This is a genomic window from Massilia sp. (genome assembly GCF_031995545.1).
Lineage (GTDB): Bacteria > Pseudomonadota > Gammaproteobacteria > Burkholderiales > Burkholderiaceae_D > Telluria.
This window is the reverse complement of sequence record NZ_DAMAGA010000027.1, coordinates 1-56,714: the sequence shown is the minus strand read 5'-3', so window position 1 is coordinate 56,714 and position 56,714 is coordinate 1. Positions and strand designations below refer to the sequence as shown.

Genomic DNA, 56,714 nt, shown 5'->3' with positions numbered 1-56,714 from the left:
CAGCAGCGGGTGCGGCTGGGCGCCCAGGTCGCGGCGCACGACAGTCGCGCCCGGATTGGCGGCGCTCAGCTTGGCCACGATCTGGTTGGTGACGCGGGTCGATTCCGATGCGTCGCCGCGCACGCTGGTGGTGATCTGCAGGATGTTCATGGTGTGGTCCCTTCATTGGTCAGTAAAGTGTCGATGGAGGAACTTTAGCAATTCCAAAAACAATCCGGAAGCCAGTAGAATGGATAACATTATTCTGCTGGTGGAACAATCATGGATGTGGAACCGAATGACCTGCTGCTGTTCGCCCGTATCGTCGAGGCGGGCAGCTTCAGCCGCGCCGCCGAGCGCGTGCAGCTGCCCAAGTCGACCGTCTCGCGCCGCCTGGCGCTGCTCGAAACCACGCTCGGCGAGCGCCTGCTGCAGCGGACCACGCGCAAGCTGGTGGTGACCGAGTTCGGCGCCAGCCTGTACGAGCACGCGCGGCGCCTGGCCGACGAAGTCGACGCCGCCGGCGCGCTGGCCCAGCACCGCCAGGGCACGCCCAGCGGCAAGCTGCGCATCTCGGCGCCGGGCGACTTCGCCAACAACCTCAACGAGGTCATCGCGCGCTTCCTGGCGCGCTATCCGCAGGTGACGCTGGAACTGGACCTGTCGCCGCGCCGGGTCGACCTGGTGGCCGAGAACTTCGACATCGCGATCCGCATGGGCGACCTGCCGGACGACGCTACCCTGAGCGCGCGTCCGATCACGCTCGAGCAGCCGGGCTTGTACGCGGCGCCGGGCTACCTGGCGCTGCACGGCATTCCCGAGCATCCGGACGACCTGGCGGCGCACGATTTGCTGTGCATCCTGAGCCGCAGCGGCGGCGCGGTGCCGTGGGTGCTATCGCGCGGCAAGGTGCGCTGGGAGCGCGCGCTGGCGGCGCGGCTGACGGCGAATTCGCCCGACCTGCTGGCGCGCATCGCCGCGCGCGGCGCCGGGATCGCGCTCAGCTCGTCGCTGTTCGCGCAGTCCTATATGCAGACCGGGGAACTGGTACGGGTGCTGCCGGAATGGGAGATGCCGAGCGCGAACGGCTGGGCGGTGTTCCCGAGCCGCAAACTGATGCCGGCCAAGACCCGGGTGTTTCTGGACATGATGCAGCAGGCCTGCCATGAACAGGGGCACGGACCGGCGCCGGCGCCGGCCGCCGCCGTCACTGCGGCTCAGTTGCCTTAGGCAGCCGGGCGGTTGCCCATCACTTCGCCCAGGCGCACGCCGCGCTCGGGTGCCCACGCATCGTTGAAGCCGATCGCGCCGCGCTTGAACAGCATCACCACGGTGGAGCCGAGCAGGAAGCGGCCCATCTCTTCGCCTTTTTTCAAGGTGACCTGGCCCGGTTCGTAATTCCACTCGCAGATGCGCGGCATGCGCGGCGGATTGACCACGCCGTGCCAGACGGTTGCCATGCTGCCGACGATGGTCGCGCCGACCAGCGTCATCACGAACGGTCCGAACTCGTCGTTCTCGAACACGCACACCACGCGCTCGTTGCGCGCGAACAGGCCCGGCACGCCGCGCGCCGTGGTCGGGTTGACCGAGAACAGCTTGCCCGGCACATAGATCATGCGCGTCAGGCGGCCATCGCACGGCATGTGGATGCGGTGGTAGTCCTTGGGGCTCAGGTACAGGTTGGCGAAGTGGCCATGCTGGAAGTGCGCCGCCAGGGTCTGGTCGCCGCCGACCAGTTCGGCCGTGGTGAACTTGTGGCCCTTGGCCTGGAAAATCTGGTGGTCGTCGATGTCGCCGAACTGGCTGATCGCGCCGTCCACCGGACACACGTAGTCGGCCTGCGCCAGCGGACGTGCGCCGTCGCGCAGCTCACGGGTGAAGAACTCGTTGAAGCTGGCATAGCTGGCGATGTCCGGATTGGCCGCCTCGTCCATGTTGACGCCGTACTTGCCCACGAACCAGCGGATCAGGCTGGTGGTCATGGCGCCGCCCTTGGCGCCCGCGACGCGGCCGGCGAAGTTGGTCATCGCCTGCTTCGGCATCACATATTGGGGCAGGACTTTTATGCGGGACACGGTCGATCGCCTTTCATGGAAAAGTGCGCATTATACTGGGTGGTCGAGCTGGAATGCTTGTTGGAAAGATCATTTCCTCGACGGCTTCCGGCCGAGTGTACCGCAGCTGCTGCCAGCGTGGCGGACGGCCCGTGCGCAGCGCGGCTCGCTTACGCCAGCCGCATCGCCACTGCGCCGAGCGCGATGATTCCTGCGCCCGCCACGCGTGCGCGGGTCATGCGTTCGCGCAGCAGCAGCGCCGCGATGGCGGTGGCGAACACGATCGAGGTTTCGCGCAGCGCCGCCACCACCGCCACCGGCGCCTGCGTCATGGCCCACAGGGCGATGCCGTAGGAACTGGTGGTGGCGACGCCGCCCAGCAGCACCAGGCCCGGTTTGCGCAGCACGAAGGCCGGCAGGCGTCCTTCGGTGCGGCGCCAGGAGACGGCAATCGCGCCCAGCGCGCCGAAGATCAGGATCCAGGCGGTGTAGGCGGCCGGCGAACCGGAACGGCGTACGCCGAGGCCGTCGACCAGCGTATAGCCGGCGATCAGCACCGCCGCCATCAGCGCCAGCACGGTGGGAGAAGGGCCGACCGGCTTGTCCGCCGTCTTGGCGCGCGCGCCGATGGTCAGCACCACACCGCCCGCGCAGATCAGGCCGATCGCCGCCCATTGCGCCGCCTGCAGCCGCTCACCTGCCAGCGTCGACGCCGCCAGCGCGACCAGCACCGGCGCGCCGCCGCGCATCAGCGGATAGGCGTGGCTGATGTCGGCGTGGCGGTAGGCCCAGGCCAGCAGCAGGTAGTAGACGACGTGGATCGCGCCCGAGGCGGCGATGAACGGCCAGCTGGCGGCAGCGGGTGCCGGCAGGGAGGGCAGCAGGGCGGCGCCGACCAGGCCGGCGCCGCCGCTGACGGCCAGCGCGGCCAGGAAGGTATCCGGCTGCGACTTGAGCGCCGCGTTCCAGGCGGCGTGCATCAGCGCCGCCAGCAGCACGGCAAGCAGGACCAGCGGCGGCATGGCGGTGCTCATGCGGCTTTGCCGTGGTTGCGGAAGTAGCGCCGCGCCACCACCAGCGCCGCTATTTGCATCACCGCGCACAGGAAGAAGGTGCTGCCGATGCGCCAGTCGCTCGGTGGCAGGTGGCTGACGGTGCTGAGGATGCCGGTGCCGATCATCGGCGTGACCACGATGCCCAGGCTGCCGATCGATTGCAGCGAGCCCATCAGCTCGCCCTGTTCGGCGGACGGCGAGGACTTGGAGACGATCCCCTGCAGCGCCGGGCCGGCGGCGAAGGCCAGGATGTTACACAGGATGAAGACGTACATCATCCAGCCCTGCGTGGCCAGACCGTAGGCGGCGAAGGTGAGGGCGCCGGAACCGAGACCCAGCAGCGACAGGCGCACCTCGCCGAAGCGCCGGATCAGCATTCCCAGCAGCCCGGCCTGCACCACCACCGAGGCCAGACCGACGCAGAACATGGCGATGCCGTTGTCGCGCGGGGTCCAGCCGAAGCGGAAGGTGGTGTATAGCACCCAGGTCGAATTGAGCATCATCTGGGCGAAGGTGGTGAGCACGATGGTCACCACCAGGCCGCGGATGTCGCGCCGGCGCACCAGCCGCAGCAGAGCCGAGAACGGATTCAGGCGTCCAAGGTGCAGCGGTTCGCGTGCGCCGGGCGCGAGCGACTCGGGCACCAGGAAGTAGCCGTAGACCAGATTGGCCGCCGACAGCGCCGCGGCGACATAGAACGGCAGGCGCACATCGCCTTCGCCCAGCAGGCCGCCCAGCATCGGGCCGCAGATGAAACCCAGACCGAAGGCGGCGCCGATCTTGCCGAAACTTTTAGCGCGGTCTTCGTGGGTCGAGATGTCGGAGGCGTAAGCCGCAGCGACCGACATGCTGGCCGACGACATTCCTCCGATCACGCGCCCGACGAAGATCCAGGCCAGGCTCGGCGCCCATGCGGTGACCAGGAAGTTCAGGCACATGCCGCCCATCGAATACAGCAGCACCGGCCGCCGGCCGACGCGGTCGCTGAGTGCACCCAGCGCCGGCATGCACAAGAATTGCAGCAGGCCGAACACGGTGGCCATCACGCCGTACCACAGGGCCTGCTCGTCGGGCGCGGCCACGTATTGGCCGACCAGCAGCGGCATCACCGGGATCAACAGGCCGATGCCGAGCATGTCGATGAAGACGCAGACCAGGACGAAATTGAGCTTGCCGGTGGCGGATGGCGAAAGCGTACTCGGACTGGTCATGGACTTCTCGGAGGGTGGCGGTCTTGCATAGTAGCATTGCAATCGGGACGGGAACGCATCGCCCTGGCGGCTTATTCGCGCTGCATGACCGGGGCGGTGCTAGGCCGCGCCGCTCCACTCGCGCGCGAAGTCTTCGCGAAAAGCCAGCAGCTGGTCCAGTCGTTGGCGGCCCAGTGCGCGCGCGGCCTCTAACTGCATCATGTCCGGCAGTTTTGCCAGCTTGACCATGATGTGGTCGAGCGCGTAGCGGCGGTCGTCGAAGTCGCGCGACTGGCCGAGCGGATCGTCGGGATGCGCCAGGCTGCTGTCCATCTTGCCGGCGATGTAGAACAGGCGCGCCAGGCCGACCAGGCCCAGGCCGTCGAGGCGGTCGGCATCCTGCACGATTTTGGCTTCGACCGTTTCGGCGGCTATCGCGGCCGAGAAGCTGTGCGCTTCGATCGCATGCGCTACCGCGTCCAGTTTTTCGGGTGGGAAGCCGAGATAAGACAGCTGGTGCCGTGCCAGCTGCGCCGAGCGGCGCGACGCCCGGCTGCGTTCGGGGTCGTTCTTCGGCAGGTTGACCAGGTCGTGCAGGTAGCTGGCCGCCAGCACCACCAGGCGGTCGGCTTCCGGGTGATGTTCGAGCAGGGCCTGGGCGTTGCGCCAGACGCGGTCGAGGTGGGCGCCGTCGTGCGCGCCATCATGCATGTTGTCGATACTGGCGCCGTTCGCAGCCATGGCGACCAGCTTGGTGCGCCAGCCGGCGAGATCGGTTGTGGGTGAATCGTTCATTCTGTCGGTTCTGTGATGGATTGCGGCACGGCGCGCTGCGACAGCGCGTCCGCTTCCAGGTTTTTGTGGCGTGGGATCCAGCGCAGCGTGGACTGCGGCAATTGCGCCAGCAGGACGCGCGCCCGGGTGCGATAGCTGCTCAGCGCAGGCGCGCCGGCGCAGTCGGGGCCATTGACATCGTCAATCACCACCTGGCTGTCGCCGGCTACGATCAGCGCCTCGGCGCCGTGCTCGACGGCCGCCTGCAGCACGGCGATCAGGGCGCGGTATTCGGCTTCGCTGCTGTTGCCGTAGCCGCCGTCGAGCGAAAGTTCGATGCGCAGTCCGGCGGGGCCCAGCAGCAGGGCGCCGAGGCCGCAGCGCCCGGGGTTGGGGCGGGCCGAGCCGTCGAACCAGGCGCGCCAGGCGCTATTGGCGGCCGCCGCGCCGCGCAGGCGCGATGCCGCCGCGTCGGCCCGGCGCCGTGCGGCCTGCAGCTCGGCATGTCGCAGGCGTGCCGCACGTTCTGCCAATAAATGGTCCAGCCCGGCGACGCCGGCGCTCAGGGTCAGCGTCCGGCGCAGTGCTTCGGCCTCGTCGATGCCGGCCCGCTCCATCAGACGCCGGCTGGCGGCGAGTTCGGTCTTGAAGGCAGCGGCTTGCAGTGTGGCGAGGTCGGTCATGGCGTGAGCATAACCGATTCCAGATTGTTGACAGAAGTTAAGACTTTTGAAACACTCGGTCAGTCGTGTCACCGTCGTGTCAACTTCCAGGAGAATCCATGCGTTCGTCTCGTCACGCTGTACGTCTGACCCTGTTCGCCGCGCTCGCCGGCGCCGTCCTCGCCCCCGGTATCGCCTCCGCGCAAAGCCCAACCAAGCAGCAGAAGGCGGCCCCGCCCAAGGCGCAAGCCAAGGCGGTCAAGCGTTATACCATCGAACAGTTCATGGCCACGACCTCGGTCACCGGCGCCTCGTTCAGCAAGGACGAAAAACAGATCCTGTTCACCAGCAACCAGTCCGGCATCTTCAATGCCTACACGATGCCGGTCGGCGGCGGCACGCCGCGCGCACTCACCACATCCACGACCGACACCACGTACGCGGTCGACTATTTCTATAACGACGACCGCATCCTGTTCACGCGCGACAAGGGCGGCAACGAACAGAATCACCTGTACGTGCGCGAACTCGACGGCACGGAACGCGACCTGACGCCGGGCGACAAACTGAAGGCCTCGTTCGCCGGCTGGAAGCCGGACGGCAGCGGCTTCTATGTCGTCACCAACGAGCGCGATCCGAAATTCTTCGACCTGTACCTGTACGACGCCGCCAGCTACAGGCGCACGATGGTGTACCAGAACGACAGCGGCATGAACCCGGGCGCCATCAGCCGCGACGGCAACTGGCTGGCCTTCGGCAAACCGAACACCACGTCGGACAGCGACATCCATCTGTACAACGTGCAGACGCGCCAGATGAAGCACATCACGCCGCACAAGGAACCGGCCAGCCACAGCGCGTCCGACTTCGATCCGGACTCGAAGCGCCTGCTGTACACCACCAATGCCGAAGGCGAATTCACCCGCATCATGGCCTACGATCTGGCCACCGGCGCCACCACGGAAGTGGAGAAGGCCGACTGGGATCTGCTCGGCACCGGCTACTCGCGCAACGGCCGCCACCGCGTCAGCCTGGTCAACCGCGACGGCACCATCGACGTGCGCGTGCATGACGACAGCGGCAAGCCGGTGGCGCTGCCCGAGCTGCCGGGCGGCGAGATGCGCCAGGTGACTTTTTCAAGCAGCGGGCACCTGATGGCTTTCTACCTGAACGGCGACCGCTCGCCCAACAACCTGTACGTGCATGACTTCAAGAGCGGCAAGACGGCCCAGCTCACACGCAGCCTGAGTCCCGAGATCGACCCGAACGACCTGGTCGAGGCCGAGGTGGTGCGCTTCCGTTCGTTCGACGGCACCGTGATCCCGTCGATCTACTACAAGCCCAGGAACGCGGCGCCGAACGCCAAAGTGCCGGCCGTGGTGTACGTGCACGGCGGTCCGGGCGGGCAGACCATGCGCGGCTACAGCGCCCAGATCCAGTACCTGGTCAACCACGGCTACGCGGTCCTCGGCATCAACAACCGCGGCAGCTCAGGCTACGGCAAGACGTTCTTTCGCGCCGACGACCGCAAGCACGGCCAGGAGCCGCTGTGGGATTGCGTCGAAGCCAAGACCTGGCTCGCCAGCCAGGGCTACATCGATCCGGAGCGGATCGGCATCATGGGCGGCAGCTACGGCGGCTACATGACGCTGGCGGCGCTGGCGTTCCGGCCCGAGGCGTTCAAGGTCGGCATCGACATCTTCGGCGTCAGCAACTGGGTGCGCACGCTGGAAAGCATTCCGCCGTACTGGGAAGCGCAGCGCAAGGCGCTGTACGACGAGATCGGCGATCCGGTCAAGGACAAGGCGTTCCTGATCGCGACTTCGCCGCTGTTCCACGCCGATAAGATCCGCAAGCCGCTGATGGTGATCCAGGGCGCGAACGACCCGCGCGTGATCAAGCCCGAGAGCGACGAGATCGTCGAGGCGGTGCGCAAGAACGGGGTCGAGGTGGAGTACGTGGTGTTCGGCGACGAGGGGCACGGGTTCTCGAAGAAGAAGAACCAGGCCGAGGCGAGTGCCAAGATCCTGGCGTTCCTGGACAAGCACCTGAAGCGCTGATCGGTTCAGGCTTCGACAACGCACAACGCTGCCCTCGGGGCGGCGTTGTCGTCATGCATGCGCAGTATCAGCGGCGATATGGATTGTCCGGCCGGTGATCGCGGCGGTTCGGCACCCCGTCGCCATCGCGGTCCCGGTCGCGCCGGTTGCTGATGCCGTCGTTGTCGCGGTCGCGGTCACGATAATTCGGGATGCCATCGCGGTCGGTATCGCGCCAGCGTCCATCGCGTCCATGGTGGCGCGGGCCGCGGTCGTAGCCGTGACCGTAGGCATGACCGCGCGGGCCGTGGTCGCGGTAGGCATACACCGGCGCCGGACCATGCCGGTTCCAGCGCGACGGTTCCATGTACCAGCGCCCACCGCGATGGTGCCAGCTCGGCGGCGCATACACGTAGCCCGGCCGCGCGGCGATGTAGTGCCCTGGGATCCAGGCGTGGCGGTGGCCGCGCCACTCCCAGTAGCCCGGCGCCCACACATAGCCGTGGCGCGGGCCGGGAATGCGTTCGTAGATCGGCGCCGGCGGTGCGCTGCTGATCACGACCGATACGTGCGGCTGCGCCATCGAGGGCAGCGGCGCGTAGGCAGCGGCGCCGATGACGGCCAGGGCTGCGAAGGTGAGGGCGGTTTTCATGTTTGTCTCCAGGTCCGAAAAGCGGATGTCGCCAATATAGCAATCCGCTTTTCCGGAGACAGGGTTTGAAGCATGTTCTTACATTTGATACATGGATCAGCGCGCCGCCAGCAGGATGTCGCGTTTCTCGCCGACGTCCAGGCGCCTGGCGCTGACCACCACCACCGCCGCCTTGCCCTCGGTGGCAACCGCCGCGGCATAGGCCTCGGCGTTGCTGCCCGCGGTATGGACGCGCGCCCGGGCGTCGGGAATCCCTCCGGCGAGGTAGCTGGCCGGCACCGCCACCAGGGCGGCGGCGATGAAAGCGGCTTCCATGTGCTTGAGGATGTTCATGATGTTCTCCTGCAGGTGGGTGGTCGATGTGGTCACTGTATTCCCGGCGCCCCGCCGTCTCCAGCGGTGTGCGACGGGCGGCGGAAAATGCGGCATGGCCTGCGCAAAAGCGCGCACGAAGGCGTGTTCCGGACCGGTGACCGGGACCGCTTTTTCCTGCTCCCCCCGCTAGCCCTGCGCGAAGGGCGCACGGGCGCCCGCCGACTCCTCTAACCCGGACCAGTACATGCCAGGCACGTTCACCACCCTGTTCGATTTCCTGGTCGCCAGCCAGACGGCGCGGCGGCGCGCGCGCAACCTGCGCGCCGGCAGCCGCGGCGCGTCCGGCATCCGCGCGCACGCCGTCGGGCGGCCGTCGCTGTCCTGGCTTGCGAACGGCTGGGCATGGGGCGCGCTGCTGCTGGCGGCGGGCGGCGCGGTGGTGCTGGCGCTGCATGCGCGCGCACTGCCGGCGGGCGAAGATGGCTTGCCCGGCACGGCGGCCCTGGCCACGCTGCAGCCGCTGGCGCCCGGCCTGCGCTTCGTGGTGCCGCGCGAGGCGGGTGTATCGCTGACCCAGGAAGCCGGCGTCGCGCTGGTGGTTGCCGGCGGCATGACGGCCGGGTCTCCGGTGCGGGTCGACCTGTGCACCCAGACGCTGGACCCGGCGCACCCGGTACTGCTGCCGCTGCGGATCGGCTATCCCTTCGATGACGCGGCCGCGATCGCACGCACCCGCACCGCACCGCCGCGCGCGGTGCTGCTGGCGCGGCCCGGTTCCGACATGCCGCGCATGCAGGTCAGCGGCAATGCGGGCCCTGGCCAGGGGCTGAAACTGAACTGGGACGCCGGCGCCGGCACTGCCGGCTTCGTCGGCGACGCCACGAACGGACGCGTCACCCGCGCGCGCCAGGGCGAGGCATTACTGGGCCGTAGCGGCTGGCTGGTATGGAACGGCCAGGCGCTGCGCTTCGCGCGCCAGGCCAGCAGCGCCTGTCCGCAGGCGGGGGAACTGGTGCTGACCCATTACCGCAAGCCGGACCTCGCGACGACCGCCGCACCGGCACTGGTGCAGGCTTTCCCCACAGCCGGCGACCCGGTCGCGCTGCGCCTTGCGCCGGGCAGCTACCAGGTGCCGCTTCTGCCTACTGCCGGCATGGAAGACCAGGCCCTGTTCGACGCGCTGCGCGCACGCGGACTGCTGCGCCTGGGGTCCGACGGCCTGATCGAACTTGCGCCGCGCGACCTGCTGGCCTGGCACGCGGCGGCGCCCGAATCCCGTGTGCCGCTGCCCGGCTGGTCGCAGGTCGCCTTGGACGCCGGCGACCGGCGCCTGCTGGAACGTCTGCACGACCGCGCCGACGGCGCCTTCGTGCGCGAGCAGGTACGCATCTTTAACAGCGAACGGCGCCTGGTGGCCTGGCGTGAGCGTCCCGGCAGCGCGGCCGGCTGGCATGCCAGCGTGGCCGGCGCGCCGGCGCCGCGCGAAAGCGGCCTGCCGCTGGCGGCGATGCGCCTGTTCGCGCGCCTGCCGCAGGGCTGGGAAGCGTGGAACCGGGTCGGCGGCTGGAAGGGTGGACGTGGTGGCGCGCTGGTGACGCTCAGCGCCCCCGTGCTGTCCGGCGCGGCGCCGGTCGAGCTGCTGGTCGCGGGCCGGGTGCGCAGCGCTTCCGGCGCCAGCGCACAGGTGGCCGGCGCCTGCGACGGGCGCGCCTGCCCCGATGGCGCGGCGGCGCGCCGGGTGGTGCTGACGCCGCTGCCGGGCGCCACCAGCATGTCGGTGCAGGTCGAGCCGCTCGACCTGGCCGCGCTGTCGGGCGACGCCGACGCCGCCTACCGCCACCTGCGCCTGGTCGACGGCCGCTTGGCGTGGCAGGCACTGCCTGCAGGTAGCACTCCGTCCCGTCCCGCCGCGGTGCCGGTACGCCTGCTCGACCGCGACGGCCATGCGCTGTGGGCCGACGGCGCGCCAAGCGGCGACGCGGCCGGGGCCGGCCTGGCGCCGCTGCTGGGCGTGCACCGCGCGCAGGACAACGGCGTGGCCGGCATGCTGGCGCGCCTCGGCGGCACCCAACACGACGCGACGCTGAGCCTCGACCTCGGCCTGCAGGCGCGCGCCCAGGCCACACTCGATTGCATCGGCCTGCGCGGCGGCAGCTTCGATGGTCGCAGCTGCCACGGCGGCGCGGCGCCGAGTCCGGAGCGACGCGCCGGCCTGGTGCTGCTCGATGCCGGCAGCGGCGACATCCTGGCAGCGGCCTCGAGCGGTGCCGGCGCGGTCGATCCGGCGCAATGGAGCGAGCTGCGCGACTTCGACCGCGCCGACCCGGCGCGCAGCCCGCTACGCATCGCCGCCTTCCAGCACGACGGCGGCGCGCACCGGGCGCCGGGTTCGACCTTCAAGGTGGTCAGCGCCCTCGGTCTGGAACAGGCCGCGCGCCGCGATGCGAATCTGGACGCGCTGCTGGGCGGGTTGCCCCTGCCTGAGGTGGACCGCATGGCGCGTGACGGCGGCTATGGCTTCCGCACCGACGCATCAAACTATCCGCACGATACCGGGCGCGCCCACATCACCAATTTCCGCGACCAGATCACCGGCGCGCGCGCCGCCGCCGGCCGCCTCGGCGTGGAACAGGCGCTGGCGCACAGCGTGAATACCTGGTTCGCCTGGACCGCGGAGCTGAGCGACCGCACCCTGTTCGGCCAGCCCGACGGCGGCATGCCGGGCGCGCGCGAACTCGAAAGCGGGGCGCTCGACAATGCGCGTCCCGTGGCGGCGATGGCGCGCCGGCTCGGCTTCGGCGCAGCGCAGCGTCTGGACGGCGGCCTGCTGCCGGCGGACTACCGCTGGTCGCAGTGGGATGCGCTGCAGGCCAGCGCCTCCAACCTCGATCCCGTCCACAGCCGCCACGAACTGCGCCAGATGGCGATCGGCCTGCGCATGCAGACCACGCCGCTGCAGATGGCGCTGGTCGCCGCGGCGGTGGGCGAAGGGCAACTGGTGACACCGCGCCTGTTGCTCTCGCTCGACGGGCGCGAATCCAAGGTGCAGCGCGGCGCGGCCCTGGGCGTGCGCCTGGACCGCGTGCGAGCCGGGCTGAAAGGCGTGATCGACGGCGGCACCGCGGCCGGTGCCTTCCGCGACTCCGCCTTCAACGGCCTGCGCCCCGGCCTGTATGGCAAGACCGGCACCGCGCCGGTGGGCGCCGACGGCCTGGCGACGGTCTGGTTCATCGGCTGGCTGGAGCCGGGCAGCCTGCCGGGCCAGACCCGGCGCCTGGCGTTTGCCTCGTTTGTGAGCCACTCGGCGGCGACCGGCGGCGGCCACGCGGCGCCGGTGGTGGCGGCGCTGCTGCGCGGGATGTCGGAACAATCACAGGAAGTGAAGGGTAAATAGGGTTCTTCTGCGCGCCTCAAAACCGTGTTTGTATGGCATCATCTGTTTCAATCCGCCATACAAAACGACACGCGGACTGAAACGAGGGCGAGGAAGGTATGCGTTTGCCGGGAACCCGGTACCAGGAACACGGTTGGGAGCAGGTCCGCAAGCTGCTGGGGCAATGCTCCCTGCAGGCGTTCGGCCGTCTCGATCCGGCCGTGCTGCTGGCGCCGGAGCTCGAGGATTCGCTGGCCGCCTACGTCGACGCGGTAGCGCCGCTGCTGCACGCGGCCGGCGCCCGTTTCAGCGAAGCAGGCAACAGCTACGGCGACACCGTGGCCGAACTGGCCCTGAGCCTGGTCTTTGAATTGCAGGCGCGTCCCGCCGACTGGTCGGCGCTGTGCGCGGCGGTCGCCGGCGAGCACGCGCGCTTTGGTGCGTTCTGGTCGCGTCCCGGCGGCGAAGCCCAGCTGCGCAAGAAATTCAACGACCTGTACGCCGTCCTGCGCGACAAGGTCGACAGCGACAACTACATCGTCGCCTGCGGCCGCGCCTGCAGCCCGAACCGCATGTACGCCTACCGCATGCTCGATACCGCCTACCACGAGCTGGCGCGCCTGTTCGCCGACTGGCACGGACATTTGGAACAGGTAGGCGCAATACTTGGGCGCACGATCGACGCGATGCCGATCGAGGCACGCCGGCTGCGCTCCATCGCCGACTGCCGCCCCGAATGGATCCTGCGCTGGAGCGAAAGCCAGGAGCGCTTCAGCGGCGCACCGGGCCCGCTGCACACGCGCTCCAAGCGCTTCGCCGCGCTGAAGGACAATCCCGACAAGATCGGCGCCATGCTGCGCGAGATCGGCGAATACGAACAGCTGTCGGCCAACGGCGACCGTGACTGGCTGCAGGACCGCGAGGATGCCGGCGCCTGGCTGGACGACTACTGGCGTGTGCTGAACGAGTCCGAGGCGGGCGTCACGCCCGGTCCCGACCAGATTCTCGAAGCGCGCCAGGACGAACTGGCGGCGCCGGATATTGAACTTCCTCCCACAGTGGCCCCGATCGACGACGCCGAGCCGGCACGGCTGGCGATCGTGGCGCAGCAGCTTTCTCTTCCCCCCGACTATCTGTCTGCAGCGGCGGCGGCCGAAGACCGCGCCAGCTGGGCTGCGCGGCGGATGGCGAATCATTCGCTGCCGGTGCGGCTGGCGGTCTACCTCAAGCTGCTCGGACCATTCGACGACAGTTATCCGTCCGAATGGCTGGACCCGGCCAGCGGCGAGCTGCCGACGATGGGGCAGCTCGCCGCGCTGGACGGCGTCTCGTTGCCGACCCTGCGCAAGCGGCGCGACGCCGCGATCGCGCATTTGAACGCGGCGCCCGTCGAGGGCGTGATGGCGGATAAGGAGGAGGAACGACGATGGGCATGACGCAACTGGACCGCAAACTGCAGGCGCAGGCACTGCTGGGCAAGCGCGTGGAAGACGACCGCCTGATGCTGGCCGACGCCGTGCTGCTGGCGGCGCTCGACGGCAGCCGCCCCATGACGGGTGGCGAGCGCGCGGCGTTGCAAGCCTCGCCGTTGACACTGCGCCGTTTCAAGCACCTTGCCGATGCGCGGCGCCAGCCGGCGCAGGCGGTGTGGTCGGGCAGCCACGGCCTGCTGCGCGCGGCCGACAGCGCCGCCGCTTTTACCGCGCTGCAGACCGACGACGGCATGTGGCGCTTGCATGTCGAGGGCAGTGGCGGCAAGCTGGCGGTGATCCTGCAGCTCGATCCGCACGCGGCGGGGGCGGCGCAGGTACTGAGCAAGAAGATGGAAGTGGTGGTGCGCGACGGCGCCGGCGCCATTGTTTTACGCGGCACATTGGATGCCGACGGCGAATGCGAGGGGCCGTGGCCCTTTGCTGCAGCGCCGGCGGCGCATTTTCAGCAGCATGGAGCACGTTTCGACGTCACGCCTGTCGCGTGACGCCGTCGGAAGGATGAAGATGTTTGGTTCGCTGCTCAAGAATTCCCTGCGATTTTCCCTGCACCGCCCGGGGCGGCAACCAGACTTCGACGCCGCCCGCCTGGGCCTGGGCCAGACGGCGCTGGCGCTGCAAGCGCCCCCCGGTAGCGCCGTGCCGCAGGGCTGCGCCGCGGTGCTGGTCGACCGCAATGGCCGTAGCCGGCGCCTTGCCGGCGGCGGCAAGATCGCGGCGCACGAAGGCGAAATCGCCTGGTGCGTGCATCCGGGACCGTACAGCTGCGAGCTGGTGCCTTTCGCCGCCGCGCCCGAGATCGGCCTGCGCGTGAGCATCGCCATCGACGCCAGCGACCCGCGCGCCACCCACCAGCGCTTCGACCTGTTCCTGGCCAGCGAAGGCGGCAACGGCGTCGAGCTGGCGGACTTCACGGCCGCGATGCAAAACGCGCTGCAGCGCGAACTGGCGCAGGGCAACCTGGACCTGCCGCCATGCACCACGCTGGAAGAGTGGAACGCCTTCCGCGCCGGCTTCAATCAGCTGATGTACACCCGCTTCGGCGTGATGGTCGACGACTGCGTGCCGGTCGACCTGGGCGCCGCGCGCGATTACGCGCAGGTGCTGGAGACCCGTCTGGCGCAGCAAAGCCGCGAACAACATGAGGCGTCGAAAGCCGCCCCGGCGCCGGTGCTGGAACAGCAGGCCTTCGTGCCGGCCTGCGAGGATGCGCGCGCGCTGCGCCGCCTGTTCCTCGAGCTGCCTTGCCTGATGTGCGCGATTCGCCTGGCGGCGCTACCTAGTGGTCAGGACCAGTTCCGCCAGCAGCAGGACCTGCTGCGCCGGCTCGACCTGGTCAGCCTGGCGGTGGGCACGATGCCGGCGCTGGAACTGAGCGCGCCGAATCAGCCGCTGGAGCATGGCGAGCAGCTGCGCCGCGCACGCCACAGCCGGCGTGCCGCCGCCGCGCTGGACGAAGCCTGGGCGCTGCTGGCGCGCATCAAGAACGGCGGCGACGTGGCGCTGGCGCCGCTGCTGGACGAAGCCGACCGCATCGTCGCCAACCTGGAATACGAAACCGCGGTGCGGCGCCAGAGCGCCGCCCTCGAGCCTGAAGAGGTGCCCGCGTGAGCGCGCCGCAGGAAGCCATCTGCCGCAGCATCGCCCCCGACGGCGGCCTGCTGACGATCACCGCGACCCGGCGCCCGCGCGCCGGCCGCGCCGACGTCAAGTGCAGTGTGCCGGGGGCGCCGGCGCTGGCCGGGCGCATGCAGCAGGTGGTGCGCCTGGCGCGCCACACCGAGGCGCGCGTCGACAGTCGCGACCAGGTGGTGCTGGGACTGGACCGCGCGCCGCCGGGCGACTGGCGTGATTGGGAACTGGCGGCGGTGCTGGCCGACCGCATGGTGCGCGGCGTGTATGTGCCGCGCGCCGGGGTGACGGCCAACGGCTGGTCCGACGCCTGGCACTTGGGACGGATCGACGGCCGCGCGCTGGCGCATGTCCCGGACGGTGTGCTGGCCGGCGGCGTGAACGGCTTGCCGCACCTGGGCGCGCTGAACGGCCAGCCCGATCCGGCGGCCGGCGTGTCCAGTGCGCGCGCCTGGTTTCCGCTGCACAGTGGCGGTGCGCAGGACAGCCTGGGCTGGGTCGAGGTCAGCGTGCGTCCGCTCGCGGGAGGGCAGGAAGACGATGCGCCGGCCGCGCCCGACCTCGATCCGGTGCGCCAGGCGCAGGTGGGCGCGGTGCTGTCGGCCGCGCGCCATTTCGATGGACGCGGCCAGGGCCAGTGGCGCACCACGGTGCGCTTCGGCGAGCCGCGCTTCCAGGGCGACTCGTACCAGTTCGCGCTGGTGATGGCCGACCGCATCGCGCGCGGCCGCGAATTTCTGGCGCGCGGACGGGTGATCGCCACCGGCTGCTCGAGCGCCTGGCATGCCGGCAAGGTGGAAGCGGTCGATGCGCTGCAGGCCAAGTGCGCGCTGATCGTACGCGAAGCGGCGCCGGGCGACCGCGTGCTGCTGCCGAAGGAATGGGAAGCCGGTCTGCAGGCGGGGCTGATTGCAGGCCTGCGCGAAGACTTGCGCGCGCGCGGCGCCAGCCTGGCGTGCGTCGAGCGGATCGGCATCATCTAGGGTTTGTGCCTGCGCCGGACCCGCGCACGATAGGGGGCCGGCGGGGCGGATACAGGCATGGCCCTGCTAAAATCCACGGGTTGTGCGAATTGGACATTCAGGGTCGTCGCAACGTCGTACCAAGTAAACGGAGTCGGATATGTTGCAGATGTTCGGAGTCAAAGGCGCCAGTTGCCCGCGCTGCGAGCGCAGGAATGGCGTTGAAGCCAGCTACTGCGCCGGCTGCGGCATGATCCTGGGCGCGCCGCGCAACAAGCCGGTGCTGGTCGAGAACCGCTGGGTCGCCGGCGCCGACGAGCTGGGGGTATTCTTCGGTGTGCGCGAGCTGTCCGGCCTGTTCGTCAAGACCCTGCGCGTGCCCGCCACCGCGCGCGGCTTCATCCTGCAGGGCGACAAGGCGACCGAGGTGCCGCAGGGCGAGTACGAGATCGAAGGCTTCTTCACGCGCCTGAACCACCTGCTGCGCGACCAGCACGCCGAAATCCTGATCACCCGCACCGGCGCGCTGCCGGTGCCGTTCGACTACGGCGATATCGCCACCAGCGAGCACCTCGAGATCCAGGTGCGCTTCGCGCTGCAGGTGAAAATCGAAAACGTGCCGGCCTTCGCGCGCCACTTCATGACCGCGCCCGGCACCGTCAGCGTGGGCGAACTGCGCGAGCTGCTGAACCATCCGGTGCGCCAGCTGGTGGCCGAATTCGTCGGCGCCCGCTCGATCCGCGAGATGGCTGGCAACCGCGAGCTGCGCGAACAGATGGACCAGCGCCTGCAGGGCGGCCTGCGCCAGCTGCTGGCCCAGTACGGCCTGGCGGTGACGGCGGTGGAAACGCTCGAACTGCGCCACGACAAGTACGACGCCAACCGCGCGCGCGTGGGTAGCCTGTGGCTGGCCGCCGACGAGCAGCACGTGCAGCTGGCGCACGCGCGCCACCTCGACGAGTTGTACAGCGCCGAGGAATGGCAGCGCATCAAGCGCAGCGAAGAGGAAGCGCGTCTGCGCTACCGGCGCGCCGAGCTGCGCCAGGACGACGCCATCGCGCGCGCCGAACTGTCGCTGCAGGGTGCCGACCGCGCCCACGGCGTGCGTGCGCGCCAGATCGAACTGTACGGCCGCATCGTCGAAGCGCAGTCGCGCAAGCAGGCGCTCGACCAGGGCGCAGCGGAGGTGTTGGCTGAACTCGAACACGACCTGGCCAAGAAGAACGCCGGTCGCGCCGACGAAGCGCTGGAATGGCGCCACCTGCGCGCGCTGGCCCAGCTGCGCATGCGCGCCGAACTGGCGGCGGCGCAGCAGGAAGCCACGCAAGGACGGCAACTGGCGCAGCAGCGCTTCTCGCAGCAACTGCTGCAGCAGCAGATCCGCCACAAGATCGAGAGCGCGCGCCAGATCGAGGATGCGGCGCGCCAGCGCGACGAACTGCAGCGCCTGCGCCAGGGCGAACAGGACGCGGCGCGGCGCCTGCGCGACATCGACGAAGCCGAACACGTGGCGCGCTACCAGGCGCTGCGCATCGCCAACGAGGCGCACCTGCGCGAAGCCGAGCGCTGGCAGGAGTGGGAAGAGGAACAGGCGCGCCAGCGCATCGGCGACGTGCGGCGCGAAGCCGGCGTGCGCGATGCCCAGGCCCAGCACGACAAGCTGCAGCGCACCATCGAACTCGACGCCGAGCACGCCCGCCGCATGCACGAAGCGGCGCAGGTGCCGCTGGCCGCCGAGCGTGCTCACGAGCTGGCGCGCGCCGAGATGATGGGCATGCTGGACGATACCGCCAAGCTGGCGATCGCCGGCGAAGCGAACGCCGCGATCCTGGCCGACTTCATGAAGACGCGGGTACACGCGACGATGGATGCGGGCCAGCTGGCGTCGCTCGCCGGCGTGGTCGGCGCCGGCAAGCTGACTGCGGCGGAAGCGGCGGAACTGGTGCGCGCCGAGCAGGCGCGCCGCGAACAGGAAGTCGACAAGGACCGCCGTCACCAGATCGAGCTGCTGGAGCGCCAGAACGACGTCAACAAGGCGGCGCTGGTGTCGCAGGCGCAGGCGGTCAGTGGCGTCGTTGCCAACTCGGCGCGCCAGTGCGCCAACGGCCACCCGGCGGCGCCGGAAGACCGCTTCTGCGCCGCCTGCGGCTCGCCGCTGCAGCATTGACCGATCGATGCAGACTGCCATCGACAAGATCCGCGAGCTGCGCGCGCTGCACGAAGACGGGCTGCTGAGCCGTCAGGAATTCGACCTGCGCAAGAACGCGATCCTCGATGCCGCCTATACGCCGGGCCAGCCGGGCCAGCCGCGCCCGGCCACCGACACCGGCGAAGAAGTCCCCGCCGCAGTCGTCCGCCCCGGCACCGAGATCGGGCTGATGACGGGCCAGGAAGTCGGCCCGCAAAACCGCCGCTACCGGCTCGAACGCCTGATCGCGCACGGCGGCATGGGCCAGGTGTGGCAGGCCACCGACCTGGCCACCCACGCGGAACTGGGCCACAGCGCCCAGGTGGCACTGAAGATCCTGCCGCCGCAGCTGACCCAGGCCGCCAGCCACGCCAAGCTGCTGATCCAGGAAGCCACGCGCGCGCGCCGCCTGGCGCACGAGCACATCGTGCGCGTCTACGAATGGGCGCAGGACCCGGCCACCGCCAGCTTCTTCCTGATCATGGAATACCTCGAGGGCGAAGACCTGGACGCGGTGCTGGCACGTGAAAAGCGGCTGCCGCTCGACCGCGTGCTGGCGCTGCTCGACCCGGTGGCCGAGGCGCTCGACTACGCGTGGGAGCGGCACCGCCTGGTCCACCGCGACATCAAGCCGGGCAATGTGTTCGTCACGAAGAAGGGCGAGGTCAAGCTGCTCGACTTCGGCATCGCGGCGCGTGCCCGCGCCGGCGGCGGCAACCACGCGGCGCCGCTGGAAGCGCCGGCCACCTCGGGTACTGCCGGCTACCGCGCGCCGGAAGCCTCGACCGAAGGCAATGTGCCGGAACCGCGCCTCGACGTATATGCGGTGTCGGTGATGATCCATCAGCTCTTGACCGGCGTGTTGCCCGGTGGCGTCGGCGGCCAGGTGCCGGAAACGCTCGGCGCGCGCCAGTGGGAAGTGCTGCGCACTGGCTTCGCGTCCGACCCGGCGCAGCGTCCGGCCACGGTGCACGCGCTGCTGGACGCGATCCGCGCCGCCGCCGGCCCGGCGCCGGAAGTGCTGGCTGCTCAGGAAGCCGCGCAGCGCGCCGAGCAGCAACGCATCGAGCGCGAGTTGGCCGCCAAGCGCCAGCGCGAGGCCGAAGCGGCAGCGGCGGTGCAGGCGCGCCTGGACGAGCAGCGCCGCGTGCAGCTGCGCGAACAGCAGCGGCGCGAACGCGCCGCCGCCGAGGAAGCGCGCCAGCTGCGCAAGGAAGCGCTGCGCCAGCAGCTGCTGGCCAAGCGCGACGAAGAGGTGGCCAAGGTGCGCGCGGCCAAGGAAGAAGCCGAACGCAAGGCGCTGCAGGCGAAAGCGGCGGCGGCTTACCTGGCGCAGCAGAAGCGCGCACGCGAGGAAGAGGCGGCACGGGCCGCGCAGTCCGCGCCGGCGCAGGCTGCCGGGCAAGCGACGGCAGCGGCAACGGTGTTCGAGACGCCGCCCGACGCGTCCGCGCCCGCGCCGGTGGGCGATCCGGCGCCGCCGCCGGTCCCGATCGGCAGCCTGCTGCGCGACCCCTTCCTCGACGGCAGCGGCAACGGCCCGGTGATGGCGCCGATCCCGGCCGGACGCTTCCAGATGGGTTCCCCCGACCAGGAGCGCCGCATCGCGATGGCGGCCGGCGCCCAGAAGAACTGGCTGGCGCGCGAGACGCCGCAGCACTGGGTCGGCATCGAGCGCGCGTTCGCGCTGGGCCGCTATCCGGTCACGGTCGGCGAGTGGCGCGTGTTCGTGCTGGCCACCGGCTGGCAGCCGCAGGGCGAGGTCGACTGGGCCGCGCCCGGCTTCCCGCAGAGCGACGAGCATCCGGTGGTGGGCGTGACCTGGTTCGACGCCCAGAAGTACGTGGCCTGGCTCAGTGAAGTCACGGGCAAGCGCTATCGGCTGCCGAGCGAAGCCGAGTGGGAATACGCCTGCCGCGCCGGTACCAAAACCACCTTCAACGTCGGCGACACCATCAGCACTACCCAGGCCAACTTCGACGGCACGTTCACGTACAACGGTGGCCCGCGCGGCGAATTCCGGCGCGGCACCACGCCGGCCGGCAGCTTCGCGCCCAACGCCTGGGGCCTGCACGACATGCACGGCAATGTCTGGGAATGGGTGCAGGACGTGGTGCACGACAACTACGAAGGCGCGCCGCTCGATGGCAGCGCCTGGGAAGAGGACGGCGACAACGCGCGCCGCATCCTGCGCGGCGGCTCCTGGCTGTACAACCCGCGCTACCTGCGCTCGGCGCTGCGCAACGGGTTCTCGGCGGTGCTATCGAACGATATCGTGGGTTTTCGCGTCGCGCGCGAGCTGGGGTAGCGCAGCGATCGGCCGCGCGCGTGACGTTTCCGCGCGGCTAACGGGCGCGCCTTAGACGGGGACAGGCGTATGGTGTCTTTACCGCGCTGCTGCCGGAAACGACAACGCGGTGTGTCCATTCAGCTTCGTGAAAGGAGGCGCGCCATGAAAGTTCCAGAACATCTGCGGGCACCGGTGATCGTGTTCGCCCTGCAAGCCGCACTGTTGATCGGCTCCTCGCTGGTCTTCCTGGTGCTGCGGCCATAGCGCCGCTCGTTGCGCAGGATCAGGCTTCGAGCAAGGCCGCCGGCACGCCGCTGCGGCGTTCGCCCGACTGGCGCCGGCTGACCCGCGTTTCCGGATAGGCATTCGGCGTGAAACGTGCGCCGGCACCGAAGCCGGTGAATGCCAGGCGCTCCAGGTCAGCGCCCGGCGCCAGCGGCTGTTCCTGTCCGCCGGCGCGGTCGAGTTGCCAGAAGCCGCCGTCGCGGTGGAACAATACCGGCAGGCCGGCGGCGCGCGGCATCACGTTCGCGCGTGCGATGTCACGTGTGTGCGGCGCGCATTCCGGCGCCATCAGATAGAAACATTCGGCGCGCGCGCCGGCATCCAGCCGGTGCAGCACGACCGCGTGCGGCAGCAGGGCGGTCACTTCCAGTGTGACGATGCCCTTGATGCTGGCCGTGAATTCGATGCGCATCCCGGGGCGCAGCAGGGTCGGCAGGTGCTTGCCCGGCCACACGCCGTCGAGCAGCAGGCCGTAGCGCGACACGTCTTCGATCTCGAAACCGGAGCGTCCGCACCGGATGATCGCGTGGCGGCCCGACAGGCGGCGCGTCAGCCCGCCGCGCTCTTCGCCGGCCTCGCCGTGGTGCGCCAGGAGCAGGTCGGCTTCCGGTTCGATCGCCTCGAAGCGGCCCAAAACACACTCGTCGAGCGCGAACAGGCGCACATGGCGCTGGGTGCTGGAGTCGGCTTCGGCATGCACCAGGCAGGCGCTGCTGGCGGGACAAGGATGTTCGCCGGCCGCGTGCGGCAGGTCGATTTCGATCAGGTCTTCGTCCCAGGCGATGGTCGAGATGCCGAGGTCGATCTTGCCGCCGTCGCCTTCCAGGTTCAGGTGTGCGATCGAGGCGTTGCGCGCGGTGACGTCGATGTCGATGCGCCCGCCGCCCGGCGCGTTGACGCGCGCGATGCCGGCGTCGTCGGCCGTGACGCGCACGTTCTTGTGGGTGGCGAGGAAGGTCTGGTGGATCTCGGCCAGGCCGGCATCGTGGCGCGGCACCAGGATCACCGGAGAACAAACCCAGGTGCGGCTGGCGCCCGGCGCGTGCGGGTGGCGGCTGTGCAGTTCGATCTCGATGCGGTGCTGGCCGTGTTCGACGCCGCGCGAGGAAAACTCGAGGAACAGCAGGCGCCATTCGCCGCGCGTGGTGCGCTGGAACACGTAGCTGGCGCCGCCCTGCAGCCGCAGCGAGGAGCGCACCAGCATCCGCACTTCGGATGCGCAATCCATCGGCATGCCGCGCAGTTCGAGGCGGATCGCCTGGCGTCCGCCGGCGGCGCGCGGGTCGAAGCCGCTGATGTGCAGTTGCGGGCGCTGCAGGCCGGGCTGGGACGCTGCGGGTATCGGGCCGATCACGGTGTCGCGCCGCGCGCGCACGTTGCTGAGGGCTTCGTAGCCCGTCGGCAGCGCAATGGCCGATGCCGGCGCAACATCCTTGGTCGCCTCGGGCTGCGCATGGCCGTGCTCGCACACGGCGTCGCCGGGCATGACCCAGACGGTGCAGTGCGGATACTCGGGATTGCGGCAGCGATTCATGTCAGGGCGACAAGTAAAAGGAGGTTAAGGGCGACAGCAGAAGCTTAGCCTGTTTTGGGCATCGGTGGCGCACCGACTTCGTTGATTAACAACATTATTTTTCCGAAAGGCATTAATTTTCGGCGTCGACCGGAAGCACGGTTTCATCCAGCGGCTGTGGCAGCGGCCGCAGCACCAGCGCGGTGAGGTTGTCGGGTTGCAGCCCGGCGGGCGGATCGGCATCCAGCGCCGCGAACAGCCGCTCCACCAGCGTGGCCGCGTCTGGAGTGTTGTCCAGCAGCGCCGGCCAGCGTCCGGTGACCCGCTCCGGATCGGCGCACGACCAGAAGCCGTCGGTGGCCAGCAGGTAGGCGGCCCCGGCCTCGACCGGCAGCAGGCGGCGGTCGGGCAGGTGCGCGAGCCAGGCCGGCAGCTTGTCCGGCGTGAGCGCGAACAGCGGATCGGACAGGCGCGCCGGATCGGCGAAGGCGTTGCCGAGGATGAAAGCCTGGGCGATCTGGGGCGCGTGGCGGCCATACACCTGGGCCTGCCAGCCGGCCTGGTCCAGGCGCCCGGCGAGGGCGGCGACGGTGGCCGGCACATGGTCGACGGTCAGGGGCGTGGCGCCGTCGCGTGCCAGCCGGTACAGGCGCGAATCGCCCACGTGGTACAGCAGCGGGGCGCCGTGCGGGCGCAGTTCGAGCAGAGTCAGGGTAGTGCCGGGCCGCGCGGTGCCGGCGGCATCGGCGGCAAGACGCGTTTGCAGGTCGGCGTGCACCGCGTCCAATCGGCCGCTCAGCTCGTCGAGCGAAGCGCAGGGCGGCATCTCGAGCAGCGCCTGCGCCACCGCTTCGGCCGCTTCGCGTCCGTGGCCGTGGCCGCCCATGCCGTCAAGGACTGCCAGCCGGCCGTGTCCCGTGGGCCAATGGGCCAAGGAGTGGTGCTGCGGCTGCCCGTCGCGCAGCAGGCAGGCGCGGCCATCGAAATCGATGACGACGAAATTGTCCTGGTTCTCGGCGCGGGTGGCGACGCCGGGCGCGTCGATGCCGATGCGGCTGGCGACGGCGACGTCGAAACAGGGGGCGAAACGGAAAGCGGTCAGGGCTGGCATTGGCGGCTGGAATGGTGCGTTGGCGCTACTGTACACCGTCCGCCGCGCTAGTCCCTAGATCGGGTGCCTGCTTCTGCCCTTCATCAGCACCAGCGCATTGAGCATCACGCAGGCGCCGGCCGCCGCCAGCGCCGCGCGCACGCCCCAGGCGTCGGCCACGCGGCCCCAGAACACGCTGCCGGCGACATAGCCGCCCGACATCACGAACAAATAGATCGACAGCGTGCGCGCCCGCACCTCGGCCGGGAACGACAGCTGGGCCGCCGCGTTCAGGGTCGAGACGGTGGCCGACCACGCCATGCCGCCGCACACGATCAGCGGCATCAGCAGCGCGAGCGAACGCGTCAGCGGCATGGCCATCAGCATTGCGCCGTACACCAGCAGCGCGCCGGCCAGCACGCCGGTCTTGTCGACCCGCGCGCGCACCTGCGGCAGGAAGAAGGCGGCGATCACGGCGCCGCCGCCCAGGCAGCCCATCAGGGTGCCGTACACGCCGGCGCGCATCTGCAGCACGTCGCGCACGAACACCGGCAGCAGGCTGGCGAAGGCGATGGTGGCGAAGAATACCGAGCACACATTGCGCAGGATGCGGCGGTAGCGCGGGCAGCCGAGCGCGCTCGCCACGCCCAGTCTGAAGCGTTCGCCGAAGGCCGCGCGCGCCACCGGCTGCGGCGTGCCTTCTTGCCACCAGTGCCAGTAGACGAACAGCAGGCCGGCGAACGACAGCGCATTGGCCAGGAACAGCGCGCCCGGCCCGATCCAGCCGAACAGCAGGCCGCCCAGCGCCGGGCCGAGGATCGCCGACAGGTTATACGACAGGTTGTTGAGCGTGGCGGCGGCTTCGACTTCGTCCGGCTCGACCAGGCCCGACATCGCGGCCTGCCACGCCGGCAAGATGAAGGCGGTGCCGATGCCGAGGCAAAAGGTGATCGCCAGCACCGGGCCGCTGGACACCTTGCCGCTCCAGACCAGCAGTGCCATGGTGCCGGCACACAGGGCATTGAACAGGTTGCAGAAGAACAGGAACTTTGGCCGGTGCACCGCGTCGGCCAGTACGCCGGCGAACAGCGCGAACAGGAACACCGGCACGTAGGTCGCGGTCTGTACCAGCGAGGTGATCGAGGCCGAATTCGAGAGCGAGGCCACCAGCCAGGCGGCGGCGAAGGTCTGGGTCCAGGTGCCCAGGTTCGACACCAGGTTGGCCAGCCAGATGCGGCGGTAGCGCGCGTGGCGCAGCGGCTGGGTCAGTGGAATCTTGCGGCGCGCAGAGGTTGGCGCGGGAGCAGTGCCGGCCGCGCCAGCGGTGGCATTCGGGAGTGCGAAGAAGCTGACTTTGGGCATGGTCAGACCATGGTAGGTCGAGGCCGTCATCTTGGTCAAGAAAATTGCCTTGCAGAAAGCATGGCCTGTGGTATGTTTACATCCCCTTCGATCTGCGTCAATACACGTCATGGATATCCGACCGTTGGTCAATGCCGACATTGCGGCCATCGCAGCGCTGTTGCAAACGCTGTCGCGGGAGTTCATCGTGCACGAGTCGTCGCCCGAAGGCGCCTCCACTTTCCTGGCCGAGAACAACGAACTCGGGATCCGCGGCTACGTGGCGCGCGGCCACGCCTATCACGTGGCGATCGTCGACGGCGAGCTGGCCGGATTCGTTGCGGTGCGCGACAACAGCCACCTGTTCCACCTGTTCGTGGCCAAGGAGCGCCAGGGACAGGGCATCGCGCGCCGGCTGTGGGAAGTGGCGCGCGCTGCAGCCGTGGCGCGTGGCGGCGACGGCGCCTTCACCGTCAATTCATCCAACCACGCGGTCAGGGTGTACGAGTCGTTCGGCTTCGTGCGCGTCGGACCGACCCAGTGCGCCAAGGGACTGTACTTCAACCCGATGCGGCTGGCCGCCGACGACCCGGTCTGACGTCGCCGGTTTCCAGGTTTATTCCCGGTTCGAATAAGTCTCATGCCCCGAGGGGCTCTTCTGCCGCAAGAGGATGGCGGATATCGTTGATCCCGTGTCAGCGGCAACCGTGCCCTGGCATCGTCAACATCACCATCTGGGATAAAGCATGACCATCAAAATCTATGGCGACCTCGGTTCGGGCAGCCTTCGCCGCGTCGCGGCGGCGGCCAACATCATGGGCATCGAGATCGAGCGTATCGATGTCGACCTGTTCAAGGGCGAAAGCCATACGCCGCAATTCCTGAAACTCAATCCGCACGGCCTGACGCCGGTCCTGCAAGAGGGCGACACCGTGATCTGGGAAGCGTCCGCGATCAACATCTACCTGGCCGAGAAAGTCGGTTCGCCGCTGCTGGGCCGCAGCGCGAGCGAACGCTATCAGGTGCTGCAATGGATGTTCTGGTCCGGCGAGCAGTGGCGCGTGTTCTCGACGCTGCTGTTCAACGAGCGCGTGGCCGGGCGCGCGCTGGGCAAGGCCGAGGATGCGGCGATCGTCGATCTGCTGCTCGCGAATATCCGCGCGGCGGCGTCGGTGCTCGACGCCCATCTGGCACAGCGCCAGTTCATCGTCGGCGACGCGCTGACGCTGGCCGATATCGATATCGCAGCGCCGTTCTCGCAGGTGCTGCGCACCAAGGCGCCGCTGGCCGAGTTCCCGAACCTGTGGGCCTGGCAGCAGCGCCTGCTGGACACGGTGCCGGCCTGGACCGAGACCAGGCGCGACCTGGATGAGCGGATGGACACCTTCCTGAACGGTATCGGCATCACCTTCTGAGTTCAGGCCACGCACTGGGCGCAACGAACGCGCCTGCAGCGCACCCCGTACCGGGTTGCGGCCAGCTGCTCCTCGACGAAGGCGATGAAGGCACGCGCCTGGGGGCTAGCATGGCGCGCGCCGCCCGGCAGCACCACCCACAGGTCGAGGTCGGGCAAACGCCAGTCGCCCAGCACTTCGACCACCTGTCCGCTGTCGAGCGCATCTTCGAGAATCCATTCGCTGGCAACCGCCAGACCCAGGCCTGCCAGCACCGCGGCGCGCAGTCCTTCCAGTGCGCTGATGCGCAGCCGCGGCTGCAGCACCACCTCGGTCGGGATGCCGTCCCTGGTGAAGGTGACCTGCTCGCCGCCTTCGCCGCGCGCCAGGACGATGGCGGCGTGCCCGGCAAGGTCGCCCGGCTGCACCGGTGTGCCATGGCGCGCCAGGTAGTCCGGGGAGGCGACCACGAGGCGGCGGCATTGGCCGATCTTGCGCGCGGTGAGGCTGGAACTGGCCAGCCTGCCCATACGCAGGGCGACTTCGGCGCCTTCTTCCACCAGGCCGATGTTGCCGTCATCGAGCAGCAGGTCGATGCACAGCTGCGGATGCTGCTCCGTGAACAGCGGCAGCCTGGGGATGATGTGCTGGCGCATGAAGGTGATGGTGCCGCTCACGCGCAGCGTGCCGGTCAGGGGCGCGTTCTCGCCCCTGACCGCCTCGAGCGCCAGGTCGGCTTCGTCGAGCGTGCGCAGGGCGTGTGCATAGAATCTGTGGCCGGCGTCGGTCGGCGCCAGGCCGCGGGTCGAGCGCAGGAACAGTTGCACCCCCAGCTCCTGCTCCAGCTGCGCCACCGCCTTCGAGACCGCGGGCTGGCCCAGATTCAGGTCCTTGGCGGCGGCGCTGAACGAGCGCGCCTCGTAGACGCGCACGAACGAACGCATGCTGCTGATCAGGTCCATCGCGATTCGATTCCGGAATGATGAAAAGAGCCGCGAGCATACGTTGCCGGCCCCCTGAAATCAACCGGCGAACCCATTCGACATCGCACTGTGCGCATGGTCAGCGCGGCTGCCCCTCGTCGGCGCGCCGCAGCCACAGGCTGCTGGCCCAGCCTTCGACCGCTTCGCCGTCGACCGTGCCGCGCACCTGCCACCAGTCGCCGTCGCGGCGCCCGGTGGCGGTGACGCGGCTGCCGGCCGGCACCACCAGCAGCCGTTCGGCATCGATGCCGCCGGCCACGCGCAGGTTGAGGGCGTCGTGGACGCGGTAGCGGGCGCCGGGCACCGGGGCATCGCTTGCCGACGCCAGCACCGGCACCAGCTGGTCGGACGCCATGGTCGCCGCCTGCGGTGGCCCGAACAGCGCCAGCAGCGCCGCGCCGACCGCCAGCGTGCCGCCGGCCAGCAGGCCCGCCGCGCGTGCGTTGGGCCGGCGCCACCAGGAGCGCGGCGTCAGGCGCGCGCAGGCGCACAGCGTCAGCATCAGGCCGGCGCCAAAGGCCGCGACGTGAAGAAGGGACGGCATGCGGTCCTCAGGCGTCGAAGCGCAGCACGTAGTGGCCCGCCACCAGGTGGTGTCCCGGCGGGATCAGATACGGCGCGTCATCGGTGGCGCGCTCGATCTGGGCCACCAGCACCAGCTGCTCGTCCAAATGGTACAAGGCCTGGGTTTCAGACTGGCGCGCCACGCGCAGGCCGTCGGACGTGGCTTCCCAGCTGAAGGCGTTGCGCGACAGGCCGAGGCGGTCGGCGCTGGCGGCGCTGCCGTCGCCCTGGCGCAGGTATGCCGGCGTGTCGAGCACGCGCAGCGCGTTCAGGGCCGGCATGCCGCGTCCGAACACCAGCCGTGTGCCCGGCAGCGCCGCCTCCGACGGGCCTTCCGGCAGCACCAGCAGCGCGCTGTAGCGATCGGCCAGCTGCGCCGGGGCGGCGAGCAGGCGCACGCTGGCGTTCTCGATCGGCGCGAACTGCGACGGCACCGTGATGCGCTGGCGCCCGGCGGGGGTAATTGCGTGCAGTTCGTCGGCTTCGTCGACGGCGAAGCGGATCACGTTGTCCTTGCCCGGTGCGCTCGGCAGCAGCTGGCCGTTCAGGCCCACTTCCAGCGCCTGGGCGCCGGTGTCGCGGTAGCGGCTCAGGCGCGGCAGGGCCAGCGCGGCCAGCGTGATACGGTGGCGGGCGACCGGAGCGAAGGTGGCGTCGGCTTCCGTCGCCGGGATGGTGGCCGGCTGCGGCGCGGCCAGCGGCATCGCGGTCATGTCCGGCGCCGGTGGCGTCACGCTGCGCGCTTTCCACACGGCCGGGCTGCGCTGCGGTGGGGCGCTGCGGGCTGCTGCGGGAGCGGAGGCTGTCGCCACCGGCATGCGCGCGGCGCCGCTGCGCTCGATCTTGAGCAGCAGGCGCTGGGCGCTGGCGCCCTTGCCGCGCAGGACGTAGTAGCCGTTGGCGGCGTCGAAGCGGCATTCGAAGCTGTCCTTCGGGCGCACCTGCAGTTCGAGCGGCGCGTCCGGGCCGTCGTTGACCAGCAGCAGGCCGGCGTCAAGGCCGAATGGCCAGCCGGGGGCACCGAAGGTGGCGCTGGACGCGTCCAGGCCGACCAGGGTCAGGCGCTGGTTGGGATAGATCGCGCACACCGGCTGCCAGATCGCGCTGTCGCGCGAGGCGGTCACCGTGTACTGCACCTGTTCGCCCGGCGCAGGCAGGTACACCGCGTGGCCGAACTTGACCTTGACTTCGCCCGGCTCGATGTCGTCGCTGCCGACCACGTGGTAGCGCACTTCGTCGCCGCCGAGCAGGTCGCCGAAATCCTTCTGGTGCAGCGCCGCCAGCGACTGCGCCAGGTCGCGCACGCGCGCGCCGCGGGTCAGGTGGCGGTCGTCGTCGAGTTCCTCCTGCGGCAGCATCAGGGTGACGTGCGAGAAGCAGCGGGTGGCGGCGCGTCCGCGCTGCTCGCGCGGCGAGCGCTCCAGCAGGTCGCGCAGCAGCGGGCGGCGCGCGAAAAGCGACAGGCCGGGCGCCTGCCACAGCGCGTCGGCATTGAACACGTCCTGGACCTTGCCTAGGACTTCGTGTTGGACATAGACCGGCATGATGGATTCTCCTCGTGGAATTGGGCGCTCGCCATGCCGAACGCTAGCAGGGGGCAGATGAAAAACACCAGGTGCGAGCCGCCCGACGACAGGAAGCTCATCGGCTGGCCCATGATCGGGAACATCGCCAGGTTGGTACCCCAGGACAGCAGCAGGTGGCCGGCGATGAAGGCGGCGCCGCCGACCAGCAGGAAGCACTGAAAGCGGCCCAGCCAGGCGCGCCGGAAGTCGCCGCCGCCGGCCGCCTGGCGCCAGGCGCCGCCCGCGACCCGCAGCAGCGCCACCAGGAACAGCGCCTGCAGCGTCCAGAACGCGAGGCCGCCGGCCAGGCCGTGGCGGTGCAGCAGGAACGAGGGCGCGAAGTCGTCCTGGATCGCGGGAATCGCCAGCGCTTCGCCGGCAGCGCCGCCCAGCGCGGCGATGCCGAACAGGCCGTCGGACCCGGACCAGCCGCCCTGCTTGACAACACGCGCGCCGAGCAGCATCTGCTGGCCGGTGTGCGGGTGCACTTCGGGATCGCTCCAGACCTGGAAGCGTTCCGGATAAAAACCGAGGCTGCCGAGCGCTTCGCCGCCGGTGCGGATCACCGCGCCGCCCGCCACCAGCAGGCACAGCGCAACCGCCAGCGAAGCGAATGCCGCACGCCGTCCGCCGGTGGCGCACCAGGCCAGCGCCATCGCGCCGCTCCATACCAGGAGCAGCACCAGCGGCGAGTAATCGTCGACCCGCACCAGGGCCGCGGCCAGCAGGAACACGAACAGCAGCACCGGCGCCGCCATGCGCAGCCAGAAGCGCCAATTGTTCAGCATGCGCCGTTCGTGGGCGCCGCGGCCGGCCGCCAGCGCCAGGCAATGGGCGGTCAGGGCGGCCAGCGCGAACTTGGCGAATTCGAACGGCTGGATGTCGAACACACCGGTCTCGCCGCCAAAGCACACCTGCAGCAGCAGACCGCACAGGGCAACGCCGGCCAGCATCAGCAGTACGCGCTCGGTGACGGGGCGCGATACGTCGCCGCGTGCCACACAGCCGAGCAGCAGGAGCGCGCCTGGCAGGGCCAGGGCGAGCAGGGCGGCGCTGTTCTGGAAGTGGCGCAGCCAGCCGGTATCAAGCGCGCCCAGGCCCATCTCGAGCTGCACCAGCAGGCCGGCGCCGAGCAGCAGCACGGCGCTCAAGGGCAGCAGCGAAGTACGGCGCGGCCACAGCAGGGCGAGCCAGAGCGCGCCCCAGGCCAGCAGCAGCGAGATGCCGGCACCCGGCGCGCCGGCGCTGCGCTGCGATACCAGGATCAGCATCGCGGCGGCGGCCAGGTGGGCGGCGGCAGCCACCCGCGCCAATTCGGCGCGCGCCACGCCACGGCCGGCGCCGCGTCCGGCGCGGCGGATCAGCGGCAATGCGGCCAGGCCGCCGGCCAGCAGCACCGCCAGCGCGGCGGCCCAGGCGATCGGGGGCGGCGACGGCAGCGTCCACATGGCGCGTTCGCGCCAGACGCGCTGCAGGCCGGCCGGCGCCTGTGCATCGGGAGTAGGGGACAGCGCAACCTGCCCGGAAGGGTGCAGGCGCAGCGTGTCCCCGGTACTGTCGATGGCGAACGCGGTGCGCCCAAACGCGAAGCCGTCGGCGCCGTGCAGCGGCAGGTCGCGCCGCGCTGCATCCTGCCAGCCGGCCTCGCTACCTGCCAGCACCGGCTGGGCGCCGCGCGCGGACAGGGCGATGCGGCCGTCGTCCAGGCGCAGCAGCGACGCGTGGCCAGGTTCGATCGCGGCGGCGGCGATGCGGTTGCCGCACATTAGGTTGCCGCCGATGACGAGCGGACGGGCCAGCGTCAGCGATTGCGGCAGCCAGCGGTTCCAGGCTGCGACCAGGCGCGCCGACAGCAGGGTGTCGGGACAGGCATCCTGCACCTGGCCATCGCGCAGGACGGCGGCGCCGTCGTAGCGCCAGGTGTGCGCGCCGTCGTTCAGCGTGACGTACCCATCGCCCGCGTCGATGACGGTGAGCGCGGCGGCGCCGGCGCGCAAGACCTGGCCGGCGGTGAGTATCAGTTCGCTGCTGCGCAGGCGCGCGTCGCCCTGGCGCAACACCACAGGCTGCGCCGGCTCGCCGTTGCGCAGCAGCCAGGCGCCGTTATGGTCGCGCTGCAGCAGCAGCTGGCGCGGCGCGGCGCGTGGCGCCGACAATTCCTGGCGCCCGAGCACGATCGATTCGCCGGGACGCAGCGTGATGTCGATCCGGGCCGGCAGCCAGGCCTGCGGCGTGCGCAATATGGCGAGTAGCTGCAGCGCGCACAGCAGGGCCAGCAGCGTGGCGGCGAGCAGGGCGCCGGGCGCCAGGCGCTTCATGCCGCACTCCGCATGTTCAGCCAGTGGATGCCGGTGTCGAGCGCACGCGTCGCGTCCTGCAGCAGGCGGCTGATCTCGAGCGCATGCTGCGGACGGTCGGCAGGGCGCTCGGCCAGCAGGCGCCGCAGCAGCGCCAGGCCGGCGCCGCCGGCCGGGCCGAGGCGCTCGGCGAACAGGGCGGCTTCGTCCGCCTGCAGCACGGCGGGACGGGCGCGTCCTTCGGCCAGCAATGCGGCCGGCGCTTCGCGGCCGTGCACCTGCCAGGCCTGGCCACAGGCGGCGCTGTAGCGCAGCAGTTTTGCGCTGACCAGGTAGTAGAACAGGGCGCCGAGCGCGAAATAATCGGTGCGCGCTTCGGTGGCGTAGCCATCGCCATCATCGCCGGGGAAGAACTGTTCCGGCGCCTGCCAGTTGGCGGTGCCGGCGTAGGTGTGGGCGCGCAGGTCGTCCAGGCGCCGGTTGGTGCCGAAGTCGGCCAGCTTGAGGAGGTTGCTGGCGCGGTCGAGCAGCAGGTTGCCGGGTTTCAGGTCGAGGTAGCGCCAGCCGCCGGCATGGACCTTGGCCAGCGCCTGATTGACCTGGCCGGTCCAGTCCAGCGCCTGGCGTGGCGAGACCGCGCGGCCGGCGGCTTGTTCTGCCGCCAGGTGGGCGGCCAGGTCGCCGTCGAGCAGTTCCAATGCCATGGCCGGCATGCCGAGGTGGACGCCGTTGTCGAGCAGGCGCACGATGTGGCGCCCGTCCCACGGCGCCAGCGCGCGCAGGAAGGCGATCTCGTTAGCGGCGCTGGCCAGCCAGCGCTCGCGCAGCGGCTGCGGCGCGCGCGCCATCTGTTCCTGGTTGACCAGTTTGACGGCGACGCTGCCATTCGCCTGCAGCGCGTCGGCGCGCCACACCACGCCATAGGCCGAACCGGCCAGCGCTTCGCGCAAGCGGTACTGGCCGCCGGCCAGCGAAATGACGTCACCTGCCTGATACATGGTGTCCTCCGACGTGGCGCCTGGCGCCGATGCCGGGAACTAGCAGGGGGAGCGAGAAAGCGGACGAAGAAAGTGGACTAAGAAAGCGGACGAAAAAAAGCCGCGCTGGATGCGCGGCTGGCGTTTGGATGGGGAGGGATCAGCGGTGGCCGCGGTCCCAACGGTCGTCGCGGTCCCAGCGTCGGTCGCCGCGGCGGTCGTCACGGTCCCAGTGGCCGTGGCCGCGATCGACGTAGACCGGGCGCGGCTGGACATACACTGGACGCGGCTGCACGTAGACGGGGCGCTGCTCGACATAGACCGGGCGTGGCTGCACATAGACCGGACGCGGTTCCACGTACACCGGACGCGGCTGTACATACACCGGCGCCTGCTGGTAGTAGCCGCCGCCGTGGCCGTAGTAGCGGCGGTCGTGGCGACGGTCGTCGTTGCGGGCGATCGAGTTGCCAATCGCCGCGCCGATCACGCCGCCGGCGACTGCGCCGCCGGTGCCGCCGGCGCTGTGGCCGATGGCCGCGCCGACCACTGCGCCGATCGCCGTGCCTGCACCACGATTATCGGCCATTGCCGCCGGCGAAACGGCGACGGCCGCCAGAAGCACAGCACCAAGGGTTTTCGATTTCAACATGGCTTTTTCCTTTGTCCCCGGCACAGATCGCAGATCAGGATGATGCTGCGACACCGGGCATGTATCAACTATAGGCGTCGGCTTCGCTTATGCCATTCGTTAATACAGTTTTTTACAGTTGCATCGCGGCCTGTAACATTGGGCTGGATCTTTGTAACTGAGTCCCTTGCAGGGTCCGGCATGCGCCCCATCTGGGTTTGGTCATTACTTGTGGATTCCTCGCTCATGCGCGCCAGTCGAAGCTTCATCGTCATCCTGTCCCTGCTGGTCCTGCTGCTGGTGTACATCGGCATGCGGATCCTGCCCGATCTTGCGCTCGGCCTGGGCGGCAACCTGGTGGGTGTGCTCGCGCTGGCGCTGCTGGGCGTGCTGGTGCCGGTCGGGCTGATGTCGGCCTCGCTGCGCCGGCGGCGCCCGTCGCACCTGGTGGCCTGGGGCGGGCTGCTGTCGATGGGCTTTTTCTCTTCGTTGCTAGTGATGACACTGGCGCGCGACCTGGTGCTGCTGGTACTGATGCTGGCCGGTGTCCTGAGCCCGTCCATCATCTACGGCAGTGCACTGGCGGTGCCGCTGGTGGCGCTCGGCGTCACCGTGGTCGGGTTCATCAATGCGCGGCGGCTGGCGCGGGTGGTCAAGGTGAATGTGCCGATCCGCAATTTACCGCCGGCGCTGCACGGCTATGCGATCGCGCAGATCTCGGACATCCACGTCGGGCCGACCATCAAGCGGCTGTTCCTGAACGCGATCGTCGAACGCGTCAACAAGCTGGGGGCGGATGCGATCGCCATTACCGGCGACCTTGTCGACGGCAGCGTGCAGCGCCTGAGGGAGCATACCGCGCCACTGGCGCAGCTGCGCGCGAATGATGGCGTGTTTTTTGTCACCGGCAACCATGAATACTATTCGGGCGCCGAGGAGTGGATCGCCGAAGTGCGGCGCCTGGGCGTGACCGTGCTGCTGAACCAGCACGTGCTGCGCCGGCGTGGCGACGCGTCGCTGATGATCGCCGGCGTGGCCGACTTCAGCGCGCACCAGTTCAACCCGACCCACCGCAGCGACCCGCAACGCGCGGCGGCCGGCGCGCCGCAGGACATCGACGTGCGCGTACTGCTGGCGCACCAGCCGCGCAGTGCGCCGCAAGCGGCCGAGGCCGGCTTTGATCTGCAACTGTCGGGCCATACCCACGGCGGCCAGTTCTTCCCGTGGAACCTGTTCGTGCCGCTGCAGCAGCCGTTCGTCGCCGGGCTGAACCGGGTGCGCGACATGTGGGTGTACACCAGTCGCGGTACCGGCTATTGGGGGCCGCCGAAGCGATTCGGGGCGCCGTCCGAGATCACGCTGGTGCGGCTGGTGCCGGCGTGAATGTATGCGATTAGCGCATGTAATGACGCGAGATGCGACGCCAACAAAATAGCAGCCAAAACTTGCCGGATGCGCTATTGTCTGAATTCTTTCCAATCAGCAAAGGATTCTTCGCATGAGCCGCATTCGCCGCCTTCCCGTCCTGACTTCCATCGCCCTTGCTGCCGCTTTGATCGGCAGTTCGGCCCAGGCCGCCAGCCCGGGCAATGACCCGGCGGCGCTGGCGAAGATCCGCGATGCGGCGCTGGTCAGCGACTACGCCTGGCAGCGTACCGAAGACCTGACCGACCTGGTCGGTCCGCGCCTGTCCGGTTCGCCCGGTGCGGCGGCCGCAGTGACGCAGGTGGCGGACGCGATGCGCAAACTGGGCGCCAAGGTCACGCTGCAACCGGTCAAGGTGCCGCACTGGGTGCGCGGGCTGGAAACGGGCGAACTGGTCGAGTACACCGGGCGTCCACAGGGCGTGACCCAGCGCGTGGTGCTGACCGCACTCGGCGGTTCGGGCGCGACCCCGGAGCAGGGCCTGGTGGCACCGGTGCTGGTCCTGAGCAGCCTGGATGAACTGAAGGCCCGCGCGGCGGAAGTCAAAGGCAAGATCGTGCTGTTCGACGTCGGCTTCGACCAGCACATGGCCGACCGTGGCCTGGCCGGTCACGCCTACGGACAAGGCTCGGCCTACCGCCGCAACGGCCCGCGCATGGCGGCTGAGCTGGGCGCGGTGGCGGCGCTGGTGCGTTCGGTCGGTGGCGCCGCCTACCGCCTGCCGCACACCGGCTCGTCGGGCGTGGACGAGCGCACCCGCATCCCGGCCGCCGCGGTGACGGCAGAGGATTCGATGCTGATGGCGCGCCTGGCCAAGCGCGGCCCGCTGAGCATGAAACTGGTGCTGACCCCGAAAAACCTGCCCGACGCCGACAGCTTCAACGTGATCGCCGACCTGCCCGGCACCGAGAAACCCGACGAGATCGTGATCGTGTCGGGCCACCTCGACTCCTGGGACCTGTCGCCGGGCGCGCACGACGATGCAGCCGCGGTCGCCAGCGCAATGGCCGTGTTCGAGACCCTGAAGAAGCTCGACTACCGTCCGCGCCGCACTATCCGCTTCATCGCCTGGATGAACGAAGAGAACGGCCAGCGCGGCGCAGCCGCCTACCTGGCAGCCGAGCAGGCCAACGCCGCCAAGCACTTCGGCGCGATCGAGAGCGACAACGGCGTCGGCCGTCCGTTCGGCCTGCGCGCCAGCGTGGTGCCGCAGTCGGTCAAGCTGTTCGCGCCATTGCAGGCGGCGATGCAGCCGATCGGCGCCAACGTGTTCCAGCGCCAGGACGTGCTGGCCACCGGTGACCTGGCCGGACTGGAGCGTGCAGGCGTGCCGAGCTTCGCGCCGATCGTCGATACGTCGCGCTATTTCGACATTCACCACACCCCGGCCGATACGCTGGACAAGGTCGATCCGGAAATCCTGCGCCGCAACGTGGCGCTGATGAGCGCTACTGCCTGGTTCCTGGCGAACATGGAGCAGCCGATCGGACGTTCGAGCGTGCCGCAGCCGTAAGCCTTCGTACAGGCCGCCCGCGCCGCTTCAGACGCTGTTAATGCGCCGCACCGCTCGCGCATGGCCGCGGTAGGGGCGGCCATAGATGGTCTGGATGCCGCTGGCAAAGTTCTGTCCCCACACCAGCTGGGCGCGGGTGGCATGCGGCTCGCTCGACCAGTACCAGTTGCGCTCGAAGGCGTCGCGCAGGTTGGCGAACAGCAGCGCCAGTTCGCGCCGCGTCGGCAATGCGCCGTCGTGCCCCGCTGCCCAGTCGGCGGCTGCAGGCCAGCTTACGTCGGCCGCTTCGCCCGGCAACAGCACCAGATGGTAGTCGGGTTCTTCCTTGCCCAGGATGAGGCCGGCATATTCCTCTCCCTCTTTCAGCAGACCCCGGATTTGCATGTACTCGCCCATTGAAATCACCTCGCGTTGATTGGCAGGCGACGCACACGGCTGCCGTCATTGGCGAACCGCGCATGGCGTCGGATATCAGTTGGTTAAGACATCCAGCCTCGGCTTTGGTTTCGCGCGTCATTCGATCCAGATCATGCCCAGGTTTGATTTCGTTCCAGAGGTTTCCTTGCGGATTTATTACTCCAAGAAAAATTTCTTCAGAAAAAGTTGAACTTAGGAAGTTTCTTCCCCTCAAAGAGTTACATTGTTTAATTGAGGTGAGGAATCTTTTGATGACGAAACGCGCAACCTTTGTTTCCCGAGTCCGACTCCATGCAGCACTGTACAGCGCCGCCATTCTCGTCAGCGCCTGTGGCGGCAGCGCCGATACCATGGGTGAGCAACAGATTCTGTCGGCCCAGACCATCGCCAGCCCGGCCAGCGTGACAACGGGCGCCGCGCCTGGCGTGACAGGTATCGCCAGCGCCGCCGACACGGCTCAGACCGAACCGGCCGCCGCCGCAGTCGCGGCACCGGCACCCGAGGCTACTCCCGCCGCGACCTACCCGGCAACAGCAGGCAACAGCACCGAAACATCGCAAGCCAACACGACGGCGCCCGCCGCCAACTTCGAACTAAGCGGCTACCGATCCACCGAGGCCGCGCCTGCTGCCGACGCTGTTCAAGCGCCGCGCTGACAGTCAATCAATCGCGCGTGCCGCAGCATGCGCGTCCCCCCAGGCTTCACAGCCGCAGCAGTAAATAAACCGCAGCACTTTATCGTCGGCGCGCTCCGCGCCGGCTTCCCGGCGCACGGATCAGTGCGCACCTTCGAGCGTTTGTGAGAGAGCTACTTCATTAAAGAATATTTCTTTGTGGATTTAATACTCTCAAGAAAAATTTCCTGAAAAAAGTTGAACTTAGGAAGTTTTCACCGCTCAAAGGGTTACATTGTTTAATTGAGGTAAGGAACCTTCAGATGCAAAATAACGTCACCATCGCTTCGACCCTCCGTGCCAACCTGACCCGTGCCGCCGGCGCCGTCGCCCTGATGACCGCAGCCTTCGCTGCGCATGCCGCAACTCCAGCAACCACCTACAATTATTACGTCGCACCGACCGGCTCCGATACCGCAGCCGGCACCAAGGCAGCACCGTTCAAGACCCTGGCGCGCGCTGCCAAGGCGGCCACCAAGGCCGGCACCACGGTCTGGGTTGCGCCGGGCACTTACGCCGGCGGCATCAAGACTACCGCCAGCGGCACCGCTGCTGCCCGCATCTACTGGGTCTCGACCACCAAGTGGGGCGCCAAGATCGTCCCGCCGTCGAACTCGACCAACAACAGCGCCTGGGACAACCGCGGCAACTACGTCAGCATCATCGGTTTCGATGTCGACGGCAGCAAGATCGGCACTGGCACCAAGTGGGTCCACGGCATCTACACCGGCGGCTCGTACAACGTGATCGACGGCAACCACGTGCACCACATGGCGACCACCATCCCGTGCAACAGCGCAGGCGGCTCGGCCATCGGCGTGGACAGCTACTACAAGGGCGTGAAGGGTGACGTGATCAACAACGTCGTCAACGACATCGGCCCGGCCGGCTGCACCTACGTGCAAGGCATTTATCACAGCACCTCGGGCACCATCAAGAATAACGTGGTCTACCGCGTCGGTTCGGCGGCGATCCACCTGTGGCACGATGCGACCGACGTCCAGATCGTCAACAACACGGTGAGCTCGTCGGTGTTCGGCATCATCGTCGGTGGTGGCGACTTCTACTTCACAAAGGCCGGTGCCAACAATGTCCACGTGCACAACAACATCGTGTACGACAACACCTACGGCATCTCGGAACAGGGCACGACCGGCAAGGGCAACACCTATAAGAACAACCTGGTCACCAAGAACACCAAGTACGCCTTCCAGTTGCGCAATGGCCTGACCCACACCGGCACCATCTCGTCGGAACCGCTGATGACCGGCTACTCGCGCACTGCGGCGCTGCCGAACTTCAAGTTGTCGACCAGCTCGCCGGCGATCGGCCGCGGCATCGCAACCTACGCGCCGACCCTCGACATCGACGGCAAGGCACGTGGCGCGGCGATCGACCTGGGCGCCTATCAACACTAAGCAGCACCAGGCATGAACCGGCGACTTCGGTCGCCGACACGGCTGCGCCCGACGACAGCGCGCAGTGGTACTCACCAAATTCCTTCGGCAAATAGCCGGTGCGTAAGGCACCGGGTTCATTGCGCACGCACCAGTGCGCTACCTTCAGTGGCATTCCCAGCGTTCGATTTCTACGAAGAAATTTCCCTGAGAAATTTATTACTCGCCGAAAAAATTTCCTAAAAACAGTTGAACTTAGGAAGTTTCCGCCACTCAAAGGGTTACATAGTTTAATTAAGGTAAGGACCTTCAGATGCAGAACACCGTCACCATCGCTTCGACTCTCCGCACCAAACTCACCCGCGGCACCGCTGCCGTCATGCTGCTGGCATCCTTCACCGGCGTAGCTGCACAGGCGGCCCAAGTGAGCACTGCAGGGATCGGCGCCAATGCCACCAGTGCCGCCACCGCACAACAGCAGGTACGCCAGCTCTATCTGACGCTGCTGGGACGTGAGCCGGATGCTGCTGGCTTCCAATTCTGGACTCAGGCCGTAGTCAACGGCGTGTCGCTGGCGCACGTTGAAGCGCAGTTCAAAATGAGCGACGAATATCTGCGGCGCCAAGGTACCGCGACCCCAGCCGCCCCCAAAATCCCGGCCACCGCGATCAACTATTATGTCGCCCCGAACGGTTCCGACAGCGCAGCCGGCAGCAAGGCCGCGCCGTTCAAGACCCTGGCCCGCGCTGCGCAGGTCGCCACCAAAGCCGGCACCACAGTCTGGGTTGCACCAGGCACTTACGCCGGCGGCATCAAGACCACTGGCAGCGGCACCGCCGCCGCCCGCATCTACTGGGTCTCGACCACCAAGTGGGGCGCCAAGATCGTCCCGCCGGCGAACTCGACCAACAAGACCGCCTGGGACAACCGTGGCAACTACGTCAGCATCATCGGTTTCGACGTCGACGGCAGCAAGATCGGCAGCGGCACCAAGTGGGTGCTGGGCATCTACACCGGCGGCTCGTACAACGTCATCGACGGCAACCACGTGCACCACATGGCGACCACCATTCCGTGCAACAGCGCAGGCGGCTCGGCCATCGGCGTGGACAGCTACTACAAGGGCGTGAAGGGTGACGTGATCAACAACGTCGTCAACGACATCGGCCCGGCCGGCTGCACCTACGTGCAAGGCATTTATCACAGCACCTCGGGCACCATCAAGAATAACGTGGTCTACCGCGTCGGTTCGGCGGCGATCCACCTGTGGCACGATGCGACCGACGTCCAGATCGTCAACAACACGGTGAGCTCGTCGGTGTTCGGCATCATCGTCGGTGGTGGCGACTTCTACTTCACAAAGGCCGGTGCCAACAATGTCCACGTGCACAACAACATCGTGTACGACAACACCTACGGCATCTCGGAACAGGGCACGACCGGCAAGGGCAACACCTATAAGAACAACCTGGTCACCAAGAACACCAAGTACGCCTTCCAGTTGCGCAATGGCCTGACCCACACCGGCACCATCTCGTCGGAACCGCTGATGACCGGCTACTCGCGCACTGCGGCGCTGCCGAACTTCAAGCTGTCGACCAGCTCGCCGGCGATCGGCCGCGGCATCGCAACCTACGCGCCGGCCTTCGATATCGACGGCAAGGCACGCGGCGCGGCGATCGACCTCGGCGCCTATCAACACTGAGCAGCAACGATAGTGCCGGCCCCGGCGCTATCGAATCAAGGCAAGTAGAGTTTTGATGCCCGTGCGTGTGAGCGTACGGGCATTGTTCATTGCGCTTCGGCGTCGTCTTCGAGCGGCTGTGCGATCTCCGGCCCGCCGCTGCCGGCGCGGTTCACGCGGGTGCTGACCTTGTGCCATTCGAAGGCATCGGCGGGCAGGGCGCTGCGGCGCGCCAGTTCCAGTGCGGCGTCGGGCGTCAGGGAAGGGTCGAGCCACAGTTCGGCATCGCATGCGTCGAGCACCACCGGACGGCGGTCGTGGATGTCGAGCATGCCGCCGGTGGCGTCGTCGGTCACCAGCACGAAGCCGGCTTCGGCGCGGTTCTCGGTGAAGCCGCCGAAGTTGGCCAGCGCCAGCATGTACAGCGGCGCGCGGTCCTTGCGGTGGATGTGCCAGGGCTGCTTGTGTCCTTTTTCGCCGGTCCACTCGTACCAGCCTTCTGCCGGCACGATCGCGCGGCCCGACTTGAGCAGCCCGCGCCAGTAGCGGTTGGCGAGCTTGTCCATCCGGGCATTGATCGTGACCGGCACCTTGTTCTTGGCCCAGCGCGCCTGGTAGCTCCAGTACACATCGTCCACCCGGCGCTCGCCGTCCTGCACGTGCATCACCGGGCGATAGGTTCCTGGCGGCACATTGAAGGCCGGATCGGATTCACTGTCGTATACGGCGTCCGCCCAGCCGAACACGCTGGCGTAGTAACGGGCCGTCTGGCTCTGGTCAAATCGTCCACACATGGTTTGATGGTAGCGCAAGCGTCACAGGGGGAGTGTCCGTTTCGGATTTGAAACAAATTCGTCCAAATGCTTCCCCTGAATCAGTAAAAAAGATACACTTGAGGCTGTTCAAACCCGCAAATCCAATCGCGTTCGCTGCAATGCCGAATGCCGCAATGCCATGACACTAAGTACGTTCCAACTCCGTCATTTCGTGCGCGCCCTGGCGCTGCTGCTGGTGCTGAGCGTCGTTCTGATCCGTCCGGCAGCGGCCGCCTGTACGACCACCGGCGCCTGCCTGTCCGCCGGTCCGCGCCTGCTGAGCGTCGACAGCACCCAGAGCGTGCTGCTCAATTCGCTGCTGGGCGGCCTGCTCGGCACCAGCCTGAACCTGACCGCGGTGGACTGGAACAACCTGGCCCAAGGCAACGTCAACCTGCTGTCCTTCCTGACCCAGCTGCAAGTCCAGACCGGCGTATCGAGTCCGTCACAGGCCTTGAACGCCAACGTCACCCTGGGCCAGGTGGCGGCCGCGCTCGGTGTCCAGGCCCAGGCCCAGGCGAATACCAACCTCAGCGGCGCGCTGAACGCACTCGCCGCGCAATTGAATGGCGCCGGCGCCACCGTGCGTGTGGGCGACCTGGTCAAGGTCAGCGCCGATGCCGGCAACCTGGCCAAGACCACCGTCAATTCGCTCGACATGCTTACCGGCCTGATCCAGCTGTACAACCGCCGCAACGTCATCAGCACGCCGAAGCCGGTCGGCATCTCCGGCGGCCTGCTCGGCGCACTCGGCGTGGTCAACAGCCTGCAGCTGTATGCCCAGGTGATCGAGCCCGCCGTGTATATCTGCGGGCCTGCCGGATCGACCTTCCACAGCGCCGCCATCCGCGTCAAGCTCAAGCTCGACCTGGTGACGCTGGCGCCGGTGACGTCGCTGCTCACTGCGCTGCTGGGCGAAACCTCGATCGCCATCGGCCAGCTCGACGTGTATGCCGAAGTCGCGCGCGGCGAGGGCGTGCTGCAGGCGGTCGATGGGGTGAGCCGCGCCGTCACGCTGCAGGCGCTGCCGGGCGTGGCCGACATCTACTTGGGCAAGATCGACGACAGCGTGTTCTTCAACCGTTCGCGCGCGATCAACCCGGCGAATGACCTCGGCTACGGCAAGATCGGCTCGCTCACGCTGGCTGGGCTGTCGGTGCTCGACATCGAGGTCAAGACCTGGGCCCGCGGCCAGGCGCCGTTCGCCAGCACGGTCTCGATGTCGGGTACCTTTCCTCAAACCCGCACTGTCAGCACCAGCACCGCCTTCGTGACCACGCTGGTGAACGACCTGGTGTCGAACCTGAACCTGCGCATCCCGCTGCTTGACCTCGGGCTGTTGAACGTGGTGACCGACGTCGTGGTGGGCCTGGTCAAGACCATCGTCACCGGCGTGCTGTCGCCGCTGCTGTCGCCGGTCCTGAGCGGCATCGTCGATCCGCTGCTGCAGATGCTGGGCATCGGCCTGGGCCAGGTGGTGGTGACGGTCAACGGCATCTGCGAGACCTGCGACGAGTTCAGCCTCAAGACCGCGGTGGACAAGCTCAATGCGCTGCCGTCGACCGTGCTGACCTATACCATCACCTACGCCAACACCGGCAGCACGACGCTGACCGATTTGAAAATCGTGAACCCGACCCCGGCCTTCACCAGCTTCATAGCAAGCGCCTGCGGCCGGCTGGCGGCGGGCCTGAGCAACTGCGCCGTGAAGCGCAATCCGGAGCCGGGCGCCACTGGCGAGGTCGAATGGACCCTGCTCGGCACCATGCTGCCCGGGGCCACCGGGACGGTGACGATGGACGTGCTGGTCGAATAGCGCCTGCCCGGTTGCGCACGTGCGCCGTTTGGTCATGTTGTCCTGCAATGGTATGCTCCGGGATAACAGAAACGGTTGACGTAAAAACAACCTCACGACAAGGAGCAGGTATGGCAGCAGGCTGGTGGAGTGTATTGAAGACCGTCCCATGGAGCGAGGTGATCCACGCAGCGCCCCAGGTCGCCAGCGGCGCACGCCGCTTGTGGGACACGGTCAACCGCAGGCAGGGCGCGATGGCGGCCGACGACCTGGCGCCCGAAGCCTATGCGCACGAGGAAGACGTGCTCGGCGCGGTGGTAGCGCGCATGGAGCACAACGAAGCGGTGCTGATCGACCTGCACAACCAGATGCGCTCGGCGTCGGAACTGATCGCCAACCTGGCCGACCAGAACGCGCAGCTGATCGCCAAGGTCGATGCCCAGCGCACCAAGATCGTCTGGCTGGGCGCGGCCGCCGGCCTGTCCTCGCTGCTGGCGCTGGTGGCCCTGTTGCTGGTGTCGGTGCGTACCTAGAAAGACCTGAAGCGACTCAATAAGCGACTCAATGAAAGCAGTACTGATTATCGCCACCCTGTTCATCTTCATTTCGATGCTGATGAACGGGGCGCGCCGGCGCGGCAAACTGAACGACCAGGCAAATCGCGCCGTCACCGGCCTGGCCAACTCGATGCGTTATTTCGTCTATGGCCTGCTGGTCTTCGTCGGCATCGTCTGCCTGGCGATGGCCTGGCACATGCTGGGACCGTTCTAGACACTGGCAATTCCCGAGAATTCCGGTATCATCCGAATAGTTTCCATAAATCAATAGTTTGATTCGTCGACTATTCGCCCGTAGTGAACCCAACCATCTCTGAGTCGGACCTGGCTCTGCCGGCCCGCATCCTGAACCTGCTCGATTGCGGCGTGATCGCGCTCGATGCCGAGTCCTGCATCGTCGTCTGGAACGGCTGGCTGGTGCCGCGTTCCGGCCGTGGCGCCGCGCGCGTGCAGGGCCAGCCGCTGCTGGACGTGTTCCCGAATCTGCGCGGCTCGCGGGTCGAGGCCGCCGTGCTGGCGGCGCTGACCGAAGGCACCACCACCAATGTGCCGCCATCCTCGGGGCGCGCGCCGTTTCCGCTGCGCCAGGCCGGCAGCTTCGACGGCGCGCCGATCGAGCAGGCGGTGACGGTGACCCCGTTCCGCGAAGGCGGCGAACCCTACTGCATGATCGAAATCCGCGACATCAGCGGTACTGCCGAACGCGAGCGGCGCCTGCTCGACCACGCCGAATCGCTGCGCGCCCGCTCCTACATCGACGGCCTGACCGGCATCGCCAACCGGCGCCACTTCGACGTCGCCCTCGAGCGCGAACTGCGCCGGGCCCAGCGCGGCGACGGTGCGCTGGCGCTGCTGCTGGTGGACATCGATTCGTTCAAGGCCTACAACGACCACTTCGGCCACCAGCAGGGCGACAGCTGCCTGTCGACGGTGGCGCAGGCGGTCAGCGCCATGCTGCGCCGGCCGGCCGACCTGGCGGCGCGTTATGGCGGCGAGGAATTCGCGGCCATCTTGCCGGACACGACGTTGGAACAGGCGCTGTCGGTGGCCGAGACCATCCGTGCCCACATCGCCGGCCTGAACCTCGAGCAGGCGCCGGCCGCCGTGCACCGCCAGGTGACGCTGAGCATCGGCGTGGCGGCCTACGACCGCACGCGCCTGAACGAGCCGGCGGCCCTGATCGAGGCCGCCGACAAGGCGCTGTACGCGGCGAAGCGCGGCGGACGCGACCGTGTGATGGCGGATGCGGATGCAACAACGCCGGCAGTGCCGGCGTTGTAAGAAACCTTTTGGACGCCGCCGGGAAGGCGGCACCATCGTCCATCACACGGTGAGCGGCAGCTTGTCAAGCAGCTTGTCGAGCGTGACCGGATAGTCGCGCACGCGCACGCCGGTGGCGTTGTAGATCGCGTTCGCGACCGCCGCCGCCACCCCGCACAGGCCCAGCTCGGCGATGCCCTTGGCCTTCATCGGTGACGAATACTCGTCGGCCTCGTCCAGGAAGATCACGTCCTGGTGCGGGATGTCGGCGTGCACCGGCACCTCGTAGGTGGCCAGGTCGTGGTTGGCGAAGAAGCCGCGTTTGGTGTCCACCGCCAGGTGCTCCATCAGCGCGGCGCCGACGCCCATCGTCATCGCCCCGATCACCTGGCTGCGCGCCTGCTTCGGGTTCAGGATGCGGCCGGCCGCGCACACGGCCAGCATGCGCCGCACGCGGGTTTCGCCGGTGATCGGGTCCACCGCTACTTCGACGAAGTGCGCGCCAAAGGTCGACAGCTGGTGCTTCTTTTCCAGGTCGCCGAACTCGATCTTGTCCTCGGCCACCAGCTCGCCGCCGCTCGCAGCCTGCGCCAGCGGCTGCGACTTTCCGCCGGCGCGCACATTGCCGTCGATGAATTCGGCCTCGCGTTCGTTGACGCCCAGCCTGGCGGCGATCTGCTCGCGCAGCTTGACGCAGGCCGCGTACACGCCGGCGGTCGAGCTGTTGGCGCCGAACTGGCCGCCCGAGCCGGCCGAGACCGGGAAGTCGGAGTCGCCCAGTTTCACCTGCACCCGGTCGAGCGGCACGCCCAGCATTTCGGCGGCGGTCTGGGCGATGATGGTGTAGCTGCCGGTGCCGATGTCGGTCATGTCGGTTTCGACCGTGACGGCGCCGTCGCGGCCCAGGCGCACGCGCGCCGCCGAGGGGTTCACCGGGCTGTTGCGGAAGGCGGCGGCCATGCCGTGACCGATCAGCCAGCGGTCTTCGCGCCTCTGGCCCGGCTTCGGATTGCGCTCCTTCCAGCCGAAGCGTTCGGCGCCGGTGCGCAGGCATTCGACGAAGCGGCGCTCGGAAAACTTGCGGATCGGTTTTTCCGGGTCGACCTTGGTGTCGTTCAGGATGCGGAACTGCACCGGGTCGATGCCGAGTTTCTCGGCCATCTCGTCCATCGCAATTTCGAGCGCCATCATGCCCGGCGCTTCGCCCGGCGCGCGCATCGAATTGCCTTCCGGCAGATCGAGCTCGGCCACGCGCGTCGCCGTCATGCGGTGCGCGCCGGCATACAGCAGGCGGGTCTGCTGGGTCGCGACTTCGGGTTTACCTTCCGGCAGGTTGCCGTTCCAGGTCTCATGGCCGATGGCATTGATGCGGCCGTCGCGCCCGGCGCCGATGCGGATGCGCTGGATGGTGGCGGGACGGTGCGTGGTGTTGTTGAACACCTGGTGCCGGTGCAGTGCCACCTTGACCGGACGCTTGGCCGCGCGCGCACCCAGTGCCGCCAGCACGGCGTCGGCGCGCAGGAACAGCTTGCCGCCGAAACCGCCGCCGATGAAGGGCGATACGACGCGTACTTTTTCTTTGGGGATGTCGAGGGTCTTGGCCAGGTCGGTGCGCCACCAGTCGATCATCTGGCTCGAGGTCCAGACCGTGAGCTGGTCGCCTTTCCATTCAGCGGTGGAGGCGTGCGGCTCCATCATCGCGTGCGACTGGTCGGGCGTGGTATAGCTGGCGTCGAGCTTGACCGGCGCCAGTTCGAAGTTGCGCTCGAACTGGCCGACCCGGGTATCCGGCTCGTCGCCCTCGGCGTCCGGTTTCTTGGCCGCGTCCTTGTTGGCGGCCAGGTCGAACTTGCCCTTTTCTTCGGCGTACTCGATCTTGACCAGATAGGAGGCGGCGCGCGCCTGCTCGAAGGTTTCGGCCACCACCAGCGCGACCGCCTGGTGGTAGTGCTCGATCTTCGGTCCGCCGAGCAGGGTGGCGACGTTCTTTTCGCCCTTGCCGAGCTTGCCGGCGCTGTCGGCGGTGACGATCGCCAGCACGCCCGGCGCACGGCGCGCCGCTTCGGCATCGATCCTGACGATGCGGCCCTTCGGGATCGCGGACCCGATCATGTAGCCGTGGGCGGCGTTCGGCACTTCCTTGTGGTGCTCGTAGGCGTAGGTTGCGGTGCCGGTGACTTTCAGCGGACCGTCGATGCGGTCGTAGGGACGGCCCACGTGGCGCTGGCGGTCGATGGGATTGTTGGTTGCGGGTGGAATGAATTTCATGGGATTAGCCTTTCTTCGCGTCGGCCACGTTGGCGTCGGCCATGGCGGCGGCCAGCGTGCGGTGCACCAGCGGCACCTTGAACGCGTTGTCTTCGGTGGTACGGGCACCAAGCATCAAGCGGTCGGCCACGGCCCTGGCGCCTTGCGCCCATTGCTGTTCGGCGGCCTCGACGCGCCACGGTTTGTGGGCGACGCCGCCGATCGCGACCCGGCCGGTACCGTCCGGCAGGATCACGGTGGCGACCGAGACCAGGGCGAACGCGTAGGAGGAGCGGTCGCGGATCTTGCGGTAGGCGTGTACACCGCCGAGCGGCTTGGGCAGCTTCACCGAGACGATCAGTTCGCCCGGCTCGAGACTCGTCTCGATATGCGGTGTATTGCCCGGCAGGCGGTGGAAATCGGCGATCGGGATGGTGCGCATGGTGCCGTTGGAACGGACGGTCTCGACTTCGGCGTCGAGCAGGCGCATCGCGATCGCCATGTCGCTCGGGTGGGTGGCGATGCAGGCCTCGCTGGTGCCGACCACCGCGTGGTGGCGCGTGTAGCCGCCGATCGCCGCGCAGCCGCTGCCCGGTTTGCGTTTGTTGCAGGGCTGGTTGGTGTTGTAGAAATAGGGGCAGCGGGTACGCTGCAGCAGGTTGCCGGCGGTGGTGGCCTTGTTGCGCAGCTGGGTCGAGGCGCCGGCCAGCAGGGCGCGCGACAGCACCGCGTAATCCTTGCGCACGCGCTCGTCGGCGGCCAGGTCGGTGTTGCGCACCAGGGCGCCGACGCGCAGGCCGCCGTCCTGGGTGGGTTCGATCTTGTCGAAGCCGAGGCCGTTGACGTCGATCAGCGCGGCCGGGGTTTCGATTTCCAGCTTCATCAGATCGAGCAGGTTGGTGCCGCCGGCGATGAAGCGTGCGTTCGGGATGCGCGCCGCGGCTGCAGCCGCCTCGGCGGTCGAACTGGCGCGTTGATAGGTGAATGCCTTCATGCCTTGCCTCCGTTCTGCCCGCCGCCGGCGACTTCGGTGATCGCTTCGACGATGTTGGAGTAGGCGCCACATCGACAGATGTTGCCGCTCATGCGCTCGCGGATCTCGTCGATGCTGAGCAGTGGCTTGACGTTCAGGTCGCCAGTGACGTGGCTCGGGATGCCCTGGCGAATCTCGTCGAGCACCGATACGGCCGAACAGATCTGACCCGGGGTACAGTAGCCGCATTGATAGCCGTCGTGTTTCACGAAGGCGGCCTGCATCGGATGCAGCTTGTCCGGCGTGCCGAGTCCTTCGATGGTGGTGACCTGCGCGCCTTCGTGCATCACGGCCAAGGACAGGCAGGAATTGATGCGGCGGCCGTCGACGATCACGGTGCAGGCGCCGCACTGGCCCTGGTCGCAGCCCTTCTTGGAGCCGGTCAGGTGCAGGTGCTCGCGCAGGGCGTCGAGCAGGGTGGTGCGGGTGTCGAGTTCGAGCGTGACCGGTTTGCCGTTGACGGTGAACCTGACGCCGGCGGTGACGGTGCTGGGGTGGGTGTCTTGCGGCGTGGCGTTGGCGCCCGACGGCTGGGCGCCGGCCGGCGGCACTGCCATCGTCGAGGCCGACACGGCGCCGGCGATCAGTAGATTGCGCCGGGTAAGCTTGAGGTCGCTGATCTGTTCCATGGTGCGATTCCTTCTCTTCAATGCGTTGCCCGCGTATGGGTCCGGCGTCGGGATGCTGGCGCCGGGCGTGCGGGAGGGCTTGCTTGGGTGTCAACTTGATTCTAGAGCAGCGTTTGAAGAGGCCGCGTTCGGTTGACACCTGAAGGATTGGAAGCGCTGTGAAGACCTGCTCGGGTTTGCTGGTGCCGTTCAGGCGTTGTAGCCGGCATCGACTGTCAGCACCGAGCCGGTGATGAAGTTGGCGGCCGGGCCGGCGAGGAAGGCGACGGCGACGCCGATATCGGCCGGCTTGCCGTAGTGGCCGAGCGCGGTCAGGGCGCGTTGACTGTCGGACGATGCTCCATCGGCCGGATTCATGTCGGTGTCGATCGGCCCCGGCTGCACCAGGTTGGCGGTGATGCCCTGTGGACCGAGCTCGCGCGCCAGGCCGCGCGTGAAGGCGAGCAGGGCCGACTTGGTCAGCGCGTACACCGTCAGGCCGCTGAACGGCACGCGCTCGGCCATGTTGGAGCCGATGGTGACGATGCGCGCGCCGGCGCCGAAGTGGCGCAGCGCCGCCTGCGAAGCCAGGATGGCGGCGCGCACGTTCACATTCAGCTGGTCGTCGATGTCGGCCAGGGGCATGTCGGCGAAAGCACCGGCGCGGGCGATGCCGGCGTTGTTGACCAGGATGTCGAGGCCGCCGAGGTGGTCGGCCGCCGCATCCACCGAGCGTTTCACGGCGTCGGCGTCGGCGCTGTCGGCCTGGATCGCGACGGCGCGCCGGCCTTTGGCTTCGATCTGCCTGACCAGTTCGGCGGCGCGCTCGTGCGAGCGTTCATAGGTGATTGCCACGTCGGCGCCATGGTCGGCCAGGGTCAGCGCGATGCCGGCGCCGATGCCGCGCGCGGCGCCCGTGACCAGGGCGCGTTTTCCGAGTAATGCAGTCATGTTGCTTCCTTTCGATGGGGTGGATGGTGATGGTCAGCCGACGCGGGCGATCAGCTTGCCGCGGTTGCGGCCGTCGAACAGGCGCAGGAAGGCGTCCGGGATGTTGTCGAAGCCATCGACAAACTCTTCGCTGTATTTGATCTTTCCTGCCGCGACCAGTGGCGCGACTTCGGTGTAGAAGGCAGGGAAGCTGTCGTAGTGGTCGGGCAGGGCGAAGCCGTGGATGCGGATGAAGCGGTACAGAAACAGCTTCAGCAGTTCGGGCAGGCGATTGGGGCCGGTGGCGGCGCCGGGCGAATCGTATTGGGCCATGGTGCCGCAGACCACGATCTGGGCGTGCAGATTGAAGTAGGGCATCAGCGCTTCAAACATATAGCCGCCGACATTGCCGACCTGACCGAGGCGATGGGCATCGGCTCGCCCAGCCTGTACGCCGCGTTCGGGTCAAAGGAAGCGCTGTACGCTGAAGCGCTCGAACACTATCGCAGCAGCAATTCGCATTTGGTCTGGGGCAGCTTCTGCACCGCCACGACGGCGCGCGAGGCGGTCGCTGCACTGCTGATGGATTCGGCGGCGGCGCTGACCGGCAGCGTGGTCGATATTCCGCGCGGTTGCATGCTGACCTTGTCCGCGGTCGGCAGCGAAGGCCATGCCGAACTCGGCGAACTGGTGCGAGTCAGGCGCCATGTCACCTACGAGCGGCTGAAGGCGCGCATCGACCAGGCGGTGACCGAGGGCGAGATCGCCGCCTCTGTGGACGGCGCCGCGCTTGCCCGTTTCATTCAGACCGTGCAGTACGGGATGTCGACGCTGGCGCGCGATGGCGCCGAGCGGGCGGAACTGGAAGCGGTGGCGCAGGTGGCGCTGGCCGGGTGGGACGCGCGGACGTCACCCTGACTCGCGTTCCGGTACGCACTTGCCGGAAGGGCTAGCAGCACTTGCCGCCTTCATTGGCCGTCCCTGCAGGTCGCCGTGCGCGGCCTTCAAGCCTGCAGCACATAATTGCCGGGCGCGGCCGGCGCATTGCCGAGCAGCGGCGGTGGCGCCACTTGCGCACCCGCGTGGCGCACCAGCCAGTCTTCCCAGGCCGGCCACCAGCTGCCTTCCACCTGCGGCACGCGCGCCTGCCAGCTATCCGGATCGACATACGGCGAGTCGTGGCCGTGCACCGCGATCTGGTAGCTGCGCCGCATGCTGCCCGGCGGCGACACCACGCCGGCGTTGTGCCCGCCGTTGGTGAGAATGAAGGTAATCTCGGTATCGGTCAGCGGAATGATCTTGTACACCGAGCGCCACGGCGCCACGTGGTCGGTCAGGGTGCCGACGGCGCACACCGGCACGTCGATATCGCTGAGCGACACCGGGCGCCCGCCGACCAGGTAGCGGGCGCTGGCCAGGCTGTTTCTCAGGAATAGCCGGTGCAGGTATTCGGCGTGCATGCGGTAGGGCATGCGGGTGGCGTCGGCATTCCACGACATCAGGTCGGTTTCCTGGTCGGGCAGGTCGAGCAGGTAATGGCGCAGCCGGCGCGACCACACCAGGTCATTCGAGCGCAACAGCTGGAAGGCGCCCGCCATCTGGCGCGTGTCCAGGTAGCCCTGCTGCCAAATGGCCGCTTCCAGGAAGCTGACCTGGCTGTCGTCGATGAACAGCGACAATTCTCCCGGCTCCGTGAAATCGACCTGGGCCGCCAGCAGCGACATGCTGGCCAGCCGGTGATCGTGGTCGCGCGCCATCGCCGCCGCTGCGATCGCCAGCAGCGTGCCGCCGAGACAGTAGCCGGCCGCATTCACCTGATGCGCTCCGGTCTGCGCCACGATGGCATCGATGGCGGACATGATGCCCAGCTGACGATAGTCGTCCATGGTCAGGTCGCGGTCTTCGGCCTGCGGATTTTTCCACGACACCATGTACACCGTGTGTCCGTGCTCGACCAGGTAGCGCACCAGCGAATTCTGCGGCGACAGGTCGAGGATGTAGTACTTCATGATCCAGGCCGGCACGATCAGCAGCGGCGTCGCATGCACGGTCGGCGTGACCGGGTCGTAGCGCAGCAGCTCGACCAGCCGGTTGGCCATCACCACCTTGCCGGGCGTCACCGCCACTTCGCGTCCGGGACGGTAGCCGACCGGCCGCACCCGGCCCGCCAGCGCATCGTTGGCGTCGCGCAGCGCCCGCATCGAGCCGCGCAGCAGGTTCATGCCGCCGCTGGCCAGGGTTGCCTGCTGTACCACCGGGTTGGTCGACACGAAGTTGGACGGCGCCACGCCGTCGAGCAGCTGGCGCGCCACGAAGGTGACCACGTCGGCATGATGCGGCGCCACGCCGCGCACGGTGGAGGTGGCGCGGTGCCACCATTGCTGGGTCATCAGGAAGCCCTGACTGAGCTGGTGCCAGGGCCAGGCATTCCAGGCCGGATCGCTGAAGCGCTTGTCCTGCGCCAGCGGGCGCACCGGATCGGACGTGTGGTGGGCCGGATCCGTGACGTAGTTCCACCAGCGCTGCCAGCCGAGCATGGCGTCGCTGACCAGTTCCTGCTGCTTGTCGGGCGACAGCATCAGGTGGCTGGCCCAGTCGAACCAGGCCATGCCGAGCGCGGCCGGCGACAGGTGGCCGGTCATGCGTCCCAGCCAGGCCCACAGGATCAGGTCGGTATGATGCTTGCCGCCGGCCACGCGCGCATGGCGGTGGATGCCGCCTTGCCACGCGCTGCCTTCGATCCGGCGGTCGCTGCCGGCCGCATCCGGGCGGGAGTCGGGCGCCATGTCGGTATGCCTGTTCGGTATGCCCCGCGCGCCGGCTCAGTGCGCCAGCAGCAGTGGCGTGGCGCTGGCCGCGAGCAGCGAGCGGGTGACGCCGCCCAGCACGAATTCGCGATAGCGGCTGTGCCCGAACGCGCCGGCCACCAGCAGCCCGGCGCCCCCGCGGCGTGCCACCCCCATCAGCGCGTCGCCGGTTGCGCCGCGCGCGCGTTCGAGCACCACGTCGACCTTCACGCCATGACGTGCGAGGTGCAACGCCATGTCGGCGCCGGGCTCTTCGCCGTGGATGTCGGCCATCGCATCGGGATTGATCAGGGTGAGCTTGACCGCGTCGGCCTGCTGCAGCAGCGGCAGCGCGGCCGAGATGGCGCGGATCGCCTGCATGCTGCCGTCCCAGCCGACCACGACGGTGCCGGGAAAGGCGCGCTCCTGCCAGCCGGGCGGGACCACCAGCACAGGCCGTGCGCCGTGCAAGGCGATGTATTCAGGCAATGCGCGTGCCTGGACCGGTACGCCGGGAACGGCGATCGGTTCCGATTCGCGGCTGACGACCACCAGGTCGGCATAGCGCGATTCGAGCAGCAGGGCGAAGCGCGCGTCGTCCTCGAGCATGCGGGTCTCGAACGAGGCCACCCCACGGCGCTGGACCGCCACCCCGAACTCGTCCAGGCGCGCGCGGACCGCGGCGCGCATGCCGCTGAAGTCGGACTCGGGCATCATCGGCGCGCCCATCGAGCCGATCAGCAAGGAGTAGTCGAACCACGAGATGCCGGTGGCCGCACTGCCGATCAGATGGGCGTCGAACAGATTGGCCAGCAGAGCGCCGGCGCGCACCCGCGCGTCTTGCTCGGGACTGCCGTCCACATGAACCACGATGGTCTTGTACATGCTCGTTCCTTTCGCCAACATGGCGGCGAAGCGTGACGGATGCGCTATGAAAACGACTATGTACTTGGATGCGATGCGGATCGGTTCATTCCCGCATGGGGCCGCTTTTCGTAGTGGGCTTGAGACAGATCAAACCGGAGGCAGGGCCGTGGGACGCCGCAAACAATTTCCGCAAGATATCTGACAGCACAATATGTACGAATTTTCCGACGTGACGACGCGATTGGATTACCCGGGGTTGGCACTTGTGCGCGGGGTCGGAGGCCTCATACTAGAACTGTTACCGGCGATGTGGTCGGTTCTCTTGTGTCTCCATCTCAGCTTGGCTGAGGATTCGGCCGCTGTCTGCCTCGTGCGACAGCGGCATTTTTTTTGCGCGCACGGCGCTGTCATGTTGCCAGGCGCCGGAACGAGAGAACGCTAGCGCGGCAGGTAACGGTAATGCCCGACCATCTTGAAAGCGAACAGCACGTCGTCGATCTGGGTGCCGGCGCCGATATTGTGAATGACTAGCGGTATGCCAGCCGTCGAGCGCTCGTTGGTGACGATGCCGATATGCGGCAGGCGCGGCGGGATTTCCCAGGTCACGATGTCGCCCGGTTTGTAATCCGCAGCAACGTCGCTCAAAGGCAAGGCGGTGCCATGGCGGCGGAAAAACACGTCCAGGTTCGGAACGCGCCGATGGTCGATATTGGTGTCGGTGGATTTCAGACCCCAGCTCTTCGGATACTTCGACCATGCCGCGCGCATGTCGCGGTTGACCAGTTCCTGCAGGTCGATGCCGAGGCGCCGATAGGCGCGGATCACGACGTCGGTACAGACGCCACGATCGGGCGGCACGTCACCGCCGGGGAAGGTGAGCTTGCGATAGGCCGGGTCGTACAGCGTCGTGACGCCGATCTGGGCACGGGCAGCCTTGACCAGGTCGTCGGGCGAGCGGGCCTTGGCGAACGGCGTGCACAGCAACAGAAGAAGGACGATCAGAACACGCATACATGCTCCGGAATAAGTGCGCAAACTGCGAGCAGGGTGGACTGGGAAGGGATACCGATGAGCGCTCAAAATGTACCATGACCGGCTCGAGCGGCATCGCCCGATGCGCAAGCCGAGGGTCTGTCGCGGCCGGCCCGGTCATACGGCAGAGCCCGGCAGATGCTCGACGACTAACACTCAGCCTGCCGCACGGTGTACAATCCCCGCCGGCGCGGGCATGGCGAAATTGGTAGCCGCAGCAGACTTAAAATCTGCCGACGCAAGTCTTGCCGGTTCGATTCCGGCTGCCCGCACCACCAATGCCTCCTCTTTCCTGGCAACTTTTCTGCAGTTGCCATAAATCTCCTTGACGCTTTGGCACCTCCGCCCGGATGGTGTAGCATGCCGGACGGCACCCTTCCTGTCCTGCGGTGCCTGTGAAGCACGAGGAAAAGAATTGAACATCACTATCAACGACGATCTGCGGTCCTTCGTCGACCCGCTGACCGACATCGAATACGCCGCGCTCGAGCGCAGCCTCCTGGCCGAGGGTTGCCGTGACGCGCTGGTGCTGTGGCACGACACGCTGATCGACGGCCATAACCGCTACGAAATCTGCCGTAAGCACAATATCGAATTCCGTACCGTCCAGAACAACAGCTTCGACTCGCTCGAAGACGTGATGCTGTGGATGATCGACAACCACCTGGCGCGCCGCAGCGTGTCCGACTTCCAGCGCGGCCTGCTGGCCCTGCGCAAGAAGGAAATCGTGACTGCGCGCATGGCGCAGAAGATGGCCGACGAGCCGCCCGAGCCGGCGCCCGACGATCTCGATTCGCGCCCGCCGCCGCCATGGAATACGCGCGAGGAAGTGGCCAAGGCCGCACGCGTGTCGAGCAATACCATCAGCCAGATCGAGCGCATCCAGAAGGCAGCGACCCCGCAGCTGGTCGAGGCGGTGCGTACCGGCACCATCTCGATCAATGCCGCCGCGAACGTGGCCCAGCTGCCGCAGGAAGCGCAGATCGCGGCCGTGGCCGGCGGACGCAAGGAGCTGCAGCAGGCCGCGCGCCAGGTGCGCGAGCAGAAAGCCGCGACCCGCCCGCGCAAGGAAAAGCCGGAAGCCGAAGGCGGCGACGATGTCGCTTCGCTGCGCGCCGAGAAGGCCGAACTGAAGGATCGCCTGGCCACACTGCTGACCGAGAACGAACGCCTCAGGCAGCGCCTGGTCAACGCCGGACTCGACGCCAGCTGATCCATTTCTTACGGAGAAGAACAACATGCCCCCGCCACGCCCGTCGCGTTTCGTCCCACTGGCCTTGATCGGCGCTCTTGCGTTCGGTGCCGCGGCGCCGTCGCAGGCCGTCGCGCCGAAGAAAACGCCGGTCGTCGCCGGGACCGGGCAGAAGCCGTTCACAGCCGAGGAAATCGCGCGCTGGAAAAAGACGGCAGGGGCGGTGACGATCATGCGCGACAAGTGGGGCATCCCGCATGTGTTCGGCAAGACCGATGCCGATGCCGTGTTCGGCATGCTGTACGCCCAGGCCGAGGACGATTTCAATCGCGTCGAGCTCAACTACATCAATGCGATGGGGCGCCTGGCCGAGGTCGAGGGCGAGCGGGAAATCTGGCGCGACATGCGCATGAAGCTGTACATCCAGCCGGACGACATGCGCGCCAAATACGCCGCCAGCCCGGAATGGCTCAAGCAATTGATGATCGGCTTTGCCGATGGCCTGAACTATTACCTGTACACGCACCCCGAGGTGAAGCCGAAGCTGCTCACGCGCTTCGAACCGTGGATGGCGCTCACCTTCAGCGAAGGCAGCATCGGCGGCGACATCGAGTCGATCGAGCTCAAGGACCTGGAAGCGTTCTACGGCAAGCGTCCACAGCTGGCCCGGCTGGATGTAAACAAGGGGTTTGACACCGAGCCGCGCGGCTCCAATGGCTTCGCCATCGCGCCCAAGCTGTCCGCCAGCGGTCACGCGCTGTTGATGATCAACCCTCACACCTCGTTCTACTTCCGGCCAGAAATCCACATGGTCAGCGAACAGGGCCTGAACGCCTACGGCGCCGTGACCTGGGGCCAGTTCTTCATCTACCAGGGCTTCAACGACAAGTTGGGCTGGATGCACACCTCGGGCGGTGGCGACGTGATCGACGAATACCTGGAAACGGTCAGCGAGCGCGACGGCAAGTTCTTCTACAAGTACGGTAACGAAGAGCGCCCGCTGCGCGCGGTGCCGATCGCGTTGCCCTACAAGCAGCCAGACGGCACCATGACCAGCCGCGTCGTCACCGCCTATTTCACCCACCACGGCCCGGTGGTGCGCAGCCAGGACGGCAAATGGGTGTCGGTCCGGATGATGGACGAGCCGCTCAAGGCACTGACCCAGTCGTATATCCGCACCAAGGCGA

The 56,714-nt window shown here is 68.1% G+C and carries 50 protein-coding genes and 1 tRNA gene (1 of these 51 running past the window's edge); 24 read left to right on the top strand and 27 right to left on the bottom strand.

All coding sequences use genetic code 11. The features are described from left to right. Positions 1-150, bottom strand: the beginning of a protein-coding gene (locus RTQ83_RS17320) for an FMN-dependent NADH-azoreductase (protein WP_312517099.1). 447 nt of this gene lie to the left of the window's left edge; 150 of the gene's 597 nt are visible here — the first part of the coding sequence; the start codon lies at positions 148-150; its stop codon lies beyond the left edge, outside the window. Positions 151-261: 111 nt separating this feature from the next. On the opposite strand from RTQ83_RS17320, the gene RTQ83_RS17315 reads away from it, so the two are divergent. Beyond that, complete coding sequence (locus RTQ83_RS17315) at positions 262-1,209, top strand: LysR family transcriptional regulator (protein WP_312517097.1); 948 nt, start codon at positions 262-264, stop codon at positions 1,207-1,209. Here RTQ83_RS17315 and asd read toward each other — a convergent pair. The 5 genes from asd to RTQ83_RS17290 form a co-directional block, all read right to left on the bottom strand. After that, the gene (gene asd, locus RTQ83_RS17310) at positions 1,206-2,009 is read right to left on the bottom strand and encodes an archaetidylserine decarboxylase (RefSeq protein WP_312517133.1); all 804 of its coding nucleotides are present in this window, start codon (positions 2,007-2,009) and stop codon (positions 1,206-1,208) included. The two genes, RTQ83_RS17315 and asd, sit on opposite strands and share 4 nt — an antisense overlap. A 197-nt stretch (positions 2,010-2,206) precedes the next feature. Further along, positions 2,207-3,070, bottom strand: coding sequence for an EamA family transporter (locus RTQ83_RS17305; RefSeq protein ID WP_312517095.1), 864 nt, complete (start codon positions 3,068-3,070; stop codon positions 2,207-2,209). Next, complete coding sequence (locus RTQ83_RS17300) at positions 3,067-4,302, bottom strand: MFS transporter (protein WP_312517093.1); 1,236 nt, start codon at positions 4,300-4,302, stop codon at positions 3,067-3,069. The genes RTQ83_RS17305 and RTQ83_RS17300 overlap by 4 nt, the downstream gene beginning before the upstream one ends. Before the next feature lie 99 nt (positions 4,303-4,401). Beyond that, positions 4,402-5,076, bottom strand: coding sequence for an HD domain-containing protein (locus tag RTQ83_RS17295; protein ID WP_409456123.1), 675 nt, complete (start codon positions 5,074-5,076; stop codon positions 4,402-4,404). Continuing rightward, positions 5,073-5,738 carry a ribonuclease HI family protein gene (locus tag RTQ83_RS17290; protein WP_312517091.1) on the bottom strand — a complete coding sequence of 222 codons (666 nt, stop codon included), beginning with the start codon at positions 5,736-5,738 and terminating at the stop codon, positions 5,073-5,075. Before RTQ83_RS17290 ends, RTQ83_RS17295 begins: the two co-directional genes overlap by 4 nt. Before the next feature lie 98 nt (positions 5,739-5,836). Between RTQ83_RS17290 and RTQ83_RS17285 the strand changes: the two genes are divergently transcribed. Then, positions 5,837-7,777 (top strand): S9 family peptidase, encoded by a 1,941-nt coding sequence (locus RTQ83_RS17285; RefSeq protein ID WP_312517089.1) that lies wholly within the window; start codon positions 5,837-5,839, stop codon positions 7,775-7,777. A 67-nt stretch (positions 7,778-7,844) separates the two neighbouring features. On the opposite strand, the gene RTQ83_RS17280 is transcribed toward RTQ83_RS17285, so the two are convergent. Next, positions 7,845-8,408 carry a YXWGXW repeat-containing protein gene (locus RTQ83_RS17280; protein ID WP_312517087.1) on the bottom strand — a complete coding sequence of 188 codons (564 nt, stop codon included), beginning with the start codon at positions 8,406-8,408 and terminating at the stop codon, positions 7,845-7,847. A 96-nt stretch (positions 8,409-8,504) separates the two neighbouring features. Next, complete coding sequence (locus RTQ83_RS17275; protein ID WP_312517085.1) at positions 8,505-8,777, bottom strand: hypothetical protein; 273 nt, start codon at positions 8,775-8,777, stop codon at positions 8,505-8,507. A 190-nt stretch (positions 8,778-8,967) separates the two neighbouring features. Between RTQ83_RS17275 and RTQ83_RS17270 the strand changes: the two genes are divergently transcribed. The 7 genes from RTQ83_RS17270 (at position 8,968) to RTQ83_RS17240 (ending at position 20,676) form a co-directional block, all read left to right on the top strand. Beyond that, entirely contained in the window at positions 8,968-12,117 is a 3,150-nt protein-coding gene (locus tag RTQ83_RS17270; RefSeq protein WP_312517083.1) for a penicillin-binding transpeptidase domain-containing protein, read from the top strand. A gap of 98 nt (positions 12,118-12,215) precedes the next feature. Beyond that, positions 12,216-13,532, top strand: a complete 1,317-nt coding sequence (locus tag RTQ83_RS17265) for a hypothetical protein (protein ID WP_312517082.1) — start codon at positions 12,216-12,218, stop codon at positions 13,530-13,532. Beyond that, complete coding sequence (locus RTQ83_RS17260; RefSeq protein WP_312517080.1) at positions 13,523-14,074, top strand: hypothetical protein; 552 nt, start codon at positions 13,523-13,525, stop codon at positions 14,072-14,074. Before RTQ83_RS17265 ends, RTQ83_RS17260 begins: the two co-directional genes overlap by 10 nt. 19 nt (positions 14,075-14,093) lie before the next feature. Further along, complete coding sequence (locus RTQ83_RS17255; protein WP_312517078.1) at positions 14,094-15,197, top strand: hypothetical protein; 1,104 nt, start codon at positions 14,094-14,096, stop codon at positions 15,195-15,197. Then, positions 15,194-16,201, top strand: a complete 1,008-nt coding sequence (locus RTQ83_RS17250) for a hypothetical protein (protein WP_312517077.1) — start codon at positions 15,194-15,196, stop codon at positions 16,199-16,201. The genes RTQ83_RS17255 and RTQ83_RS17250 overlap by 4 nt, the downstream gene beginning before the upstream one ends. Positions 16,202-16,349: 148 nt before the next feature. Then, a complete protein-coding gene (locus tag RTQ83_RS17245) occupies positions 16,350-18,347 on the top strand; it encodes an SPFH domain-containing protein (RefSeq protein WP_312517075.1) in 1,998 nt (665 codons plus the stop codon). A 7-nt stretch (positions 18,348-18,354) separates the two neighbouring features. Further along, positions 18,355-20,676, top strand: a complete 2,322-nt coding sequence (locus RTQ83_RS17240; protein WP_312517073.1) for a bifunctional serine/threonine-protein kinase/formylglycine-generating enzyme family protein — start codon at positions 18,355-18,357, stop codon at positions 20,674-20,676. A gap of 265 nt (positions 20,677-20,941) precedes the next feature. Here the strand turns inward: RTQ83_RS17240 and RTQ83_RS17235 are convergent, their stop codons facing one another. The 3 genes from RTQ83_RS17235 to RTQ83_RS17225 form a co-directional block, all read right to left on the bottom strand. Further along, positions 20,942-22,477, bottom strand: coding sequence for an FHA domain-containing protein (locus RTQ83_RS17235; protein ID WP_312517071.1), 1,536 nt, complete (start codon positions 22,475-22,477; stop codon positions 20,942-20,944). Between the two features lie 112 nt (positions 22,478-22,589). Beyond that, positions 22,590-23,567 (bottom strand): protein phosphatase 2C domain-containing protein, encoded by a 978-nt coding sequence (locus tag RTQ83_RS17230; protein ID WP_312517069.1) that lies wholly within the window; start codon positions 23,565-23,567, stop codon positions 22,590-22,592. 54 nt (positions 23,568-23,621) lie between these two features. Further along, entirely contained in the window at positions 23,622-24,938 is a 1,317-nt protein-coding gene (locus RTQ83_RS17225) for an MFS transporter (RefSeq protein WP_312517129.1), read from the bottom strand. Between the two features lie 79 nt (positions 24,939-25,017). Between RTQ83_RS17225 and RTQ83_RS17220 the strand changes: the two genes are divergently transcribed. Further along, the gene (locus tag RTQ83_RS17220; RefSeq protein ID WP_312517067.1) at positions 25,018-25,485 is read left to right on the top strand and encodes a GNAT family N-acetyltransferase; all 468 of its coding nucleotides are present in this window, start codon (positions 25,018-25,020) and stop codon (positions 25,483-25,485) included. 148 nt (positions 25,486-25,633) lie between these two features. After that, positions 25,634-26,302 carry a glutathione S-transferase family protein gene (locus tag RTQ83_RS17215; RefSeq protein ID WP_312517065.1) on the top strand — a complete coding sequence of 223 codons (669 nt, stop codon included), beginning with the start codon at positions 25,634-25,636 and terminating at the stop codon, positions 26,300-26,302. 2 nt (positions 26,303-26,304) lie between these two features. Here RTQ83_RS17215 and RTQ83_RS17210 read toward each other — a convergent pair whose 3' ends face one another. The 6 genes from RTQ83_RS17210 to RTQ83_RS17185 form a co-directional block, all read right to left on the bottom strand. Next, positions 26,305-27,243 carry a LysR family transcriptional regulator gene (locus RTQ83_RS17210; RefSeq protein WP_312517063.1) on the bottom strand — a complete coding sequence of 313 codons (939 nt, stop codon included), beginning with the start codon at positions 27,241-27,243 and terminating at the stop codon, positions 26,305-26,307. 100 nt (positions 27,244-27,343) lie between these two features. Beyond that, entirely contained in the window at positions 27,344-27,808 is a 465-nt protein-coding gene (locus RTQ83_RS17205; protein ID WP_312517061.1) for an SH3 domain-containing protein, read from the bottom strand. A gap of 7 nt (positions 27,809-27,815) precedes the next feature. Then, the gene (locus tag RTQ83_RS17200) at positions 27,816-29,372 is read right to left on the bottom strand and encodes a hypothetical protein (RefSeq protein ID WP_312517059.1); all 1,557 of its coding nucleotides are present in this window, start codon (positions 29,370-29,372) and stop codon (positions 27,816-27,818) included. Continuing rightward, positions 29,342-31,711 carry an FtsW/RodA/SpoVE family cell cycle protein gene (locus tag RTQ83_RS17195; RefSeq protein ID WP_312517057.1) on the bottom strand — a complete coding sequence of 790 codons (2,370 nt, stop codon included), beginning with the start codon at positions 31,709-31,711 and terminating at the stop codon, positions 29,342-29,344. Before RTQ83_RS17195 ends, RTQ83_RS17200 begins: the two co-directional genes overlap by 31 nt. Beyond that, entirely contained in the window at positions 31,708-32,688 is a 981-nt protein-coding gene (locus RTQ83_RS17190; RefSeq protein ID WP_312517055.1) for a protein kinase domain-containing protein, read from the bottom strand. The genes RTQ83_RS17195 and RTQ83_RS17190 overlap by 4 nt, the downstream gene beginning before the upstream one ends. 139 nt (positions 32,689-32,827) lie before the next feature. Beyond that, the gene (locus RTQ83_RS17185) at positions 32,828-33,316 is read right to left on the bottom strand and encodes a glycine zipper domain-containing protein (protein WP_312517053.1); all 489 of its coding nucleotides are present in this window, start codon (positions 33,314-33,316) and stop codon (positions 32,828-32,830) included. A 225-nt stretch (positions 33,317-33,541) separates the two neighbouring features. Between RTQ83_RS17185 and RTQ83_RS17180 the strand changes: the two genes are divergently transcribed. Next, positions 33,542-34,678: a metallophosphoesterase gene (locus RTQ83_RS17180; RefSeq protein ID WP_312517051.1), complete on the top strand. Its 1,137-nt coding sequence runs from the start codon at positions 33,542-33,544 to the stop codon at positions 34,676-34,678. 115 nt (positions 34,679-34,793) lie between these two features. Beyond that, on the top strand, positions 34,794-36,233 hold the full coding sequence (locus tag RTQ83_RS17175; protein WP_312517049.1) for a M20/M25/M40 family metallo-hydrolase: 1,440 nt from the start codon (positions 34,794-34,796) through the stop codon (positions 36,231-36,233). Positions 36,234-36,260: 27 nt separating this feature from the next. Here the strand turns inward: RTQ83_RS17175 and RTQ83_RS17170 are convergent, their stop codons facing one another. After that, positions 36,261-36,617, bottom strand: a complete 357-nt coding sequence (locus RTQ83_RS17170; protein ID WP_312517047.1) for a DUF1566 domain-containing protein — start codon at positions 36,615-36,617, stop codon at positions 36,261-36,263. A 74-nt stretch (positions 36,618-36,691) separates the two neighbouring features. On the opposite strand from RTQ83_RS17170, the gene RTQ83_RS17165 reads away from it, so the two are divergent. From RTQ83_RS17165 to RTQ83_RS17155, 3 genes are all read left to right on the top strand, one after another. Continuing rightward, positions 36,692-37,306 (top strand): hypothetical protein, encoded by a 615-nt coding sequence (locus RTQ83_RS17165; RefSeq protein WP_312517045.1) that lies wholly within the window; start codon positions 36,692-36,694, stop codon positions 37,304-37,306. A 281-nt stretch (positions 37,307-37,587) separates the two neighbouring features. Further along, entirely contained in the window at positions 37,588-38,742 is a 1,155-nt protein-coding gene (locus RTQ83_RS17160) for a right-handed parallel beta-helix repeat-containing protein (protein WP_312517043.1), read from the top strand. Positions 38,743-39,034: 292 nt separating this feature from the next. Beyond that, positions 39,035-40,426 (top strand): right-handed parallel beta-helix repeat-containing protein, encoded by a 1,392-nt coding sequence (locus RTQ83_RS17155; RefSeq protein WP_312517041.1) that lies wholly within the window; start codon positions 39,035-39,037, stop codon positions 40,424-40,426. Positions 40,427-40,512: 86 nt separating this feature from the next. On the opposite strand, the gene RTQ83_RS17150 is transcribed toward RTQ83_RS17155, so the two are convergent. Continuing rightward, the gene (locus tag RTQ83_RS17150) at positions 40,513-41,199 is read right to left on the bottom strand and encodes an SOS response-associated peptidase (RefSeq protein WP_312517039.1); all 687 of its coding nucleotides are present in this window, start codon (positions 41,197-41,199) and stop codon (positions 40,513-40,515) included. 160 nt (positions 41,200-41,359) lie between these two features. On the opposite strand from RTQ83_RS17150, the gene RTQ83_RS17145 reads away from it, so the two are divergent. The 4 genes from RTQ83_RS17145 to RTQ83_RS17130 all read left to right on the top strand — a co-directional run bounded on the left by RTQ83_RS17145 (position 41,360) and on the right by RTQ83_RS17130 (position 44,853). Further along, a complete protein-coding gene (locus RTQ83_RS17145; RefSeq protein ID WP_312517037.1) occupies positions 41,360-43,036 on the top strand; it encodes a hypothetical protein in 1,677 nt (558 codons plus the stop codon). A gap of 110 nt (positions 43,037-43,146) precedes the next feature. Next, on the top strand, positions 43,147-43,548 hold the full coding sequence (locus RTQ83_RS17140) for a hypothetical protein (RefSeq protein WP_312517035.1): 402 nt from the start codon (positions 43,147-43,149) through the stop codon (positions 43,546-43,548). A gap of 31 nt (positions 43,549-43,579) precedes the next feature. After that, a complete protein-coding gene (locus RTQ83_RS17135) occupies positions 43,580-43,786 on the top strand; it encodes a hypothetical protein (RefSeq protein WP_312517033.1) in 207 nt (68 codons plus the stop codon). An 83-nt stretch (positions 43,787-43,869) separates the two neighbouring features. Next, positions 43,870-44,853: a diguanylate cyclase gene (locus RTQ83_RS17130; RefSeq protein WP_312517031.1), complete on the top strand. Its 984-nt coding sequence runs from the start codon at positions 43,870-43,872 to the stop codon at positions 44,851-44,853. 42 nt (positions 44,854-44,895) lie between these two features. On the opposite strand, the gene paoC is transcribed toward RTQ83_RS17130, so the two are convergent. The 5 genes from paoC to RTQ83_RS17105 form a co-directional block, all read right to left on the bottom strand. Next, positions 44,896-47,100 (bottom strand): aldehyde oxidoreductase molybdenum-binding subunit PaoC, encoded by a 2,205-nt coding sequence (gene paoC / locus RTQ83_RS17125; protein ID WP_312517029.1) that lies wholly within the window; start codon positions 47,098-47,100, stop codon positions 44,896-44,898. A gap of 4 nt (positions 47,101-47,104) precedes the next feature. Further along, complete coding sequence (locus RTQ83_RS17120; RefSeq protein ID WP_312517027.1) at positions 47,105-48,073, bottom strand: xanthine dehydrogenase family protein subunit M; 969 nt, start codon at positions 48,071-48,073, stop codon at positions 47,105-47,107. After that, positions 48,070-48,741: an aldehyde dehydrogenase iron-sulfur subunit PaoA gene (paoA, locus tag RTQ83_RS17115; protein ID WP_312517025.1), complete on the bottom strand. Its 672-nt coding sequence runs from the start codon at positions 48,739-48,741 to the stop codon at positions 48,070-48,072. The genes RTQ83_RS17120 and paoA overlap by 4 nt, the downstream gene beginning before the upstream one ends. A gap of 189 nt (positions 48,742-48,930) precedes the next feature. After that, positions 48,931-49,671 (bottom strand): SDR family NAD(P)-dependent oxidoreductase, encoded by a 741-nt coding sequence (locus RTQ83_RS17110; RefSeq protein ID WP_312517023.1) that lies wholly within the window; start codon positions 49,669-49,671, stop codon positions 48,931-48,933. Between the two features lie 33 nt (positions 49,672-49,704). After that, entirely contained in the window at positions 49,705-50,028 is a 324-nt protein-coding gene (locus RTQ83_RS17105) for a hypothetical protein (protein ID WP_312517022.1), read from the bottom strand. On the opposite strand from RTQ83_RS17105, the gene RTQ83_RS17100 reads away from it, so the two are divergent. After that, positions 50,008-50,568 carry a TetR/AcrR family transcriptional regulator gene (locus RTQ83_RS17100; protein WP_312517020.1) on the top strand — a complete coding sequence of 187 codons (561 nt, stop codon included), beginning with the start codon at positions 50,008-50,010 and terminating at the stop codon, positions 50,566-50,568. The two genes, RTQ83_RS17105 and RTQ83_RS17100, sit on opposite strands and share 21 nt — an antisense overlap. A gap of 86 nt (positions 50,569-50,654) precedes the next feature. Here RTQ83_RS17100 and RTQ83_RS17095 read toward each other — a convergent pair whose 3' ends face one another. The 3 genes from RTQ83_RS17095 to RTQ83_RS17085 all read right to left on the bottom strand — a co-directional run bounded on the left by RTQ83_RS17095 (position 50,655) and on the right by RTQ83_RS17085 (position 54,314). Next, on the bottom strand, positions 50,655-52,436 hold the full coding sequence (locus tag RTQ83_RS17095) for an alpha/beta fold hydrolase (protein ID WP_312517018.1): 1,782 nt from the start codon (positions 52,434-52,436) through the stop codon (positions 50,655-50,657). Between the two features lie 36 nt (positions 52,437-52,472). After that, entirely contained in the window at positions 52,473-53,321 is an 849-nt protein-coding gene (locus RTQ83_RS17090) for a universal stress protein (RefSeq protein ID WP_312517016.1), read from the bottom strand. A 420-nt stretch (positions 53,322-53,741) separates the two neighbouring features. Next, positions 53,742-54,314 carry a DUF1287 domain-containing protein gene (locus RTQ83_RS17085; RefSeq protein WP_312517014.1) on the bottom strand — a complete coding sequence of 191 codons (573 nt, stop codon included), beginning with the start codon at positions 54,312-54,314 and terminating at the stop codon, positions 53,742-53,744. 211 nt (positions 54,315-54,525) lie between these two features. Here RTQ83_RS17085 and RTQ83_RS17080 point away from each other — a divergent pair. The 3 genes from RTQ83_RS17080 to RTQ83_RS17070 form a co-directional block, all read left to right on the top strand. Further along, a tRNA-Leu gene (locus RTQ83_RS17080) sits at positions 54,526-54,610 on the top strand. Positions 54,611-54,750: 140 nt separating this feature from the next. Next, positions 54,751-55,548 (top strand): hypothetical protein, encoded by a 798-nt coding sequence (locus RTQ83_RS17075; protein WP_312517012.1) that lies wholly within the window; start codon positions 54,751-54,753, stop codon positions 55,546-55,548. 25 nt (positions 55,549-55,573) lie between these two features. Then, positions 55,574-56,714: penicillin acylase family protein (locus RTQ83_RS17070; protein WP_312517010.1), on the top strand; the 1,141-nt coding region annotated here is incomplete at its 3' end.

Bases quoted from the DNA above. Each gene is read 5' to 3' on its own strand.
- RTQ83_RS17135 (WP_312517033.1), top strand. From the start codon at position 43,580: ATGAAAGCAGTACTGATTATCGCCACCCTGTTCATCTTCATTTCGATG.
- RTQ83_RS17260 (WP_312517080.1), top strand. From the start codon at position 13,523: ATGGGCATGACGCAACTGGACCGCAAACTGCAGGCGCAGGCACTGCTG.
- RTQ83_RS17255 (WP_312517078.1), top strand. From the start codon at position 14,094: ATGTTTGGTTCGCTGCTCAAGAATTCCCTGCGATTTTCCCTGCACCGC.
- paoC (WP_312517029.1), bottom strand. From the start codon at position 47,100: ATGAAATTCATTCCACCCGCAACCAACAATCCCATCGACCGCCAGCGC.
- RTQ83_RS17180 (WP_312517051.1), top strand. From the start codon at position 33,542: ATGCGCGCCAGTCGAAGCTTCATCGTCATCCTGTCCCTGCTGGTCCTG.
- RTQ83_RS17210 (WP_312517063.1), bottom strand. From the start codon at position 27,243: ATGGACCTGATCAGCAGCATGCGTTCGTTCGTGCGCGTCTACGAGGCG.
- RTQ83_RS17120 (WP_312517027.1), bottom strand. From the start codon at position 48,073: ATGAAGGCATTCACCTATCAACGCGCCAGTTCGACCGCCGAGGCGGCT.
- RTQ83_RS17280 (WP_312517087.1), bottom strand. From the start codon at position 8,408: ATGAAAACCGCCCTCACCTTCGCAGCCCTGGCCGTCATCGGCGCCGCT.
- RTQ83_RS17165 (WP_312517045.1), top strand. From the start codon at position 36,692: ATGGCGTCGGATATCAGTTGGTTAAGACATCCAGCCTCGGCTTTGGTT.
- asd (WP_312517133.1), bottom strand. From the start codon at position 2,009: ATGACCAACTTCGCCGGCCGCGTCGCGGGCGCCAAGGGCGGCGCCATG.
- RTQ83_RS17285 (WP_312517089.1), top strand. From the start codon at position 5,837: ATGCGTTCGTCTCGTCACGCTGTACGTCTGACCCTGTTCGCCGCGCTC.
- RTQ83_RS17170 (WP_312517047.1), bottom strand. From the start codon at position 36,617: ATGCAAATCCGGGGTCTGCTGAAAGAGGGAGAGGAATATGCCGGCCTC.
- RTQ83_RS17240 (WP_312517073.1), top strand. From the start codon at position 18,355: ATGCAGACTGCCATCGACAAGATCCGCGAGCTGCGCGCGCTGCACGAA.
- RTQ83_RS17265 (WP_312517082.1), top strand. From the start codon at position 12,216: ATGCGTTTGCCGGGAACCCGGTACCAGGAACACGGTTGGGAGCAGGTC.
- RTQ83_RS17085 (WP_312517014.1), bottom strand. From the start codon at position 54,314: ATGCGTGTTCTGATCGTCCTTCTTCTGTTGCTGTGCACGCCGTTCGCC.
- RTQ83_RS17315 (WP_312517097.1), top strand. From the start codon at position 262: ATGGATGTGGAACCGAATGACCTGCTGCTGTTCGCCCGTATCGTCGAG.
- RTQ83_RS17305 (WP_312517095.1), bottom strand. From the start codon at position 3,070: ATGAGCACCGCCATGCCGCCGCTGGTCCTGCTTGCCGTGCTGCTGGCG.
- RTQ83_RS17095 (WP_312517018.1), bottom strand. From the start codon at position 52,436: ATGGCGCCCGACTCCCGCCCGGATGCGGCCGGCAGCGACCGCCGGATC.
- RTQ83_RS17220 (WP_312517067.1), top strand. From the start codon at position 25,018: ATGGATATCCGACCGTTGGTCAATGCCGACATTGCGGCCATCGCAGCG.
- RTQ83_RS17175 (WP_312517049.1), top strand. From the start codon at position 34,794: ATGAGCCGCATTCGCCGCCTTCCCGTCCTGACTTCCATCGCCCTTGCT.
- RTQ83_RS17110 (WP_312517023.1), bottom strand. From the start codon at position 49,671: ATGACTGCATTACTCGGAAAACGCGCCCTGGTCACGGGCGCCGCGCGC.
- RTQ83_RS17185 (WP_312517053.1), bottom strand. From the start codon at position 33,316: ATGTTGAAATCGAAAACCCTTGGTGCTGTGCTTCTGGCGGCCGTCGCC.
- paoA (WP_312517025.1), bottom strand. From the start codon at position 48,741: ATGGAACAGATCAGCGACCTCAAGCTTACCCGGCGCAATCTACTGATC.
- RTQ83_RS17235 (WP_312517071.1), bottom strand. From the start codon at position 22,477: ATGAATCGCTGCCGCAATCCCGAGTATCCGCACTGCACCGTCTGGGTC.
- RTQ83_RS17205 (WP_312517061.1), bottom strand. From the start codon at position 27,808: ATGCCGTCCCTTCTTCACGTCGCGGCCTTTGGCGCCGGCCTGATGCTG.
- RTQ83_RS17145 (WP_312517037.1), top strand. From the start codon at position 41,360: ATGACACTAAGTACGTTCCAACTCCGTCATTTCGTGCGCGCCCTGGCG.
- RTQ83_RS17215 (WP_312517065.1), top strand. From the start codon at position 25,634: ATGACCATCAAAATCTATGGCGACCTCGGTTCGGGCAGCCTTCGCCGC.
- RTQ83_RS17105 (WP_312517022.1), bottom strand. From the start codon at position 50,028: ATGCCCTACTTCAATCTGCACGCCCAGATCGTGGTCTGCGGCACCATG.
- RTQ83_RS17150 (WP_312517039.1), bottom strand. From the start codon at position 41,199: ATGTGTGGACGATTTGACCAGAGCCAGACGGCCCGTTACTACGCCAGC.
- RTQ83_RS17190 (WP_312517055.1), bottom strand. From the start codon at position 32,688: ATGTATCAGGCAGGTGACGTCATTTCGCTGGCCGGCGGCCAGTACCGC.
- RTQ83_RS17230 (WP_312517069.1), bottom strand. From the start codon at position 23,567: ATGCCAGCCCTGACCGCTTTCCGTTTCGCCCCCTGTTTCGACGTCGCC.
- RTQ83_RS17160 (WP_312517043.1), top strand. From the start codon at position 37,588: ATGCAAAATAACGTCACCATCGCTTCGACCCTCCGTGCCAACCTGACC.
- RTQ83_RS17195 (WP_312517057.1), bottom strand. From the start codon at position 31,711: ATGAAGCGCCTGGCGCCCGGCGCCCTGCTCGCCGCCACGCTGCTGGCC.
- RTQ83_RS17270 (WP_312517083.1), top strand. From the start codon at position 8,968: ATGCCAGGCACGTTCACCACCCTGTTCGATTTCCTGGTCGCCAGCCAG.
- RTQ83_RS17225 (WP_312517129.1), bottom strand. From the start codon at position 24,938: ATGACGGCCTCGACCTACCATGGTCTGACCATGCCCAAAGTCAGCTTC.
- RTQ83_RS17245 (WP_312517075.1), top strand. From the start codon at position 16,350: ATGTTCGGAGTCAAAGGCGCCAGTTGCCCGCGCTGCGAGCGCAGGAAT.
- RTQ83_RS17140 (WP_312517035.1), top strand. From the start codon at position 43,147: ATGGCAGCAGGCTGGTGGAGTGTATTGAAGACCGTCCCATGGAGCGAG.
- RTQ83_RS17290 (WP_312517091.1), bottom strand. From the start codon at position 5,738: ATGACCGACCTCGCCACACTGCAAGCCGCTGCCTTCAAGACCGAACTC.
- RTQ83_RS17295 (WP_409456123.1), bottom strand. From the start codon at position 5,076: ATGAACGATTCACCCACAACCGATCTCGCCGGCTGGCGCACCAAGCTG.
- RTQ83_RS17155 (WP_312517041.1), top strand. From the start codon at position 39,035: ATGCAGAACACCGTCACCATCGCTTCGACTCTCCGCACCAAACTCACC.
- RTQ83_RS17200 (WP_312517059.1), bottom strand. From the start codon at position 29,372: ATGCCGGTCTATGTCCAACACGAAGTCCTAGGCAAGGTCCAGGACGTG.
- RTQ83_RS17300 (WP_312517093.1), bottom strand. From the start codon at position 4,302: ATGACCAGTCCGAGTACGCTTTCGCCATCCGCCACCGGCAAGCTCAAT.
- RTQ83_RS17090 (WP_312517016.1), bottom strand. From the start codon at position 53,321: ATGTACAAGACCATCGTGGTTCATGTGGACGGCAGTCCCGAGCAAGAC.